At 72.7% G+C, this 55,670-nt stretch carries 54 protein-coding genes (1 of these 54 running past the window's edge); 28 read left to right on the top strand and 26 right to left on the bottom strand.

The genetic code is table 11. From position 1 onward, the window contains the following. Together ACBR40_RS23925 and coaE are read left to right on the top strand one after the other, a co-directional pair. Nucleotides 1-235 carry the 3' portion of a GNAT family N-acetyltransferase gene (locus ACBR40_RS23925; RefSeq protein ID WP_371250376.1) on the top strand. Its footprint begins 254 nt before the window's first position, so only the last 235 of its 489 coding nucleotides appear in the window; its start codon lies off the left edge, out of view; its stop codon occupies nt 233-235. A gap of 9 nt (nt 236-244) precedes the next feature. Continuing rightward, nucleotides 245-847, top strand: coding sequence for a dephospho-CoA kinase (gene coaE, locus ACBR40_RS23920; protein ID WP_364445436.1), 603 nt, complete (start codon nt 245-247; stop codon nt 845-847). A 103-nt stretch (nt 848-950) separates the two neighbouring features. On the opposite strand, the gene ACBR40_RS23915 is transcribed toward coaE, so the two are convergent. Further along, nucleotides 951-1,655 carry a hypothetical protein gene (locus ACBR40_RS23915; protein WP_371250177.1) on the bottom strand — a complete coding sequence of 235 codons (705 nt, stop codon included), beginning with the start codon at nt 1,653-1,655 and terminating at the stop codon, nt 951-953. A 127-nt stretch (nt 1,656-1,782) separates the two neighbouring features. Beyond that, a complete protein-coding gene (locus ACBR40_RS23910) occupies nt 1,783-2,604 on the bottom strand; it encodes an SDR family NAD(P)-dependent oxidoreductase (protein ID WP_371250176.1) in 822 nt (273 codons plus the stop codon). Nucleotides 2,605-2,700: 96 nt separating this feature from the next. On the opposite strand from ACBR40_RS23910, the gene ACBR40_RS23905 reads away from it, so the two are divergent. Continuing rightward, the gene (locus tag ACBR40_RS23905) at nt 2,701-3,276 is read left to right on the top strand and encodes a TetR family transcriptional regulator (protein WP_344215029.1); all 576 of its coding nucleotides are present in this window, start codon (nt 2,701-2,703) and stop codon (nt 3,274-3,276) included. On the opposite strand, the gene ACBR40_RS23900 is transcribed toward ACBR40_RS23905, so the two are convergent. Beyond that, the gene (locus ACBR40_RS23900; RefSeq protein WP_371250173.1) at nt 3,265-8,844 is read right to left on the bottom strand and encodes a TIR domain-containing protein; all 5,580 of its coding nucleotides are present in this window, start codon (nt 8,842-8,844) and stop codon (nt 3,265-3,267) included. The two genes, ACBR40_RS23905 and ACBR40_RS23900, sit on opposite strands and share 12 nt — an antisense overlap. Before the next feature lie 60 nt (nt 8,845-8,904). On the opposite strand from ACBR40_RS23900, the gene ACBR40_RS23895 reads away from it, so the two are divergent. Beyond that, complete coding sequence (locus tag ACBR40_RS23895) at nt 8,905-10,062, top strand: SLC13 family permease (RefSeq protein WP_344205311.1); 1,158 nt, start codon at nt 8,905-8,907, stop codon at nt 10,060-10,062. 3 nt (nt 10,063-10,065) lie between these two features. On the opposite strand, the gene ACBR40_RS23890 is transcribed toward ACBR40_RS23895, so the two are convergent. The 7 genes from ACBR40_RS23890 to ACBR40_RS23860 form a co-directional block, all read right to left on the bottom strand. Then, entirely contained in the window at nt 10,066-10,308 is a 243-nt protein-coding gene (locus ACBR40_RS23890; RefSeq protein WP_344205312.1) for a hypothetical protein, read from the bottom strand. A gap of 120 nt (nt 10,309-10,428) precedes the next feature. Then, a complete protein-coding gene (locus ACBR40_RS23885; protein WP_371250171.1) occupies nt 10,429-11,229 on the bottom strand; it encodes an inositol monophosphatase in 801 nt (266 codons plus the stop codon). Between the two features lie 10 nt (nt 11,230-11,239). Beyond that, nucleotides 11,240-11,854, bottom strand: coding sequence for a hypothetical protein (locus ACBR40_RS23880; protein WP_344205314.1), 615 nt, complete (start codon nt 11,852-11,854; stop codon nt 11,240-11,242). Then, complete coding sequence (locus tag ACBR40_RS23875; protein WP_344205315.1) at nt 11,851-12,891, bottom strand: hypothetical protein; 1,041 nt, start codon at nt 12,889-12,891, stop codon at nt 11,851-11,853. The genes ACBR40_RS23880 and ACBR40_RS23875 overlap by 4 nt, the downstream gene beginning before the upstream one ends. Before the next feature lie 143 nt (nt 12,892-13,034). Then, entirely contained in the window at nt 13,035-13,808 is a 774-nt protein-coding gene (locus ACBR40_RS23870; RefSeq protein WP_344205317.1) for a sporulation protein, read from the bottom strand. A gap of 16 nt (nt 13,809-13,824) precedes the next feature. Beyond that, nucleotides 13,825-15,054: an SPFH domain-containing protein gene (locus tag ACBR40_RS23865; protein WP_344205319.1), complete on the bottom strand. Its 1,230-nt coding sequence runs from the start codon at nt 15,052-15,054 to the stop codon at nt 13,825-13,827. Beyond that, nucleotides 15,051-16,676 (bottom strand): SPFH domain-containing protein, encoded by a 1,626-nt coding sequence (locus ACBR40_RS23860; protein ID WP_344205321.1) that lies wholly within the window; start codon nt 16,674-16,676, stop codon nt 15,051-15,053. Before ACBR40_RS23860 ends, ACBR40_RS23865 begins: the two co-directional genes overlap by 4 nt. A gap of 170 nt (nt 16,677-16,846) precedes the next feature. On the opposite strand from ACBR40_RS23860, the gene ACBR40_RS23855 reads away from it, so the two are divergent. The 3 genes from ACBR40_RS23855 to ACBR40_RS23845 all read left to right on the top strand — a co-directional run bounded on the left by ACBR40_RS23855 (nt 16,847) and on the right by ACBR40_RS23845 (nt 20,019). Next, the gene (locus ACBR40_RS23855; RefSeq protein WP_344205323.1) at nt 16,847-17,080 is read left to right on the top strand and encodes a helix-turn-helix transcriptional regulator; all 234 of its coding nucleotides are present in this window, start codon (nt 16,847-16,849) and stop codon (nt 17,078-17,080) included. 38 nt (nt 17,081-17,118) lie between these two features. Further along, complete coding sequence (uvrB, locus tag ACBR40_RS23850) at nt 17,119-19,230, top strand: excinuclease ABC subunit UvrB (RefSeq protein WP_344205324.1); 2,112 nt, start codon at nt 17,119-17,121, stop codon at nt 19,228-19,230. A 69-nt stretch (nt 19,231-19,299) separates the two neighbouring features. Then, entirely contained in the window at nt 19,300-20,019 is a 720-nt protein-coding gene (locus ACBR40_RS23845) for a PepSY domain-containing protein (protein WP_371250167.1), read from the top strand. A 369-nt stretch (nt 20,020-20,388) separates the two neighbouring features. Here ACBR40_RS23845 and ACBR40_RS23840 read toward each other — a convergent pair whose 3' ends face one another. Beyond that, entirely contained in the window at nt 20,389-21,150 is a 762-nt protein-coding gene (locus ACBR40_RS23840; protein ID WP_371250165.1) for an alpha/beta fold hydrolase, read from the bottom strand. 58 nt (nt 21,151-21,208) lie between these two features. Here ACBR40_RS23840 and ACBR40_RS23835 point away from each other — a divergent pair, with 58 nt between their 5' ends. Both ACBR40_RS23835 and ACBR40_RS23830 read left to right on the top strand, forming a co-directional pair. Further along, nucleotides 21,209-21,748 (top strand): PadR family transcriptional regulator, encoded by a 540-nt coding sequence (locus ACBR40_RS23835; protein WP_371250163.1) that lies wholly within the window; start codon nt 21,209-21,211, stop codon nt 21,746-21,748. Nucleotides 21,749-21,788: 40 nt separating this feature from the next. Then, nucleotides 21,789-22,349, top strand: a complete 561-nt coding sequence (locus ACBR40_RS23830; RefSeq protein WP_371250161.1) for a hypothetical protein — start codon at nt 21,789-21,791, stop codon at nt 22,347-22,349. Here the strand turns inward: ACBR40_RS23830 and ACBR40_RS23825 are convergent. Then, entirely contained in the window at nt 22,346-22,747 is a 402-nt protein-coding gene (locus ACBR40_RS23825) for a MerR family transcriptional regulator (protein ID WP_371250159.1), read from the bottom strand. The genes ACBR40_RS23830 and ACBR40_RS23825 overlap by 4 nt on opposite strands. Before the next feature lie 47 nt (nt 22,748-22,794). Here ACBR40_RS23825 and ACBR40_RS23820 point away from each other — a divergent pair, with 47 nt between their 5' ends. Beyond that, nucleotides 22,795-23,592: an MBL fold metallo-hydrolase gene (locus ACBR40_RS23820; RefSeq protein WP_371250158.1), complete on the top strand. Its 798-nt coding sequence runs from the start codon at nt 22,795-22,797 to the stop codon at nt 23,590-23,592. Here the strand turns inward: ACBR40_RS23820 and ACBR40_RS23815 are convergent. Together ACBR40_RS23815 and ACBR40_RS23810 are read right to left on the bottom strand one after the other, a co-directional pair. Further along, entirely contained in the window at nt 23,589-24,167 is a 579-nt protein-coding gene (locus tag ACBR40_RS23815) for a Uma2 family endonuclease (RefSeq protein ID WP_371250156.1), read from the bottom strand. The genes ACBR40_RS23820 and ACBR40_RS23815 overlap by 4 nt on opposite strands. A 49-nt stretch (nt 24,168-24,216) precedes the next feature. Then, the gene (locus ACBR40_RS23810; RefSeq protein ID WP_344205337.1) at nt 24,217-24,822 is read right to left on the bottom strand and encodes a hypothetical protein; all 606 of its coding nucleotides are present in this window, start codon (nt 24,820-24,822) and stop codon (nt 24,217-24,219) included. A gap of 167 nt (nt 24,823-24,989) precedes the next feature. On the opposite strand from ACBR40_RS23810, the gene ACBR40_RS23805 reads away from it, so the two are divergent. After that, nucleotides 24,990-25,850: a glucose 1-dehydrogenase gene (locus ACBR40_RS23805; RefSeq protein ID WP_371250154.1), complete on the top strand. Its 861-nt coding sequence runs from the start codon at nt 24,990-24,992 to the stop codon at nt 25,848-25,850. A gap of 3 nt (nt 25,851-25,853) precedes the next feature. Then, a complete protein-coding gene (locus ACBR40_RS23800; protein WP_364445418.1) occupies nt 25,854-26,666 on the top strand; it encodes an alpha/beta hydrolase in 813 nt (270 codons plus the stop codon). Between the two features lie 147 nt (nt 26,667-26,813). Here ACBR40_RS23800 and ACBR40_RS23795 read toward each other — a convergent pair whose 3' ends face one another. Both ACBR40_RS23795 and ACBR40_RS23790 read right to left on the bottom strand, forming a co-directional pair. Beyond that, entirely contained in the window at nt 26,814-27,419 is a 606-nt protein-coding gene (locus tag ACBR40_RS23795; protein WP_364445417.1) for a DUF4126 domain-containing protein, read from the bottom strand. A gap of 19 nt (nt 27,420-27,438) precedes the next feature. Further along, entirely contained in the window at nt 27,439-28,371 is a 933-nt protein-coding gene (locus tag ACBR40_RS23790; protein WP_371250152.1) for a phosphotransferase, read from the bottom strand. Between the two features lie 69 nt (nt 28,372-28,440). On the opposite strand from ACBR40_RS23790, the gene ACBR40_RS23785 reads away from it, so the two are divergent. Then, nucleotides 28,441-30,804 (top strand): FAD-dependent oxidoreductase, encoded by a 2,364-nt coding sequence (locus ACBR40_RS23785; RefSeq protein ID WP_371250151.1) that lies wholly within the window; start codon nt 28,441-28,443, stop codon nt 30,802-30,804. Here the strand turns inward: ACBR40_RS23785 and ACBR40_RS23780 are convergent. The 3 genes from ACBR40_RS23780 to ACBR40_RS23770 form a co-directional block, all read right to left on the bottom strand. Further along, the gene (locus ACBR40_RS23780) at nt 30,797-31,540 is read right to left on the bottom strand and encodes a GntR family transcriptional regulator (protein WP_344205343.1); all 744 of its coding nucleotides are present in this window, start codon (nt 31,538-31,540) and stop codon (nt 30,797-30,799) included. The genes ACBR40_RS23785 and ACBR40_RS23780 overlap by 8 nt on opposite strands. A 26-nt stretch (nt 31,541-31,566) precedes the next feature. Then, nucleotides 31,567-32,688, bottom strand: coding sequence for a nitronate monooxygenase family protein (locus tag ACBR40_RS23775; protein WP_344205344.1), 1,122 nt, complete (start codon nt 32,686-32,688; stop codon nt 31,567-31,569). A 64-nt stretch (nt 32,689-32,752) separates the two neighbouring features. Next, entirely contained in the window at nt 32,753-33,397 is a 645-nt protein-coding gene (locus tag ACBR40_RS23770; RefSeq protein WP_371250148.1) for a DapH/DapD/GlmU-related protein, read from the bottom strand. Between the two features lie 110 nt (nt 33,398-33,507). On the opposite strand from ACBR40_RS23770, the gene ACBR40_RS23765 reads away from it, so the two are divergent. From ACBR40_RS23765 to ACBR40_RS23725, 9 genes are all read left to right on the top strand, one after another. After that, nucleotides 33,508-35,172 (top strand): CTP synthase, encoded by a 1,665-nt coding sequence (locus ACBR40_RS23765; protein WP_344205347.1) that lies wholly within the window; start codon nt 33,508-33,510, stop codon nt 35,170-35,172. 8 nt (nt 35,173-35,180) lie between these two features. Continuing rightward, entirely contained in the window at nt 35,181-35,789 is a 609-nt protein-coding gene (locus ACBR40_RS23760) for an NUDIX hydrolase (RefSeq protein ID WP_344206428.1), read from the top strand. Nucleotides 35,790-35,810: 21 nt separating this feature from the next. Beyond that, entirely contained in the window at nt 35,811-36,716 is a 906-nt protein-coding gene (gene xerD / locus ACBR40_RS23755) for a site-specific tyrosine recombinase XerD (RefSeq protein WP_344205349.1), read from the top strand. 123 nt (nt 36,717-36,839) lie between these two features. Continuing rightward, nucleotides 36,840-37,775, top strand: a complete 936-nt coding sequence (locus tag ACBR40_RS23750) for a ParA family protein (protein WP_371250375.1) — start codon at nt 36,840-36,842, stop codon at nt 37,773-37,775. Next, nucleotides 37,772-38,593, top strand: a complete 822-nt coding sequence (locus tag ACBR40_RS23745) for a segregation/condensation protein A (protein ID WP_344205351.1) — start codon at nt 37,772-37,774, stop codon at nt 38,591-38,593. The genes ACBR40_RS23750 and ACBR40_RS23745 overlap by 4 nt, the downstream gene beginning before the upstream one ends. A 604-nt stretch (nt 38,594-39,197) precedes the next feature. Beyond that, entirely contained in the window at nt 39,198-39,731 is a 534-nt protein-coding gene (gene scpB, locus ACBR40_RS23740) for an SMC-Scp complex subunit ScpB (RefSeq protein ID WP_371250374.1), read from the top strand. Between the two features lie 236 nt (nt 39,732-39,967). Next, nucleotides 39,968-41,827 (top strand): pseudouridine synthase, encoded by a 1,860-nt coding sequence (locus tag ACBR40_RS23735; RefSeq protein ID WP_371250147.1) that lies wholly within the window; start codon nt 39,968-39,970, stop codon nt 41,825-41,827. 75 nt (nt 41,828-41,902) lie between these two features. After that, nucleotides 41,903-42,262 (top strand): chorismate mutase, encoded by a 360-nt coding sequence (aroH, locus tag ACBR40_RS23730; RefSeq protein WP_344205353.1) that lies wholly within the window; start codon nt 41,903-41,905, stop codon nt 42,260-42,262. 39 nt (nt 42,263-42,301) lie between these two features. Further along, complete coding sequence (locus tag ACBR40_RS23725) at nt 42,302-43,390, top strand: prephenate dehydrogenase (RefSeq protein ID WP_344205354.1); 1,089 nt, start codon at nt 42,302-42,304, stop codon at nt 43,388-43,390. A 90-nt stretch (nt 43,391-43,480) separates the two neighbouring features. Here the strand turns inward: ACBR40_RS23725 and ACBR40_RS23720 are convergent, their stop codons facing one another. Both ACBR40_RS23720 and ACBR40_RS23715 read right to left on the bottom strand, forming a co-directional pair. After that, nucleotides 43,481-43,675, bottom strand: a complete 195-nt coding sequence (locus ACBR40_RS23720; RefSeq protein WP_344205355.1) for a DUF2795 domain-containing protein — start codon at nt 43,673-43,675, stop codon at nt 43,481-43,483. A 50-nt stretch (nt 43,676-43,725) separates the two neighbouring features. Then, nucleotides 43,726-44,571, bottom strand: coding sequence for a glycosyltransferase family 2 protein (locus ACBR40_RS23715; RefSeq protein WP_371250145.1), 846 nt, complete (start codon nt 44,569-44,571; stop codon nt 43,726-43,728). Between the two features lie 118 nt (nt 44,572-44,689). On the opposite strand from ACBR40_RS23715, the gene ACBR40_RS23710 reads away from it, so the two are divergent. The 5 genes from ACBR40_RS23710 (at nt 44,690) to aspS (ending at nt 50,614) form a co-directional block, all read left to right on the top strand. Beyond that, complete coding sequence (locus ACBR40_RS23710) at nt 44,690-45,514, top strand: TetR/AcrR family transcriptional regulator (protein ID WP_371250144.1); 825 nt, start codon at nt 44,690-44,692, stop codon at nt 45,512-45,514. After that, nucleotides 45,511-46,872, top strand: coding sequence for a carotenoid oxygenase family protein (locus ACBR40_RS23705; RefSeq protein ID WP_344205361.1), 1,362 nt, complete (start codon nt 45,511-45,513; stop codon nt 46,870-46,872). The genes ACBR40_RS23710 and ACBR40_RS23705 overlap by 4 nt, the downstream gene beginning before the upstream one ends. A 52-nt stretch (nt 46,873-46,924) precedes the next feature. Beyond that, nucleotides 46,925-47,581, top strand: a complete 657-nt coding sequence (cmk, locus tag ACBR40_RS23700; protein ID WP_344205362.1) for a (d)CMP kinase — start codon at nt 46,925-46,927, stop codon at nt 47,579-47,581. 42 nt (nt 47,582-47,623) lie between these two features. Further along, entirely contained in the window at nt 47,624-49,015 is a 1,392-nt protein-coding gene (gene der / locus ACBR40_RS23695; protein ID WP_364445406.1) for a ribosome biogenesis GTPase Der, read from the top strand. A 336-nt stretch (nt 49,016-49,351) separates the two neighbouring features. Further along, nucleotides 49,352-50,614 (top strand): aspartate--tRNA(Asn) ligase, encoded by a 1,263-nt coding sequence (aspS, locus tag ACBR40_RS23690; protein WP_371250143.1) that lies wholly within the window; start codon nt 49,352-49,354, stop codon nt 50,612-50,614. A 21-nt stretch (nt 50,615-50,635) separates the two neighbouring features. On the opposite strand, the gene ACBR40_RS23685 is transcribed toward aspS, so the two are convergent. The 3 genes from ACBR40_RS23685 to ACBR40_RS23675 form a co-directional block, all read right to left on the bottom strand. Then, a complete protein-coding gene (locus tag ACBR40_RS23685; protein WP_371250142.1) occupies nt 50,636-52,240 on the bottom strand; it encodes an MFS transporter in 1,605 nt (534 codons plus the stop codon). Beyond that, nucleotides 52,237-52,890, bottom strand: a complete 654-nt coding sequence (locus ACBR40_RS23680) for an LppX_LprAFG lipoprotein (RefSeq protein WP_344205368.1) — start codon at nt 52,888-52,890, stop codon at nt 52,237-52,239. Before ACBR40_RS23680 ends, ACBR40_RS23685 begins: the two co-directional genes overlap by 4 nt. 86 nt (nt 52,891-52,976) lie before the next feature. Next, on the bottom strand, nt 52,977-53,435 hold the full coding sequence (locus ACBR40_RS23675; protein ID WP_371250141.1) for a MarR family winged helix-turn-helix transcriptional regulator: 459 nt from the start codon (nt 53,433-53,435) through the stop codon (nt 52,977-52,979). 33 nt (nt 53,436-53,468) lie between these two features. On the opposite strand from ACBR40_RS23675, the gene ACBR40_RS23670 reads away from it, so the two are divergent. Further along, complete coding sequence (locus tag ACBR40_RS23670) at nt 53,469-54,413, top strand: cation diffusion facilitator family transporter (RefSeq protein WP_371250140.1); 945 nt, start codon at nt 53,469-53,471, stop codon at nt 54,411-54,413. Here the strand turns inward: ACBR40_RS23670 and ACBR40_RS23665 are convergent. After that, nucleotides 54,410-55,012: a 4'-phosphopantetheinyl transferase superfamily protein gene (locus ACBR40_RS23665; RefSeq protein WP_371250139.1), complete on the bottom strand. Its 603-nt coding sequence runs from the start codon at nt 55,010-55,012 to the stop codon at nt 54,410-54,412. The two genes, ACBR40_RS23670 and ACBR40_RS23665, sit on opposite strands and share 4 nt — an antisense overlap. 17 nt (nt 55,013-55,029) lie before the next feature. Then, a partial coding sequence (locus ACBR40_RS23660; RefSeq protein WP_371250138.1) for a hypothetical protein occupies nt 55,030-55,670 on the bottom strand: 641 nt, incomplete at its 5' end.

Genomic DNA, 55,670 nt, shown 5'->3' with positions numbered 1-55,670 from the left:
CCTGCAGGGGCAGGGCCTCGGCACGGCGCTGCTGCGGGCGCTGCACGAGCAGGTGCCGGAGGCGACGGCGTTCGACCTGTTCACCGGGCACCTGTCGGCGAGCAACCTCAAGCTCTACCGGCGTCTGGGCTACCGGGAGACGCACCGCGAGCGGATGGACGACCACCTGACGATGGTCCACCTGCGCCGGGAGGCGGAGCCTTCCGGTCGTGCGCCGTCCGGCCATCGTGGATAGGCTTCAGCGGTGCTGAAGATTGGGCTCACCGGCGGCATCGGATCCGGCAAGAGTGAGGTGTCCAGGCGGCTCGCGGCTCACGGAGCGGTCGTGATCGACGCCGACAAGATCGCGCGCGAGGTCGTCGAACCCGGCACGGCCGGGCTGGCGCGGGTGGTCGCGGCCTTCGGCGAGGAGGTGCTCCGCCCCGACGGGGCGCTCGATCGCGAGAAGCTGGGCTCGATCGTCTTCGCCGACTCCCAGAAGCTGGCCGTGCTCAACGGCATCGTGCATCCGCTCGTGGGGGAGCGGGTGGCGCAGCTGCAGTCGGACGCGCCCGGCGACGCCGTCGTGGTCTACGACGTGCCGCTGCTGGTCGAGAACAAGCTCGCCCCCATGTACGACGTCGTGATCGTCGTGGACGCGGCCGACGAGGTGCGCATCCGGCGGCTCGCCGAGCATCGCGGCATGGCCGAGACCGACGCCAAGGCGCGCATCGCGGCGCAGGCCAGCCGGGAGGACCGGCTGGCGGTCGCCGACATCGTCATCGCCAACGAAGGGGCGTTGGAGGAGCTGGATGCGCGGGTGGCCGAGGTGTGGGGCGAGCTGTTGCGGCGAGGTGCGCGCGGCTGACCGGTCCGCCGGCTGGGGGTGCCTGGGCTGGTCAGGGACGGGTTCCTGAGCCGGCCTCCGGGATGGTCGCCAGGAGACGGGCCCCGGGCCGGTCTCCTGGCGATCACGAAGTTCCGCCGGCTGCCTGGCCCTTGAGGCGGCCGGGGACCTGCGGGGCCGGGGTGAGGGTGGCGTCCGGGGGCGTCGTGGTGGTCGTGGGGGCGGGGGTTCCCGAGTCCTCGCTGGTGCCGACGACCACGGATCTTTTTCTGGGGCGTACTGGCTGGGGGCGGATGGCGCGCGGGCGGGCGGTGCGGGCGCGCGGGTTTCGGGCCCCCTGCGGTCGGACGATGCCCGGCGTGGTCGGGTAGGTCGCGGTCGCGACCGGCTGTGACGACAGCCGCGACGAAGGCGGCGCGGAGGGCGTCGCGGGCGCGGCGGGCGTCGTGACGGGTGCGGCGTTCACGGGCGGCGGCGTGGTGGCCGACGGCGGTGCGGTGGCGGCGGGGCTGCGGCGCAGTGCCGCGGCGGGCGGCGTCGGAGGCACCGAGCCCGGATAGGGCACGGGGTCCAGTGTCGTGCGGAACGCCGGGATGCCGATCAGGACCCCGGCCAGGGTCAGCAGCACCATGCCCACCGCCACGGCGGCCGTCTTGGCGGCCTGCGAGCGGCCCTCGGCCTCCCGCGCCGGGCCGGTGCCCGAGTGCCGCGTCCATGGCATCGGTACGGCGGCCCGCTTGGGCATGACCTCCCGCCCACCCGCGACCTCATCCGCTGCCGCGACCAGCCCCGCGTCGCCAGGTCCTGTGTGGTCGGGTGTGGCGGTCACGAGCCCAGCCTCCGGCAGGTAACCATCGTCCATCCCCTTCGCGATGCTCCGCGCCACCGAAACGATCTAGCCCAGGATCCTCCCACAGTCCGGCGACCGGGCGCGGCAATCGCGGCAAATGGGGCGTTCAGTCGAGGAGGTGGCGGGTCAGGTCGTAAAGGCGGCGGGCGGCGGCCGGGTCGAGCGTCGGGATCGACGGGTCCACCGGGGTGCGGCGGTCGTAGGCGAGCAGCCGCCCGGCGGGCGGGTCCGCCATCAGCGCGATGATCGGCTCGATGGCCTTCTCCACGGGCTGCGCGGCGACCTTGGCGAGGAGCCGGACGAGCGCCCGCGCGGGCTGGCGAAGGCTGCCGGTGCCGCTGTCGGTGAAGCCCGGATGGTGCAGCAGGAAGCGGGTACGCCCGCCGGGATGGACGTCCGGGTACGCGACGCCCATCAGATCCGTGGCCCGCCCGCCCTGCAGCATCGCCTTGACGCCGCTGTAGCCGCGGCCGAGCGTCAGGTCGTCCCAGTGGATCCGGCCCTTCGTGACCCCGACGCCGCACACGTTCACGATCATCGGCCGGCCCCCCTTCTCCAGCAGGTCCGTGAGGCCGTGGCTGAGCAGGAGGCGGCTGACGTAGTAGAGGGCGAAGGTGGCCTCGAAACCGTCCGGGGTGAGGGTGCGGCTCCCGAAGTGCCGCATGGCGGTGAGGATCAGCCCGTCGAGGGCGTCGTGCCGGGCCCTGACCTCCTCGACCACCCGCCGGTTCTCCGCGACCGACGTCAGGTCGGCCCGTACGAACGCGGCCCGCCCCCCGGCCCCCAGCCGCTCCGCCTCGGCGAGGAAGGCCCGCCCCCGGCCCGGATCGCTGCCGACCACCGTCACCCGGTCGCCGGTCCGCAGGTGGTGCAGCGCGAGGCCGCGCCCCATCCCGGTCGTGCCGCCCGCCACCACGTACGTCCTCATGCCGCGCTCCCGTTGTCAAGTCATCGTTCGATGACTTGAAGGACCATAACATGCGCGCCCGCTAGGATGTCAACAGTCGATGACTCAGGAGGGGCGATGGCGAAGAGGGACCGGGAGGCCACGAGGGCCCGGCTGCTGGAGGCCGCCCGGCTGCGCTTCGCCCGCGACGGCTACGACGCCACCAGCGTCCGCGACGTCGCCGCCGACGCCGGCGTGGACGCCACCCTGATCTTCCGCTACTTCGGCTCCAAGAAGGCCCTGTTCGACGAGGTCACCGCCGACCTCCCGGCCGGCCTCCTCGACGACGGCCCGCCGGAGGAGCTGGTCGCCCGCATGGTCGGCGCGGTCGTCTTCCAGGACTGGACCGGCTACGGCGGCGAGCACCCGCTGGTGGCCATGCTCCGGTCCTCGGCCCACGAGGACGCCCGCCTGCGGATGCGCGAGGAGGTCTGCGCCACCTACGTCCGGGCCCTCGCCGACCTGGCCGAGGGCGAGGACGCCGAGCTGCGCGCCGAGCTGCTCAGCGCCTGGCTGGTCGGCATCGGCATCCTGCGCTCGGTCGTCGGCACCCCGGCGCTGACCGGGGCGGCCACCGCCGACCTCGCCCCGCACATCGAGAGCGTGGCCACCGCCCTCCTCGGCCGCCCCATGCGCGGCACGTCAGAAGGGTGAGTCCAGCGGCACCTGCCGCACCCCGGGCAGGTACGGATCCAGCTCGCCCAGCTCGAACCGCGACATCCCGATCACGTGCCAGAACTGCCCGCCCGGCTCGCCGTGCAGTTTGTACCGGCCGTCGGGGGCCAGCGCCGCCCACCCCTCGGGCAGCCCGAGCAGCGTCGCCCGCCGCTCGCCGCCCGCCCACAGGATGACCACGCCGTCGTCGCCCGCGCTGGCCAGCAGGTCGTCGCCGGCCGGGCTGAAGGCGACCGACCAGACCCGCCGGGTGTGCCCGGCCAGCACGTGGAGCTGCCGCCCGGTCGCGGCGTCCCAGACCCGGACGAGCTTGTCGTCGCCGCAGGTCGCCAGCCGCGCGCCGGCGGCGTCGAAGGCCACGCCCCACCACCGCCCGCCGTCGCCGCCGAGCGTGCGCGCGAGCCGGGGCTGCCAGGGCTGGCCGGGTAGCAGCTCCCACAGCAGGGCGCGCCCGTCGTTGCCGGCGCTCGCCAGCAGCCGCCCGTCGGGGGAGAAGGCCACGGAGTAGACCCGGTCGGTGTGCCCTTCGAGGGTGGCGACCCGGCCGCCCGAGGCCACGTGCCAGATCCGGACGAGCTTGTCGTCGCAGCCGGTGGCCACGTACGAGCCGTCAGGGCTGAACGCGATCGAGCGCACCCGCCCCCGGTGGTCGAGCAGGTTGACCGCCAGCCGCCCGGTCGGCCGGTACCAGATGCGGACGCTGTCGTCGTCGTTGGCCGTGGCCAGCAGGTCGCCGTCGGGGCTGAACGCCTCGGCCCACACGTGGTCGGTCTCGGCGTGCAGCTCGCGCTCGTAGTCGCCGGTGACGGCGTTCCACAGGTGGACGCCGCCGTCGTTGCTGGAGGTGGCGAGCACCGGCCCGGCGGGGGAGAACAGCGCGGAGATCAGCCGGTCGGAGGTGCCGCTGAACTCGCGCAGCCGCCGCCCGGTGCGCGGCTCCCACAGGCGTACGACGCCGTCGTTGCCGCTGGTGGCGAGCATCGTGCCGTCGGCGCTGAAGCGCACCGACGAGATGCGCCGCCCGTGGCCGCGCAGCACCCGCTGGCACTGGCCGGTGTGGGGGTCCCACAGCCGCACGGTGCCGTCGTTGCTGCTGGTGGCGAGCTGCTGCCCGTCGGGCCGGTACGCGAACGGCCACACCGAGCTGCGGTGCCCGGTCAGCTCGACCCGTGGCCCGCCGCCCACGGGCTGGAGGCGTACGAGACCGGCGGAGTCGCCGGAGGCGACCACGGCGCCGTCGGGGCTGAAGGCGACCTGGTAGACCGAGTTCGCGTGCGTCGTGTGCACGCCGATCGCCCGCCCCGAGGGGTCCCAGAGCCGTACGCCGCCCGCGGTGTCGCCGCTGGCCAGCAGCGAGCCGTCCGGCGCGAACGCCATGCAGTAGACGCTGCCCGCGTGCCCGGTGAGGGTGTGCAGCAGCCGCCAGGAGCCGGTGTCCCAGAGCCGGACCGTGCCCGCCTCGTCGCCGGTGGCCAGCAGCGCGCCGTCGGGGCTGAGCAGCGTGCGGTAGACGCTCCCGCGGTGGCCGTCGAGGGTGTGCCGCACCTCCCCGCTCGCCAGGTCCCAGACCCGTACGGCCCCCGCCGCGTCGCCGGTCACCAGCTCCGAGCGGCCGAAGGCCATCGTGTAGACCGGCGCCTGGTGCCCGGCCAGCTCGTGCGCCGTGCGCCCGGTCGCGCACTCCCACACCCGGACGACGCCGTCGCCGCCGCCGGCCGCCACCAGGTCGCCGCCGGGGCTGAGGCGCACCGGCCAGACGCCGTCGGCGTGGCCGCTCAGCGTGCGCAGCCGTTCGCCGGTGAGGGCGTCCCACAGGATGACCTGGCCGTCGCTCGCGCCCGTGGCCAGCAGGTCGCCGGCGAAGGAGACGGCGTAGACGCGGCCCCGGTGGCCCTGGAGCGTGCGCACCGGCGCGCCGCCCGCGCACAGCAGCACGCCGCCGTCCTCGTCGCCGATCGCGACCGTGGCGCCGTCGGTGGAGTAGGCGATCGGCTCGGGCAGGCGGCTGGTCTGGAAGTGGTAGCCGTACGGGACGCCGATGCCGGCGGGGGCGAACTCGACCTCGACCGGCTGCCCGGGCACCACGGCCGCGCCGGGCAGGTGCGGCAGGGTGCCGGTGACGTTGATGAGCGCGGCCCGGTGCCAGCGCGCGCCCGCCACGGTCACGTCGCTGAGGTCGGTCTGCGCGAGCCGCGCGCCCGACAGGTCGGCGTCGGTGAGGTCGGCTCCGGCGAGCGTCGCCCCGTCGAGCCGCGCGCCCGTCAGCCGGGCCCCGCGCAGGACGGCCCGCGACAGGTTGGTGCCAGCCAGCGTGGCCTCCGACAGGTCGGCGCCGGTGAGGTCGACCTCGCGCAGGTCGCGGGCCGACAGGTCCTCGCCCTTGAGGTTGGCGCCGCGCAGGTCGGCACGGGCGGGGGTGCGCAGCCGGGCGGCGATCTTGACGGCGTTGGCGCCCGAGACGTCGCCGGCGGGCGGGTCGGCCACCCAGGCGCGCAGCGCCCGCACGTCCGCGAGGTCGCACAGGAACTCCACGGTGAGGGACGACAGCGGGTGGCGGGCCAGCAGGGCGAGGTCGCCCGCCGCGAGGTGCCGGGCGATCAGCCACTCCATGACCGAGGCGTGGATGAAGCCGAACATGCCCTCCTCGGTGCGTACGAGCAGGCTGCCCGAGCCCATCGCGTGCGCCGCGTGGGCGGCCGAGAGCTGGCCGCCCGCCAGGTCGGTCAGGGTCTCGCCGATCTCGGTCAGCTCGTCCACGCCGAGCAGCGACTCGCCCGTCTCCCACAGCCGCAGCGCCAGCGCCGTCACCACCCGCCACAGCTCGCCGGTGGTCAGGGCCATCGCCGAGCCGGGCACCCGGGCCCGCCGCTCCTCGAAGGCCAGCCACGAGCCGAGGATCTCCTCGTACAGCAGGGCCGGGCTGATCGTGTGGCGGGCCCGCGCCACGGTGCGCAGCCGGTCGGCGTCGAGGTCGGCGATGAAGGAGAGCATGCGCGGGTTCTGCGCGAGCGCCAGCAGGTCCGTGAGCTCGCCCATGAGCGACATGCGGGCGTGCGCCTCGTCGCCGTCCTCGAACCGGTTGTCCAGGTAGGAGCGGATCTGGTCGCGGGTGAAGTCCTCGACGCTGAGCACCCGCCGCTGCGGCAGCACCCCGACCATCTCGCCGAGCGAGGTGAGCACCTGGCTGTGCGACTTGAAGTGCTGGGTGCGGCTGGCCACCACGACCTTCGCCTTGTCCTCGGCCGCCGCCAGCAGCGTCGCGAGGTGGTCGGTCGCCCGGTCGTAGGTCAGCCGCGTCACCAGCTCGTCGAACCCGTCGAACAGCAGCACGATGCGCCCCTGCCGCAGCAGGTAGCGGAACGCCTTGAGATCGATGTACTCCTCGCCGTGCGAGGCCAGGTGGGCCGCCACCAGCGCGTCCACCGAGTGCGCCTTGTCCAGCGCGCGCAGCTCGATGAGGATCGGCGTCAGGTGCGGCAGCTCGGCCGGGATGCGCCGGGCCAGCTCGCGCAGCGCGAACGTCTTGCCGTGCCCGAAATCGCCGAGCAGCAGCAGGAAACGGCCGTGGTCGGTGGCCAGCAGCCGCATCATCTCATCCGTCAGGCCGTGCCTGACCTGGCCGCCGGGGCGGTCGAGCTCGCGGAAGCGCTGCGGGACGTACAGCTCGGGCGGGTAGCGGCGGTCGCCGACCAGCCGCGCGGTCTGCTCGCTGACGTAGCCGGTGAGGTCGAGCAGGCCCTGGAACTCGGTGAAGCTGCGCAGCCGCACCCCCTGCCGCATCAGGTCGTCGCGGATCCAGCGGGGCGCGGGCGGCCCCTGGTAGACCAGCTCGGCGGCCAGCCCGGCGGCGTGCGCCTGCCGGGCGAAGGCGTCGGCGGCCTCCTCGGTCACCTCGCCGACGTGCGCGCCGATCATCAGCTGCCGGACGAACCCGTCCTCGGGGTGGGTGACCACGAGATGGGCGGGGAAGCGGCGGATCCTGGCCCGCTCGTGGCGCGCCTCACACACCTCGGCGATCCGGTCGAGCAGCAGCTCGACGGGGCTCGGCGCGCGCTCGTCCGGCTTGGGCCGCGGCGGCGGCACGTCCAGGGTGCGGCCGGTGAACGTCGCCTGCGCGCCCCGCCACCTGCCGGGAACCCGCTCGGGCACGCCCTCGTCAGGCAGCCACGTACGCATGCCGTCGGGGGTGATCTCGACGACCTGGTGCCGTCCGGCGCGCGGCGCGGCCACCCGGCCCTCGCCGCCGTGCCCGGGGCCGCCGTGGAAGAGCAGGTGGAGGCGGTGCCCCAGCAGCCGCTCGAAGGTCGGCGCGTCCCGCAGCTCCCGTGGCGGATGGCCCATCGCGCCGAGACGCAGCCAGCCGCCCTCCTCGTACGGCCGCAGCCGCTCGGCGAACCAGGCCGCCTGGGCCTCGCCCAGCAGCGCGTACGCGTCCCGTTCAAGATGGCTCATCGCCATCGTCGAGTTGAGCGCCGCCACGACCACCCTGAGATCGGGCACCTCGAACAGCGTCCACGGCTGCCCGCCGTCGAACACCCGGTCGTCCAGCCCCTGGTAGACCTCGCCGAACAGCCCGGCGAAGTGCCGCCACTTCGGCCAGTAGGGCGGCTGCGGGCTCACGTCGTCGGCCTCGCACGTCATGAAGTAGGCGCTGGCCGCCGCCTTGGTCACGTCGCGCGGGCCCGGCAGCAGCACCAGCCGGTGCGGCTCCAGCCCGAGCAGCAGCCGCAGGTCGGTGACGAACCTGGTGGCCTGCCCGAACTGCCGCAGACTGCCCGACTCGGTCAGGTCGCCGCTGACGACCATGAGGTCGGGGCGCGGCGTGCCGCGGTCGTACATCGCGGTGAGGTCCGCCCAGATGCGCGCCTGCATGTCCTCGGGCGTGAACGGGTCGCCGGGGTCGGGCAGCGCCCGGCCGAAGCGGGGGCCGCCGATGTGCAGCACGCTGACCGACTTCCGTCCGCCCACAGGGCCGGCCGCGGGCGGGAAGGCGGGCGCGGTCACCGGGGCGCGGCGCGTCCGCGCCCGCTCGGCGGCCGGGGGCGGCAGCGTCGGCGCGGGGGCGGGCGCGCGCCCGCCCCTGCCGGCGTCGGGGAAGGCGGGGGCGTACTCCGGCTTGGCCCGGCCCGCCAGCGCCTCGCCGACCCGGCCCAGCAGCAGCGCCCTGGCCTGGCCCGGGTCGGTGACGCCGAGCAGGTCCACCCAGGTGATCGTGGACAGCAGCCCTTCGAGCTGGACGTCCTCCAGACGGATGGTGACGAGCTTGTTGGAGGGGTTGTCGGGGTCGGCCCGCAGCGCCGCCTGCCACTCCATGCGGCCGTAGCGCGAGGTCAGGTAGTTGCGCGAGAGCACGGCGACGACGAGCTGGGCCTCGCTGACCCCGCGGTCCATGAAGTCGATGAAGTTGGTGCCGGGGACGAAGTCCCACGCCTGGATCATCGTCCGGTAGCCCGCCGCCTCGAGCTCCCAGGCGATCCATGTCGCCCAGGCGGTGTCGGCCGGGGAGTAGCTGACGAAGATGTCGGTCGGCCTGCCGTCACGTGCCATGCCGTCAGTATCCCCCGCGCGGAGCGCGGTCCATGAGCTCCTTATGCGATCATCTTCTGCGTGTGGCGTCTCAGCCTGCTCGACTGGATCAGGATCGGCCTCCTGGTGCTCGGCCTGGTGTTCGTGGCGACCGGGCTGCTGCCGTGGGAGGCCGCCGCCGAGAGCCTGGACGAGATCTGGCCGCTGCTGATCTTCCTGGTGGCGGTCATCGTGCTGGCCGAGCTGACCAAGGAGGCCCAGGTCTTCGACGCCATCGCGGCGCGGATGGCGGTGCTGGGCCGCGGCAACTACGCCGCCCTGTTCCTCCTCTGTACGGCCTTCGCGTCGTTCGTCACGATCTTCCTGAACCTGGACACCACCGCCGTCCTGCTCACCCCCGTGATGCTGGCCCTCGCCCCGAAGGCCCGCATCGCCCCCCTGCCGCTGGCGATGACGACGATCTGGCTGGCCAACACCGCGAGCCTGCTGCTGCCGGTCTCCAACCTCACGAACCTCCTGGCCATGGACAAGCTCGGCCTCGACGCCCAGGAGTTCGCCGCCCGCATGTGGGCCCCGCAGATCGCCGCCATCCTGGTGACGATGGCGTTCCTGTGGGCGTTCTTCTGGCGGCGGGGGGAGCGGGGCGACCTGCGCTACAGCCCGCCGGTGCTGGAGCCGGTCGGCGACCGGGCGCTGTTCGGCGCGGCGTCGGCCGGCTGCCTGCTGTTCATCGTGCTGCTGCTGCTCAAGGCGCACGTGGCCGTGGCCGCGGGCGCGGCCGCCGCGCTCGTCCTGGCGGCGTTCCTGCTGCGCGCGCGGGAGCGCCTGTCGTGGCGGCTGTTCCCGTGGCAGCTCGTGGTGTTCGTGACCGGGCTGTTCCTGGTGGTGCCGACGCTGAGCCGGCACGGTCTCGCCGACCTCATGACCTGGATGATCGGCGCCGAGGGCGACCCCTACCGCACCGCCGCCGTGGGCGCGGGCCTGTCCAACGCGATCAACAACCTGCCCGCGTACAAGGCCGTCGAGGGCGTCATCCCGGCCGCCGACCAGGACCGGCTGCTGTCGCTGCTGGTGGGCACCAACGTCGGCCCGGTGGTGACGCCGTGGGCGTCGCTGGCGACGCTGCTGTGGTTCGAGTCGTGCCGCAGGCACGAGGTGCGGGTGCCGATGCGCCGCTTCCTGCTCACCGGCGCCGGGCTGGCCGTGGTGGGGCTGGTGGCCACCGTCTGGGCGTTGTGAAGGTCAGGCCGCGGTGAGCTGGTAGGCGCCGGCGACCGCGCCGAGCGCCCAGCGCATGCGCCGCGCGTACGCCTCGGGGTGGTCGCCGGCCTCCTGCGCCACCTGGCCCGCGCACCGTGCCGGGTCGCCGCCGCACGCGCACAGCCGCTCGTCCACGGCCTCGCGGATGGCGTGAGGAGAGAGCGCGTCGGAGGGCTGCAGAGCGGTCGTGAAGAGCACCTGCGCGAGTTCGGCCGTGGTCATCATGTCGGGCTCCTCTTCCGTAAGTGCCGTCGTCCAATGAGACGCCCGACGGGAGCGGAACTCATCGGCTTGCGACACACTTCTTCCGCGTACTTGTGCACACAACCTTGTGCACAGAACGGATCAGCGGAGCAGCGCGAGCAGCCCGGGGATGGCCTGCGGATGGGCGGCGACGAAGCTGCGCCGCTCGGCGGGCGCGTCCATGCACGCCTCGAACGGCCCGCCGTCCAGCGTCCTGATGTCGATCCCTGCCTCCACGGCCAGCAGCGCGCCCGCCGGCAGGTCGACGGCCTCGGCGCGGTAGCCGACGATGCCGTCGATGTCGCCGCGCGCCAGCATCGCCCACGACAGCAGCGGCGCCCACAGCTGCAGGACCCGGCGGGCGGCCCGCTCCATCGCCAGCTTGAGCGCGCTGCCCGTGGCGTCGTCCTTGGCGACGCCGTAGCCCTGGGTCCAGGCCAGCAGCGGGCCGTGCGGGCTCGGCGCGTACGGCGGCGCGAGACGCGCCCCCGAGGAGGCCGTCGCCCCCCGCCCCCGCAGGGCCGACCACGTCTGCCCGGACACCGGGTCGTGCACCACGCCCAGCACCGGCCGCCCGTCCCTGCACAGCGCCACGCCCACCACGTACGCGGGCAGCCCGATCGCCACGTTGTTGGTGCCGTCGAGCGGGTCGACCAGCCACGTCCACTCGCCGCCCGCGGCCCCCACCAGCCCGGACTCCTCGGCGATCACCGAGTGGGACGGGAACGCCGTCAGGATGCGCTCCAGCAGCAGCTTCTCGGAGGCGAGGTCGAGATCGGTGACCACGTCGCCGGCCACGCCCTTGGCCCGGACCCCGATCGTGCCCCGCGTGCCCTCCCTGAGCAGGTCTCCCGCGGCCTCGGCGGCCTCGACGGCGACCGTGCGAGCGTGGTCCAGGTCCATCGGCTACCCCTCAGGTCAGGTGCGCGGTGACGAGGCGGACGGCGAGTGCGGTCTCGCCGGGGTCCAGGGGCTGCCTGGACACGCGGTGCGGACCGGCGTCGAGCGGCCCGAGCGACAGGTCGTGGCTGCCCGGCCGGCCCCTGCCGAGCGCGACGGTGGCGGCCTCGCCGCCCTCGGGCACCACGCTGGAGTGGAAGCGGCCGGCCGGCAGCGTGTAGGTGTCGCCGGGGCCGAAGACCTCCACGAGGCCGGTGGCGTGCCGCACGGTGCGGCCGGTGGGCGAGATGCGGTCGCCCGAGGCGTCGCTGACCACCTCGAACACCCGGTGCGTGGCCTGCTCGCCGGCGTCCGTGACGTTGACGTGCACGTTGCGTATCTGCCCGTAGAGCACGTGGCTGAAAAGGTCCCAGCTGTGGCAGTGGATCTGCGAGGTGGTGCTCTCGGCGTGGGCGAGCGAGGCGGACCACAGATGGACGCAGACGCCCTCGTCGCCGTCGCGCTCCAGGGGCAGGCAGACGAAGCCCAGGGGATGGCGTACGGCGCTCAGCGGCCGTTCCAGCGCCTCCAGGGCCCATTCCCGCGCCTGTCCCGCCGTCACCCTGCGGCGTACGTCCCGGTAGCTCATGGCCCGTAGGGGTCCACGGCGCGCAGCGCCTTGCGCGCGATGTCCACCACGTCGCGGCCGTCGTACGACTTGGGCAGGGGCATACCGATGTGCTCGAACAGCTCCTGCACCTCCTCGATGGTCGGCTCGTCGCTCAGCGGCACCTTCTTGTACTGCTCCAGCGGCACCCGCCGCGCCTGCTCGAAGCTGAGCCGCAGCTCGGTGTCGCAGTTCTCGTAGTAGAAGGTGCCGGCGAGCGCCGTCATCGCCATGTTGGGGTCCTCGACCGTCATGATCAGGCGGGTGCTCGACAGGTCCCACCTGAACGTGGTCATCGTGGCCGACAGGCCCACGGCGATGTCGAGCAGGCCGTAGCGCTGGCGGTGCCAGAAGGCGGCCAGGATGGTCGCGTACGACTCCTTCCTGACCCGGTCGGTCGTCCACGTCTCGCCGGTGGCGTCGGGCGACTCCGACAGCGAGCGGCGGTAGTGGGCGTAGGTCTCGCACACCTCGGCGTCGGCCGGGTCGAGCACCTCGACCCTGACGGTGAGGTGCCGCTTCTCCCTGCGCGCCGCCGCCACGCACAGCGGCAGCGTGACCGCCCGCAGGTAGGTGCCGGTGCCGCCCTTGAAGCTCCAGCGGGCGGTGTCCTTGCGCGCCTCGGCGTGCGACTGCGCGATCTCCTGCCGGCTGCCCAGCACGCGGACGAGCTGCAGGGCGTCGAGCGCGCGGCGGGTGCTGTGGGCGAGGCTCTCGATCTGCTCCATGCGCGCCAGGCGCACCGGCAGCTCGGCCAGCGCGCCCGAGGTGATCGTCCGCTCGACGGGGGCCTGGCGCAGCCGGTCGCGCAGCAGCGCGGTGGCCACCAGCGCGAGGATGACCAGCGTCGCGGCGTTGACGAGCTGGCGCTGGATGTCCTGGCCGTCCTTGCCGAACATCTCATTGGGCATGATGCCGAGCACGCCCACGACGACGGCCAGGATGAGGGCGATGGCGCCGTCGGCGTTGCGCGCCGCCCACGGAGCGGCCCGCTTCATCGCCCACACGAACCGTGCCATCTTCGCCCCGCCGTCCGACGATCAGTCAGTCCCCGAGGTCATGGTAACGACCGCGCAAGGAGACCACCAGAGAACGATCACCTGGCGAAAGATGCCGGGGACGTCGCCCCGGGCGGCACCCTCCGCCCGGGACGTGACCCGGCTCAGAACCAGCCGCGGTGGCGGGCCATCTGCTCCAGGCCGTGCTGCAGCGCCTGCTCCGCCGCGTGCGGCGGGCCGTCGTAGTGCACGGTGAAGCGGTTGTAGGCGTCGTGGCTGGAGGTCAGGAAGCCGCCGCGCTTGTCGGCCTCCAGGATGACGTCCATCTGCCGCGGCCCGGCGATGAAGGTCAGCTCCAGCTCGTTGAAGTGGCGCCGCCACTGCCCGCCGGCGTAGTACTCGATCTCCTGGAAGAACGGCATCGTGGAGCCGTACAGCGTGCCGCGTTCCAGGTCGGCCTTCTTGAAGTGGAAGCCCATCCGGTCGAGCGCCGCGATGACGTACTCCTGGGCCGGCAGCGGGCTGACGAACAGCGGGTCGAGGTCGCCCTTGTCGAGCGCGCCCGCGAGGGCCAGCTCCGTCTGGACGCCCAGCTTCATCCCGTGCAGCGGGTGGCCGCCGATCGCGCTGATCGGCGTCTCCCACGGGATCGCGATCTGGAACGGCTGCTGGTGCTGGGCTCCGGCGGCGAGCTGGAACGTGCCCGCGACCTGCTGGCGCAGGAAGCTGTAGCTCGTCTTGTACTCGTTGTCGCCGGACTCCACCTCGACCACGGCGGTCAGGTCGATGTAGATGCCCTCGACCTTGTAGTCGTTGTTGCCGCCGCGGAAGTTGACCACGCCGTGCAGGCTCTCGCCCGGCCGCACGCCCGTGTTCGTGAGGACCGTGTCGACCTCGACGCCCGCGCCGAACGCGGCCATCAGTTTGCGGAACACCATGGGGTTCTTCTCCTGGTTACTGAGCGGAAGGGGAGTGGCCGTTCTGGCCCGAGAGGCGGGGGAGCAACTGGGCCAGGAGGAGGGTGGACAGCGCGGAGTCGCCCTGGCCCTGCTGGGTCCGTACGACCAGCGGCTGGGGGGCGTTCTCCGCCAGGCGGGCGCCGACGTCGAGCCGCCTTCTGGCCAGCTCGTACTGCAGCACGGCCCGGTTGTCGCGGTAGGACTCGGCCAGCCGGCGCAGCGCCTTGGCCTCGTTCTCGGCGGCGGTCAGCTCGGCCCTGCCGCGCGCCTCGATCTCCCACGTGACCCGCTGCGCCTCGGTCTCCTGCTCCTCCAGCATGCGCGCGACGTCCTTGCGCGCGGTGTTGTAGGCGGCCTTGACCTCGACCACGCGGGCGTCGCGGGTCTTCTTGGAGCGCTCGATCTCCATCAGCAGCGTGTCGATGCGGCGCTTGCGGGTCAGCTCCCACTCGCGCTCGTACGCCGACAGCTCCTTGGCGACCTTCTCCCGGGTGGCCAGGTGCTGCTGGTACTGGTCGGGGAGCTGGACGTCGGGGATGTTCGCGCCGGTGATGCGCACGCCGTAGCGGCCGAGCTGCCGGTTGAGCGCGTCCTGCATGTCGCCGACGTCGGAGCCGCGCAGGTCGTAGGCCCGCTCGGTGTTGACCCTGCGGCTGCGCTGGCGGATCGCGTCCTGCACGGCGCTGGACAGCACCAGGTCGAAGTTGCCCGCGCCGATCGTGCGGTGGAAGGCCACCGGGTCGACGATCCGGAACTTCAGGAAGAACTCGATCGACTTCAGCGGCACGTTCTCGGCCGTGGGGCAGGCCACGATGGGCGCCGAGTACGGGATCTCGGTGGAGGTGTCGACGACCGCGTCCACCCGGTCCCACGGCAGCCACAGGTAGTGCCGGCCCGGCGGCAGCGTGCCGGTGATGGCGCCCCAGCGGCTGCGCACGCCGGTGGTGCCCTCCTCGATCTCGATGATCGCCTTGCGCCACATCGTGACCAGCGCGAGCAGCAGGAACAGCAGCGCCAGCAGCGCGGCGGAGACCGTGAAGTCGGTCAGCGCGGCCATGCCCGCGAAGTAGAGCGCCAGGAAGATCAGCGTCATCCAGGCGAAGCCGCGCCGGTCCTTGGGGATGACGACGGGCACGAGCTGGCCCTGCTCGCCGCCCCTCAGCAGCTGGCGGATGTCGCCCCAGGAGGCGACCGACTCCTTGATCTTGGAGAACTCGCGGCTCATCGGATCTCTCCCTTGCCGGGCAGCAGGCGTTCGACGGTTCGCTCCAGGTCCTGGTCAGGCACGGGCGGCTCCTGGGCGCCGGCGACGTCGGCCGCGGCCTTCCTGAGCAGCGCCGCGATCTCGGCCTCGCGGTCGCGGACACGGGTGCCGATCTCGTCGAGGCGGGACCGGATGGCGGCCATGTCCTCGGCGGAGAAGAGCTGCGCCCCCTTGCCGCCCACGAGCTGCTGGGCGAGGGCGAGGAAGTCGATGTCGCTCTGCTCGCCGACCTGCACCACCTGGGGCAGCCGGGTGGCGACGGACTCCAGCTTGGCGAGCAGGTCCTGCTGGAAGCGGTAGTCGAGGATCTCGGGGGCCTCGGCGGCCGACAGCGCCCTGATGTCCAGCGCCTGCGCCTCCAGGAGCGCGGCGTTGGCGTTGGCCGTGGACTCGGCCTCGACCAGGCGCTGCCTGGCCTGCGCCGTGGCCTGGTGGGTCGCGCGCTCCAGCGCGGTGTCCATGCGGGCCTGGTAGCCGGCGATCTCCGCCTGGATGGCGCTCAGCGTCTCCTGGAGCCCGGCCAGCTCCTTGACCAGGTCGCCCTCGTTCTGCTCCTTGCGGAGCTGGAGCTCGTACTCGTAGGTGTACGCCTCCTTGGCGACCCTGACCATCTCGGGGGCGGCCAGGTCCATGCGGTACTCCTGGCTGGACGGCTCGGCGTGCGTGATGTTCACGTCCGTGAGCCGGACGGCCGGCAGGAACTGCTGGTTCAGGCTCTCCAGCATGCCGAGCGTGCTCTCGCCCACCAGGTCGTAGATGTCCTCGGCGCGCTGGGCGTAGATGAGGGAGCGGGTGACCTCGCTGATGGCGTTCTGCAGCTTGGACTGGAAGCCGCTGACCGAGCCGAGCACAAAGATGAACTCGGCCGGGTTCTCGATCCTGAACTGCAGGAACAGGTCCACGCTCGCCTTGACGCCCTGCTGCGTCGGCGCCTCGCGGATGGGGGCGTTGAACGGGTACTCACGGGTGGTGTTGACGATGTAGCTGACCCGCTTCCACGGGTTGAACAGCGTCACCCGGCCCGGGTCGGCGATGTGCACCAGCTTGCCGAACTTGGTGATGAGCGCCTTGCAGCCTTCGGGCACCATCACCACGCTGCGCCGCCACCACAGGAACGCGGCCGCGAGGACCAGCGTCACCCAGTAGTGCGGCCCGAAGAACAGGTCGGTGTTCGGGATGACGTTGCCGAGCGCGCCGATGAGGCCGAGCGCCACGAGGATGCCCAGGGGCACCAGGACCTTGGCGGTGCCGCTCTTGGGGATCACGACCGGCGAGATGACGTGCATGCCGTTCTCGGCGAAGCTGCGGTTGACGATCTCGCCGGCCTCGTTCAGCGAGGCCGTGCGCGCCTCGATGAGCGTGCCGACGGACGCGCCGCCGTCCCTGTCCGCCGCGAAGTCGTGCGGGTTCAGCGCGAAGCCGGGAGCCTGGCCCTGGTTGCCGCGCTGGCCTCCTGGGCCGCCCACCTGCCCGGCGAACTGGCCGGCGACCTGGCCGACCGCCCCGCGTACGTCACCCCCCTGGGCCACCGCCTGGGCTATGCCCTGACCTGCCTGGATCAGTGCCTCTCTGGGTCGTGACATCGAACCTCTCTTTTCCACTACCGGCGCGAATCCGACCGTATCGGGTGCCACTTACTATTCACTTGCAAAGGGATGTCACAGGTCTGTTGCGCCTTGTAGTAGACATGCCACCTATGTAGTAGATCTACGATTGAGGTGGGCCGGGCGCGGGGCTGAGAAGATACGCGGTGATGAGCGAGACCGTCTACAACCGCATCGCGCTGCTCCGGGCCGAGCGGAACGTGACCAGAAGACAACTGGCCGACGCCCTGGGCGTGCACTACCAGACCGTCGGCTACCTGGAGCGGGGCGAGTACAGCCCCAGCCTTCACCTGGCGCTGAGGATCGCCGGCTACTTCGAGGTGCCCGTCGAGGTCGTCTTCTCCACCACGCCCTTCCCGCGCATCGGCGAGCGGTCCGCCTGAGGTCGGATTCTGTCGGTCGCGGCACCTACAGTGGCAGCATGCGTCCGGTCACAGATTTGCAGCGGAAGGTGGCGCCGTTCGAGGTCGTCACCGAGATGACTCCCTCGGGCGACCAGCCGACGGCCATCGCCGAGCTGGAGCGCCGCGTCAAGGCCGGCGAGAAGGACAGCGTCCTGCTCGGCGCCACCGGCACCGGCAAGACCGCCACGATCGCCTGGCTGATCGAGCGGCTGCAGCGGCCCGCCCTGGTGATGCAGCCCAACAAGACGCTCGCCGCGCAGTTCGCCAACGAGCTGCGGGAGATGCTGCCCAACAACGCGGTCGAATACTTCGTCTCCTACTACGACTACTACCAGCCCGAGGCGTACGTCCCGCAGAGCGACACCTACATCGAGAAGGACTCCTCGATCAACGACGAGGTCGAGCGGCTGCGTCACTCGGCGACCAACTCGCTGCTCACCCGGCGCGACACCATCGTGGTCGCCTCGGTGTCGTGCATCTACGGCCTCGGCACCCCGCAGGAATACGTCGACCGCATGGCCCGCCTGCGCGTCGGCATGGACATCGACCGCGACCAGCTCCTGCGCCGCCTGGTCGACATGCAGTACACCCGCAACGACCTCGCCTTCACCCGCGGCACGTTCCGGGTGCGCGGCGACACCATCGAGATCATCCCGAAGTACGAAGAGCTCGCCGTCCGCATCGAGATGTTCGGCGACGAGATCGAGAAGCTGTCCACGATGCACCCGCTCACCGGCGAGGTCATCACCGAGGACGAGGAGCTCTACATCTTCCCCGCCTCCCACTACGTCGCCGGCGAGGAGCGCATGGCCGCGGCGGTCGCGGGCATCGAGGCGGAGCTGGCCGAGCGGCTGTCGGAGCTGGAGCGGCAGGGCAAGCTGCTGGAGGCGCAGCGGCTGCGGATGCGCACGACGTACGACATCGAGATGATGCGCCAGATCGGCACCTGCTCCGGCATCGAGAACTACTCGCGCCACATGGACGGCCGGGCCCCCGGCAGCGCGCCCAACACGCTGCTCGACTACTTCCCCGAGGACTTCCTGCTGGTCCTCGACGAGTCGCACCAGACCGTGCCGCAGATCGGGGCGATGTACGAAGGCGACGCCTCGCGCAAGCGCACCCTGGTCGACCACGGCTTCCGGCTGCCGTCGGCGCTGGACAACCGGCCGCTCAAGTGGGAGGAGTTCCTGGAGCGGATCGGGCAGACGGTCTACCTGTCGGCCACGCCCGGCCCCTACGAGCTGGGGCGGGCCAAGGGCGAGGTCGTCGAGCAGGTCATCCGCCCGACCGGCCTGGTCGACCCCGAGATCGTGGTCAAGCCCACCAAGGGCCAGATCGACGACCTGGTCCACGAGATCCGCGAGCGGGCCGAGCGCGACGAGCGGGTGCTCGTCACCACGCTGACCAAGAAGATGGCGGAAGACCTCACCGACTACCTCCTGGAGCTCGGCATCCGGGTCCGCTACCTCCACAGCGAGGTCGACACGCTGCGCCGCATCGAGCTGCTGCGCGAGCTGCGCACCGGCGAATACGACGTGCTCGTCGGCATCAACCTGCTGCGCGAGGGCCTCGACCTGCCCGAGGTGTCGCTGGTCGCCATCCTCGACGCCGACAAGGAGGGCTTCCTGCGCTCCGAGACGTCGCTGATCCAGACCATCGGCCGCGCCGCCCGTAACGTGTCGGGCCAGGTCCACATGTACGCCGACAAGGTCACCCCGTCCATGGAGCGGGCGATCGACGAGACCAACCGGCGCCGGGCCAAGCAGATCGCCTACAACGAGGCCAACGGCATCGACCCGCAGCCGCTGCGCAAGAAGATCGCCGACATCCTCGACTCGCTGCAGCGCGAGGACGCCGACACCGACAAGCTCCTCGGCGGAGGCGGCCGCCAGCAGTCGCGCGGCAAGGCCCCGGTGCCCGGCTTCGGCGGCCGCGCCGCCGGGCAGCACGCCAAGGCCATCGCCGGCGAGATGCCGCGGGCGCAGATGGAGTCGCTCGTCGAGTCGCTGACCGAGCAGATGCACCAGGCGGCGGCCGACCTGCAGTTCGAGGTGGCGGCGCGGCTGCGCGACGAGATCAAGGAGCTCAAGCGCGAGCTCCGCGACATGCGCGAGGCCGGCGTCAAGTAGCCCTCGCCCAGTGGCCGTGGCTCGGCCGGGCGCGGCATGGACCCGGCGCCGGTGGGCAGCGGAGCCTCCATGAACAAGACGCTCACGGGGGTCCTGGCCGGCGCCGCGCTGCTGACGGGAGCGTGCGGCGGCCAGGCCGCGCACGAAGCACAGGGGATCGAGCGGCTGGCCGCCCAGCCGCCCAGCCCGACCGGGGGCGTGCCGAGCGCCCCGCCCACCGGCCCGATGGTGTCCACTCCCGCAACGGGCTCGCCCACCGCCGGCACGCCCGGCGCCGCCGGGGCGGACGACCTGAAGCGCGCCGCCCAGGCCGCGCTCGCCGCCGCGTCCGGCGCCACGCTCGTCTCGATCGAGAGCGAGGAGAACGGCAAGCGCTGGGAGGTGCAGGTTGCCGACCGCGACGGCACCGAGCGCCGGCTGGACGTCGCCGACGGCAAGGTCGTCTCCGGCCCGAGCCTGGAGGACGACGATCCGGAGGACATGGCCGAGCTCAAGAACCTGCTGAGCGCGGTCAAGGTCGACTGGACGCAGGCCCTGGACAAGATCACCGCCACCGTCCCCGAGGGGCGCGTGACGGAGCTCAACCTGGACTCCGAACACGGCAAGCCCGTCTGGGAGGCCGACGTCATCCTCCCGAACGGGACCAAGCAGGAGGTCGCCATCGACGCGGTAACCGGCGAGGCGACCAACCCCGGCAGCGCCACCCCCGCCGTGACCGGCACCCCCACGGAGACCGGCACACCCACGACAACCGAAACACCGACCACCACCGAAACACCCACAGGCTGATCCGCATCCGCACCAGGCTCCGCATCCGCACCCAGCTCCGCATCCGCACCTGGGCCGGTAGCCGCACTCGGGTCCCGCGCCCGCACCTGGGTCCGCACTCACACAAGGGTCCGCGCCCGCATCTGGGCGCGGACCTGCACCTGGGCCTGCATCCGCACCTGCGGAGCCTGCACCCACACCTGCGCCCGGGCCCCGCGCCTGGGCCCGCATCCGCGCCTGGGCCCGCATCCGCGCCTGGGCCCGCATCCGCGCCTGGGCCTGCACCCGCGTCTGCGCCCGGGCTCGTACCCGCGCCTTGGTCTGCGCCCGCGCCTACCCGCCTCCCTCCGCCCTCTGGCCTGTCTGACCGGAGGGTGGGGGAGCGGGTGGTCAGGGGAGGAGGTTGTTGAGGGTTCGGGCGAAGGCGTCCGGGTTGTCGAGCATGATGTTATGGCCCGACTCCGGGATGGACAGCACCCGGACCCCGGCCGCCCGCAGGCCGTCGGCGTCGTCCGGGGCGCCGCCCTCCGGATGCAGGTACGTACGCGGCATCCGCAGCGACACGAGCAGCTCGCGCATCGTGGGATCGGTGCCCCGGGCGAGGCTGACGGCCGTGCGGTGGAGCCCGCGCAGGTCGGCCAGGCGCATCGTGGACCACCAGCGCGGCCCCACGCGGTCGCGCACCTCCTTCCACCCGCCGCCGACGAACTCCTCCTCCCCGTAGCTCGCGATGCCGCTGCCGCCGGGCGGCACCGAGGCGGGAGGGTAGGGGTCGAGGTTGGCGTCCACGAGGACCAGCTGGGAGACGAGCTCGGGATACCGGGCGGCCAGGACGATGGCCACGGCCCCGCCCATGCTGTGGGCGATGAGCGCCGCGTCGGCGACCCCCGCCTTCTCCAGGGCGGCGGCCAGCGCGCCGGCGTGGGCCTCCAACGTGTACGCGAAATCCCGCGGCCGGTCGCTGATGCCGAACCCGAGCAGGTCGATCAGGAGGGAACGGCGGCGCGGCAGCAGCGGATGAGCGGCGACCTCCGCGTAGTAGGGGGCCGAGGTGGCGCCGAGCCCGTGGACGTAGACCCGGGCCGGATCCGGGCCGGGCAGCTCGACCCAGCGCATGCGGGCGCCGCTGGGATGGACGATGGCATCGTGCATGACGGTCTCCTCATACCTCGGGATCAATATATATCGACACCGAGGTATGCTCATCGTCATGTTGGAGCTGGCGATACTCGGGTTCCTCAGCGACCACCCCCTGCACGGCTACGAGCTGCGTAAACGGGTGGCCGCCCTCATGGGGCACGTACGCCCGGTGGCCGACGGCACGCTCTACCCGGCCATCAAGCGCCTGGCCGTCGCCGGATGGGTGACGAGGAAGGACGAGCCGGGCGCCGCCGCCGCGCCCCGCCGCGTCCTCTACCTGACCGAGGACGGCCGTGCGGAGCTGGAGCGGCGCCTGCGCGAGCCCGCCGACCTCGACATCAGCGACGAGAACCGCTGGTTCACGCTGCTGGCGTTCCTGCGCCTCCTGGACGAGCCGGACGCGCAGGCGGCCGTGCTGCGCAGGCGGCTGACGTTCCTGGAGGAGCCGACCAGCTTCTTCTACGACGGCGAACGGCCGATGGCGGCCGAGGAGTTCGCGGACCCGTTCCGGCAGGGCCTGCTCGTCATCGCCCAGGCCACCAGCCAGGCCGAGCTGACCTGGCTCAGGACCACGATCGCGGAGCTGGAGAGAGCCCCGGCGGCCGGATAACGGGATGCGCCGCGCCCGGGCGCTTGCGTACGTTCGGGACATGCGGCGATGTGAGGAGTGCGGTCACTGGGAGCCCGCCGGGGCGCCCGTCTGTGCGCGGTGCGCGGCCCTGGTGGACGAGATCGTCGAGGAGGGCTGGCGGGCCTTCGTGGAGCGCGAGTTCGGCACCGCGAACCCGCCCGGCGAACGCCTCATCGCCGAGATGGTCGTGGACGAGCCCGACCGGCACCCCTGGCGAGTGGTGGACGCCGCCTACGACCGGCTGACCTGCCCCGAGTGCGGCGGCCGGCTCAGCCGGGGCCCGGCCGGCTGCGCCCCCTGCGACCTGGCGAACGGCTTCCGCTACGCCGCCGTCGAGATCGACCGTCCCGGCGTGCCGCCGGGCAACGAGCACGCGCTGCGGGTGAACGTGGCGGTGGCCCGCCGCCCGTACGGCGTCTCGGCCGCGGAGGTGCTGCTGCGCCGTCTGTCCCTGCCGATCCTGCTGGACGGCCTGCTGCCCACGACGGCCCAGGCCCAGGCCACCAAGGCGGCGGCCAACGCTGGCGCGACGGAGGCCGAACTGGCCGCCCTGGTCTACGGGGAATGGGGCCGCGGCTAGGGCCGGGCGGGCCCGGTGCCGAGGGCCTGTTTGAAGTCGGGGCATGTGATGATCGGCTCGTGATCGCAGACGGCGGCGTGGCGGAGGCTGTCGCGCAGCCGGGTGAGCCGGCCGATCTGCTCATCGAGGCTGCCGGCCCTGGCGGCCATGCGGGCGCGCAGATCCGGGTCTCCGGGCCGGGCCGCCAGGAACCGGCCGATCTCCGCGACCGAGAATCCGGCGTCACGCGCGCACGTGATCAGCTCCAGGCGGTCCAGGACGTCCGGATGGTACGTACGGCGGAGCCCGTTGCGTCCGGCGGAGGCGATCAGTTCTTTCTTCTCGTAGAACCGCAGCGCCGAAGGCGCCAGCCCGGACCGCTGCGCCACCTCGGCGATGTCCAGCCAATCCTCGTCCATCACTGCCCCTTGACTTGAACCGCGCTTCAAGTCGCAGTCTAGACGCCATGAAGATCCATCATCTGAACTGCGGATCCGTACGGACGATCGAGGCCACCTACGACGGTCCTCCGCCCGCGCCCGCCGTGAACCACTGTCTGCTGGTCGAAACCGACGCCGACGGCCTGGTGCTGATCGAGACCGGACTCGGCCTCGGCGATGTCCGCGACCCTGGCGGCACGCTCGGGGTCGAATGGGTCGAGATGGCGCAACCCGTCCTGGACGAGGAGGAGACGGCTGTCCGCCAGATCGCCCGGCTCGGCCACACGCCGTCCGACGTCCGCCACATCATCGTGACCCATCTGGACGTGGACCACTGCGGCGGCCTTCCCGACTTCCCCGGCGCACGGGTTCATGTGCTTGCCGCCGAGCTCGAAGCGGCCCTGGCCGAGGCGGCCGGCTCCCGCTACCGTCGCGCTCACTGGGCTCACGGCCCCGACTGGGTCACCTACCGTCCCGTACCGGGGGAGGAGTGGTTCGGCTTCACGGCGGTGCAGCCGGAAGGGCTGCCGCCGGAGATCAAGCTGATCCCGCTCGGCGGGCACACCGCCGGCCACACGGGGGTCGCCGTGCGGGACGGCGGCCGGTGGCTCCTGCACTGCGGCGACGCCTACTACTACCACCGTGAGCTGGAGGCGCTGAAGGAGCCGCACCCGCTGCTGGACTTCGTCCAGACCCGCTCAGAGGTTCATCGCGACCTGCGGCTCGGCACCCAGGCCCGGCTGCGCGAGCTCGTACGCGACCACGGGGACGAGGTCGAGGTGTTCTCCGCGCACGACCCGTGGGAGCTGGCTCGTTACCGCTAAGAGCGCGGCGGCCAGCTCAGATGCAGGTCGAGGTCGACGTCGAAACCGATGTCGAGCTGCAGTCTCTTGCGGTGGATGCCGGTGGGGACGTAAGCCTTGACGGCCGGCTCCAGCTCGAAGGTGAAGACGACCGGCAGGCCGTCCTCCTGCTCGACGCGCCAGAAATGCCGGATGCCGGCGTTGGAGTATTTGATCGGCTTGGTGGTGCGGTCGCGATCCATCGACTCCTCCGAGACGACCTCCACCACCAGGTGCACGTCCTCGGGCCGGAAGGAGGTGGTGCGCGGGGTGATCGCCGACTTCTCCACCAGGAGGATGTCGGGTTCCGGCCGCTGGCGCATGCCCAGGGTCACCGTCATCTCGCGGACCACCGCGAGGTGCTCCGGCGGCTTCAGACGGTTCTCGAACAGCCGGACCGCGTAAAGCTGGAACGCCGTCCGAGGCGGCATCGTGATCAGTGACCCGTCGATCAGCTCGACGTGCCGCGGCGCGCCAGGGGGAAGGTGGTCGAGCATGTCGGCGGTCCAACCGCCGCGCGGGCGGGGGTGGAACCACTTGGGAAAGGCCGCGGTCATCGACGTGACTCCTTGCTCTGCGTGTCAAGGATGCCACGATCAGTGAACGTCAGGGGCGTTCTCGGCGTTCGTCGAGGGAGCGGCGGTAGAGCTCGTCGATCTCTTCGAGGGGGTCCGGCGGGCGGCGGCGGGCCTCGATCTCCAGGTCCGTACGCGACGACAGGTCGGCGATCCCGGCGGCGGTGTGCTGGACCTGGTCGCCGAGGAGGTCGGCGCGGATGCGGGCGCACATGGCCGTCAGCGTGGCCTGGTGCTCGCGCAGCCGGCCGAGCGTGGCGTGGTCCACGTAGGGGGAGACGCGGCGCTGCTGGGCGTACATGCCGAGCTGGCCGTCGTGGACCTCGGCCTGGGCCTCCAGGTCGGCGAGGAGGCGGGGCAGGTCGCCGAGGCCCCAGCCCTGGCGCTGGGCGTGCTCGAAGGCCTGGCGGGTGAGGGCGACCTCGCGGCGCAGGTCGAGGCGGAGGCGCTCGACCTCGGCGGCGTCGCCCGTGCCCATCGCGTTGACGTGCGTGCTGAGGCGGCCGGCTGCCTGCTTGGCGTGGCCTGCGGCCTTTCGGCCCAGCTTGACCAGCAGGTAGATGCCGACGCCTCCGAGCAGCAGGAGGAACGCCAGAATCACCAGGACGACGACGAGGAATTCGCCGATCTCCGTCACCCCCCTTGTCGGTGTCGTTGTCTTGAGGATAGTCGGCCCCGGCGGTCCTGGCGCGCCGCGCGGCCCGCGCCCCGGCTCATGCCAAGCAAGCACTTGATCCAGGAGAGGAGTCGTGTTTCAGTGCACAAAGGTCGGAGCTGGATCGCGGCGGAAGGGCGGCGGCGGGCGTGCTGGACGGCAAGGTTGTGATCATCACCGGGGGAGCGCGCGGCATGGGCGCGGCCACCGCGCGGCGCTGCGCCGCGGGCGGGGCGCACGTCGTGCTCACCGACGTGCTGGAGGAGGAGGGGACCGCCACCGCCAAGGAGATCGGCGGGCGGTTCCTGCCGCACGACGTGACCGACGAGGAGCGGTGGGCGGCGGTGGTCGCGCGCACGGTCGAGGAGTTCGGGCGGCTGGACGGCCTGCTCAACAACGCGGGCATCGCGACCGCCGTGGCCATCGAGCAGCAGTCCTTGCCGGAGTTCGAGCGGGTGCTGCGGATCAACCTGGTCGGGGTGTTCCTCGGGCTCAAGGCCGTCGCCGGGGCCATGCGCGCGTCGGGCGGCGGCGCGATCGTGAACCTGTCGTCCGTCGCCGGGCTCTTCGCGCTGCCGGGAACGGGCGGGTACGGCGCCTCCAAGTGGGGCGTGCGCGGGCTGACGAAGATCGCGGCGCTGGAGTTCGCGCGGGATCGGATCCGCGTCAACTCGGTGCATCCCGGGATGATCGTCACCCCGATGACCCGGCCGTTCGGCGCCGTCTCCGGCGAGGGGACGTTCCCCCTGGCCCCGGCCGGGCGGTGGGGTGAGCCCGAGGAGGTGGCCGAGGCGATCGCGTTCCTGCTGTCGGACGCGGCGTCGTACGTGACCGGCGCGGAGCTGGCCGTGGACGGCGGTTGGACGGCGGGCGAGGCGGCCCTCCTGGGCCCGCCCCCCGGCGCGGCCTCCAGCCCGGCCCCCAGCCCGGCCCCCGGAACGAGCCCCGCCGCAGGCCCAGCGCCGGGGACGAGCCCCGGGACGAGCCCCGGCGCGGGCGGGGTGGGCTGACCGATGGCCTATGCCGACGTGGCCGGCGACGTCCGGCTCTTCTACACCGACGACGGCACCGGCGATGCCGAACGCCCGCCGCTGCTGCTCGTGCACGGCTGGGGCACCGACTCCCACCAGTGGTCCTGGCACATCGACGCCCTGACCGCCGCCGGCCACCGCGTGATCGCCCCCGACCTGCGCGGGCACGGCTACTCGTCGGTCCCGGAGACCGGCAACACGCCCCGCGCGATGGCCGCCGACCTCAAGGCGCTCCTCGACGGCCTCGGCGTCCGGCAGGTGGTCGCGGTCGGCCACTCGATGGGCGCCCAGGTGGTCTCCGTCCTCGCCGTCGAGCATCCGGACCGGGTCCGCGCGCTCGTCGCCGTCGATCCCGGCTACGGCATGTCCGACGACATCGTCCGCGGCTTCCCCCGGATGGTCGCGGGCCTGCGCGGGCCGCGCCCGCACGAGGCCGCCGAGGCCATCGACGAGTGGTGCACGAACGCCGCCACCCCCGCCGTCGTCCGCCGCTGGCACAAGCGCCGCCTGCACGGCATGGCCCCGCACGTGCTGGCCGAGGCGATGGAGGCGATGTTCACCGCGCCGGACGCCATCGGGGCGCGGCCCGCGAGCGAGGAGTACCTGGCGCGGCGGACCTGCCCGGTGCTGTCGATCTGGTCCGACGCGGGGCGGGCGTCCTGGGAGGCGGGGCTGCTGAAGGACCCGGCGTCCAAGGTCGTGTGCTGGGAGGGCTCCAGCCACCGGCTGCACGAGGAGCGGCCCGCGGAGTTCGTCCACCTGGTGACGGGGTGGCTGCGTCGAGTGGCAGCGTGAGGGGTCCCGGCGGAGCACCGGGACCCCTCACCGCGTGGGCGCGGCAGGGTCGGGGGCCACGTGACGCCCACACGTCGCGTTCGCTACCGGGAAGGACTGTAGGGGGCGCGCGGGAACCGGCGGATCAGCCCGCAGGGTGATCGCGGATCATCCTGGAGGCTGACTCCGGGCGGCCCGCCTGCGGGCACGGAACCGCCGTACGCGCCGCAGGAGCCACCAGCTCAGCACGGCGAGCAGCACCAGCGCGACGATCACCAGCAACGGGAGGAAGATCGCGATCAGGCTCATGCCGAGCGACCCCGCGTCCTCGACGGTGCTCACGACGGGGGCGCCGGCCCCCGCCGTGCCCACGTTGACGAGGGGGCGGGCGGCCGCCTTCATGGCGTGCACGGCCAGCGCGACGCCGATGCCGAGCAGCCAGCCGACCCAGGGGTGCTCGGTCATCCAGGAGGAGTTCTCCAGCTCGGCGGCGGCGCTGGTGGCGGAGAAGACCACGCCTCCCGAGGCCGGGCGCACCACGGTCTGGATGGCGTCGTTGACGCTGTCGACGGCGGGCACCTTGTCGAGGACCACCTCGGCGGCCAGCAGCACCGCGATGATGGCGAGCACGCCCCAGTTCGACAGCCAGGCGTAGCCGTCGGGGAGTTTCACGGTGTCGGTGAAGTTCGACAGCACGCCAACGACCAGGAGCGGGATGTAGGCGTTGAGGCCGGCGGCCGTGGACAGGCCCAGGCCGGTCAGTGCGGCGAGCATTGCTCCAGTCTGCCCGGCTTCAGTCGGTACGCGCGGCCTCGTCCATGAGATCCGTGAGCCCGCCGCCGGTGAACTCGGCCACGGCCCGCTCGTACTTCTCCATCCCCCAGGACCAGAAGTCGAAGTCGATGGTGTCGTTCGCGCCGTCCTGGATGGCGGCCCAGAGCGTCCAGCCGTACTTGGACATGAGGCCGAGCAGCCGGGCGCGGGCGACCTTGTGGCGCAGCCGCCGGCCGTAGTACGCGGTGACCAGCTCCTCCAGATGGCCCGGCGGCAGGTCGGACTCGCTCCAGACGTTGCCGAGCTCGAAGCAGGGGTCGTTGTTGCCGGCGTACTCGTAGTCGATCAGCCACAGGCGCTCACCGTCGTCGAGGATGTTGCCCGGCAGCAGGTCGTTGTTGCAGGGAACGGTGCCCTCGGCCCGCACCTCCAGACATTTCCTGATTTTTGCCGCGTCGGGCATGAAATCCAGATATCTCGCCGGCAACCGGAAGCCCCGCTCCCGCACAATCCCCAAATACCGCCGCTGCACCTCGAACATGTCGAAGTCCCGAGGGAACCGCGGCCCCGCGTGCAGCCGCCGGCACGCCTCCGCCACGCGCGGCAGGTTCGCCGGATCCCGCAGGTCCGCCTCGGTGAAGGCGCGTGCCGGAAGGTACTCGACCACCAGCACCCCCAGCTCCGGCAGGTACGCGTGCACCGGCGCCCCCACCCCCGCGGCCGCCGCCGCGAGCGAGCTGGCGTGCTCGGCGTCCCTGTCGATGGCCAGCAGCGCGCCGTCGCTGGCCTGCACCCGCACCACGTACGCGCCGGCGGGCGTGACGACCTTGTAGTTGCGGTTGGTGAGCCCGCCGGGCAGCTCCTCGACCGAGCGCGGCCCGCCGCCCGGCAGGGGGACGCGCTCCAGCAGGTCGAGCAGCTCGGACGGGACGGGCGCCTCGGGCACGGCCATGGTCGATGCTAGGCCGCCCGCCGCCGAACGGTCTAGACCTTTCACACCCCGGCGGTTAGCCTCCGGATCATGAGCGACTCGGCCCGCATCGTGATCATCGGCGGGGGCGTCGGCGGCGCGTCCGTGGCCTACCACCTGACCCGGCTCGGCGAGCGCGACGTCGTCGTGCTGGAGCGGGACGAGCTGACCAGCGGCTCCACCTTCCACTCCGCGGGCCTGGTCGGCCAGCTCCGCGCCGACCCCACGCTGACCCGCATGAACCAGTACTCCGTCGAGCTCTACCGCACCCTCGACGCCGGCTGGACCGAGTGCGGCGGCATCAAGCTCGCTTCCACGCCCGAGCGCATGGAGGAGATCCGCCGCCAGATCGGCTGGGCGCGCGCGTCGGGGCTGCCGCTGGAGGAGATCTCGGTGGCCGAGGCCGTGGAGCTGTTCCCGCTCATGGACCCCGAGGGCGTGGTCGGGGCGGCGTACCTGCCGACCGACGGCCAGATCGACCCCTCCCAGCTCTGCTACGCCCTCGCCGCCGGGGCCCGCGAGGGCGGCGCGCGGATCAGGACCGGCGTGCGCGTCCTAGGCGTCAGGACGGCCCGCGGCCGGGTCACCGGCGTCGTCACCGACCACGGGGACATCGACTGCGAGATCGTGGTCAACTGCGGCGGCATGTTCGCCGCCGAGATCGGCCGCATGGCCGGGGTGCGCGTCCCGATCATCCCGATGTCGCACCAGTACGTCGTCACCGACGCCTGCCACGACCACCCCCGCCTGCCCACCCTGCGCGACCCCGACCTGCTCGTCTACTACCGGCAGGAGGTGCGGGGCCTGGTCATGGGCGGCTACGAGCGCACCTGCGCGCCCTGGACCGCCGCCCCCGACTCCTATGACGCCGTGCCCGCCGACTTCAACGGCCGCCTCCTGCCCGAGGACTGGCCGCGCTTCGAGGAGATCTCCGCCAACTCCCGGCTCCGCGTGCCCGCGATGGGCGACGTCGGCATCCGCAAGCTCGTCAACGGCCCGGAGGCGTTCACCCCCGACAACGAGTTCTGTCTCGGCGAGAGCGAGGTCGCGGGCTTCTACGTGGCCGCCGGGTTCTGCGCCCACGGCATCGCGGGCGCGGGCGGCATCGGCAAGGTGATGGCCGAGTGGATCATCGGGGGCGAGCCGCCGATGGACCTCTGGCACATGGACGTGCGCCGCTTCGGCCGCCACTACCGCTCACCGTCGTACACGCTGAAGCGGGCCGTGGAGAACTACGAGACCTACTACGACATCCGCTACCCCGGCGAGGAGCGCGGCGCGGGCCGGCCGCTGCGCACCTCGCCCGCCTACGCCTGGCACGCCGCCCACGGCGCCGTCTTCGGCGAGAAGGCGGGCTGGGAGCGGGTCCACTACTACGCGGCCAACGACACCGGCGACGTGGGGGAGCGGCCGTACGGCTGGGCCGGGCGCGGCTGGTCGCCCGCGATCGGCGCCGAGCACCGCGCGACGCGCACGGCCGCCGGACTGTTCGACGAGAGCTCGTTCGCCAAGATCGAGGTCACCGGCCCCGACGCGGCCGAGCTGCTGGAGCGGGTCTGCGCCAACCGGGTGGCCCGCGAGATCGGCACGGTCGTCTACACCCAGGCGCTCAACCGGCGCGGCGGCATCGAGTGCGACTTCACCGTCACCCGGCGGGGCGAGGAGGAGTTCCTCGTCGTCACCGGCACCGCGTTCGGCACGCACGACCTCGGCTGGCTGCGCCGGCAGGCCGCGCTCACCGGCGCGCAGGCCAGGATCGCCGACGTGACCAGCCAGTACGCCTGCTTCGCCCTGTGGGGCCCGCGCGCCGCCGACGTCGTCGCCGGGCTCACCCCCGGCCCGATGGACCTGCCGTTCATGACCGCCCGCGAGACGACCATCGGCGACGTGCCGGTGCTGGCGCTGGCCGTGACGTTCGTCGGCGAGCCCGGCTGGGAGCTCTACTGCTCCAGCGAGTACGGCCGCGCGCTCTGGGAGACCCTGTGGCGCGCCGGGCAGCCGCACGGCCTGGTGGCGGGCGGCTACCGCGCCATCGACAGCCTCCGGCTGGAGAAGGGCTACCGCGTCTGGGGCGCGGACATCGGCCCGGAGACCACGCCGTACGAGGCCGGCCTCGGCTTCTGCGTCAAACCGGACAAGGACTTCGTCGGCCGCGACGCGCTCGACCCCGGCCCGGAACGGCGGCTGCGCTGCCTCGTCCTCGCCGACCCGCGCGCCGTGGCGCTCGGCAACGAGCCCGTCAGCCTGGACGGCCGGGTGGTGTCCCGGGTGACCTCCGGCGGCTACGGCTACACCGCCCGCGCCTCCATCGCCTACGCGTACCTGCCCGTGGAGGCGGGCATCGGCACCGAGGTGGAGGTCGAGATCGAGGGCGCCCGCGTGGCGGGCACGGTCGTCAAGACGCCGCTCAGCTGACGCCGCTGCGCACCGAGATCCGCACCCGGTCCGGCCGGAACAGGTCGCGGGCGTACTCCACGGGGGTGCCGCCGGCCGCGTACGCCGTCCGCTCGATGAGCATGAGCGGCGCGCCCGGCGCGATGCCCAGCTCGGCGGCCTCCCCGGCGCCGGCGATCACCGGGTCCAGGTGCTCGACCGCCGTCCGCGGCTCCAGGTCGTAGCGGGCGCCGAGCAGCGCGTACAGCGAGCCCGTCAGGTCCGCGCCGAGGAAGCCGGGCAGCGGCGGGAAGAACGAGCGCTCCAGCGCCACCGGCGAGCGGCCCGCCGAGCGCACCCGGGCCACCTCGTGCACCGGCGAGCCCGCCGCGACCCCCAGCGCCCTGGCCGCCGCCACCGGCGCGGGCACGGTCGCGGCGGCCAGGACGCGCGCCTCGGCCCGCAGGTGGGCCCGGCGCATCTGCTCGGTGAACCCGGCGAGCCCGGTCAGGTCGCACTCGACGCGCGGCTCGGACACGAACGCCCCGCCCGCCCGTCCCGGGACCCGTACCAGCAGTCCGTCGCGCTCCAGCGTGGCGAGGGCCTGGCGCAGCGTCATCCGGCTCACGCCGAGCCGCCCGGCCAGCTCCCGCTCGCCGGGCAGCCGGTCGCCGGGCGCCAGCTCGCCCCGGTCGATCGACTCCAGCAGCCACCGCTCGATCTGCACGTGCGCGGGGACGCCGGTGCCGCGTTCCAGCTCAGGCGGAGTGCCGACCACAGGCGCAGGTTACTCCGGCGGTGCGCTCACTCCGAGAGCCGGGCCAGGCGCTCGACCGCCTCGGCGAACTCGCTGACCATCTCGTAGACCACCTGCCGGGCGGGCTTGATCTGGTCGAGCTGGCCCACGACCTGCCCGACGAAGTAGTTGGCCAGCTCCAGCGCGCCCGGCTCGCCCCGCTCCGCCGCCGTGGTGATGCGGGCCATCGCCCCTTCGGCGATGAGCATCTGCAGCGGCATGCCGAGCGGCCCGGGGCTCTCCTGGGCGGCGTCCCACTCCTGCGTCCAGGCGGACCTGAGCTGGCGGGCCGGCTTGCCGGTGCGCGAACGCGAGCGGACCGTGTCGAGCGACGAGGCGGCCAGCATCTTCCGCTTGACCGCCGGAGCCGTCTCGGCCTCCTCGGTGGTCAGCCAGACCGAGCCGCACCACACGCCCTGCGCGCCGAGCGCCATGGCCGCCGCCATCTGCCGCCCGCTCGCGATGCCGCCGGCGGCCAGCACCGGCACCGGCGCGACCGCGTCCACGACCTGCGGCACCAGCACCATCGTGGAGATCTCGCCGGTGTGGCCGCCCGCCTCGGTGCCCTGCGCCACGATGAGGTCCGCGCCCGCGGCCACCTGCCTGCGCGCGTGCTCCACGGTGCCGACCAGCGCCGCGACCGGCACCCCGGCCTCCCGCGCCTTGGCCACCATCTCCGGCGGGGGCGGGCCCAGGGCGCTCGCGATCAGCCCGATCGGGTGCTTGAGCGCCACGTCCACCAGGCTCGACGCGCCCGCCGCCGTCACCCGCCGGCCGAACGAGTCCGCCGTCGCCGCCATCGGCTGCGCCGACCCGCCCACCTGGTACTTCGCCATCAGATGGGTGACGAAGTCGCGGTGCCGCTCGGGCACGAAGTCCATCAGGTGGCCGCCCTCCAGCGCGGCGGCGTCCACCTTGCCGGGCACGAGCACGTCCACGCCGTACGGCCTGCCGCCCACCTGCTCGTCGATCCAGGTCAGCTCGGTGTCGAGCTGGTCGGGCGAGTACGCGACCGCGCCCAGCACCCCGAACCCGCCCGCGTTCGTGACCGCGGCCACGACGTCCCTGCAGTGGCTGAAGGCGAACAACGGGAACTCGACGCCGAGACGTTCGCACACAGGGGTCCTCATGAACCGACGCTAACCGACCGAAGGAAGTTCGGTCCATCCCTTGCCGGCGGCGGCGCGCCCCGGGTCAGGAGGCCGGGTCCGGCCGTACGGGGTCGTGCCAGCCCAGCTCCGGCGTGTAGCCGCGGACCCGGCGCGCCGGCACCCCCGCCACCACGCTGTGGTCCGGGAAGGTGCCGCGCACCACCGCGCCGCCCGCCACCACGCACTGCCGGCCGAGCGTCGTGCCCGGCAGGATGATCGCCCCGGCGCCCAGCCACGAGCCCGAGCCGATCGAGACGGGGCTGTTGCGCGGCCACTGGCGGCCGATCGGGATGTCGGGGTCGTCGTAGACGTGGTTCTGGTCGGTGATGTAGACGTACGGGCCGGTGAAGACGTCGTCGCCGATGTCGATCGACTGGTGGGCCACGATGTGGCTGCCCCGGCCGATCGAGCAGCCGCGGCCGATCCGCAGGATGGAGGTGTGGCCGAGGTCAAGTCCGGGGTTCATGCCGCAGGAGATCGACACGCGCTCGCCGATCAGCGTGTGGTCGCCGATCTCGATGTACGCCTCGCCGAAGATCGCCCCGGGAGGGAACGCGATGCTGACCCCGTCGCCGATCCGGCGGAATTCATGGCCGCCCGGAGTGGCCGGGGTGATCGCGCCGGCACGGCGGATCGCCGCGTAGGCGCGATGGATCGCCGCGTTCACGATCCGCCGAACTAGTGACATAGCCACCAAAGTTACCGCTAGGTCATACCGTTCGGGCATGTGAGGGGCGTTGTTTGATATCCTGAGAGCCCGTGGACACTTCGACCACACATCGAGCCACGGGAGCCCCTTTGCGCAGCGCATCGCAAACCAAGCATCTGTTCGTCACCGGCGGTGTCGCCTCCAGTCTCGGCAAGGGGCTCACGGCCTCCAGCCTCGGTCGCCTGCTCAAGGCACGCGGTCTCCGGGTCACCATGCAGAAGCTCGACCCCTACCTCAACGTGGACCCCGGGACGATGAACCCGTTCCAGCACGGCGAGGTGTTCGTCACCGACGACGGCGCGGAGACCGACCTCGACGTCGGCCACTACGAGCGTTTCCTCGACACCGACCTGCACGGCTCGGCCAACGTCACCACCGGCCAGGTCTACTCCAACGTCATCGCCAAGGAGCGGCGGGGCGAATACCTCGGCGACACCGTCCAGGTCATCCCGCACATCACCAACGAGATCAAGGACCGCATCAGGGGCATGGCCGGTCCCGAGGTCGACGTGGTCATCACCGAGGTCGGCGGCACCGTCGGCGACATCGAGTCGCTGCCGTTCCTGGAGGCCGTCCGGCAGATCCGGCACGAGGTGGGCCGCGACAACGTCTTCTGCCTGCACGTCTCGCTGCTGCCCTACATCGGGCCGTCCGGCGAGCTCAAGACCAAGCCCACCCAGCACAGCGTGGCCGCGCTGCGCAGCATCGGCATCCAGCCCGACGCCATCGTCCTGCGCTCCGACCGGTCCGTGCAGACGGCGATCAAGCGCAAGATCAGCCTCATGTGCGACGTCGACGAGGACGCCGTGGTCTCCGCCGTCGACGCCGCCTCCATCTACGACATCCCGAAGGTGCTCCACTCCGAGGGCCTCGACGCCTACGTCGTACGCCGGCTCGGCCTGCCCTTCCGCGACGTCGACTGGAAGGAGTGGGAGGAACTGCTGCGCCGGGTGCACCGCCCGGCCAAGGAGGTCACGATCGCGCTGGTCGGCAAGTACATCGACCTGCCCGACGCCTACCTGTCGGTCACCGAGGCGCTGCGCGCGGGCGGCTTCGCCAACGACGCGCGGGTCAACATCCGCTGGGTCAAGAGCGACGACTGCGAGACGCCCGAGGGCGCCGAGCGCGAGCTCGACGGCGTGGACGGCGTGCTGATCCCCGGCGGGTTCGGCGTGCGCGGCATCGAGGGCAAGATCGGCGCCATCCGGCACGCCAGGGAGCAGAAGATCCCGCTGCTCGGCATCTGCCTCGGCATGCAGGGCATGGTCATCGAGGCCGCCCGCAACATGGCCGGCATCACCGAGGCCAACTCCACCGAGTTCGACCCCGACACCAAGCACCCGGTCATCTCCACCATGGCCGACCAGGAGGACGTCGTCGCCGGCGAGCGCGACATGGGCGGCACCATGCGCCTCGGCAGCTACACCGCCAAGCTCGCCGAGGGCTCGCTCGCCCGCAAGCTCTACGGCGGCAAGGCCAAGGCCGACGAGCGCCACCGCCACAGGTACGAGGTCAACAACGCCTACCGCGAGCAGCTGGAGAAGGTGGGCCTGGTCTTCTCCGGCCTGTCGCCCGACGGCAGGCTGGTCGAGTACACCGAGCTGCCGGTCGAGACGCACCCGTTCTTCGTCGGCACGCAGGCGCACCCCGAGTTCCGCTCCCGCCCGACCCGCGCCAACCCGATGTTCAAGGGCCTCATCGGCGCGGCGCTCGACTACGCCGAGGGCCGGGTGGGCGCTAGGGTCGCCCAGTGAGCTCAGCCATGATCAGCGACACGCCCGAGTCGTGGGACGTCGTCGAGAGCAAGGAACATTTCTCCGGTTACGTCATCCGGGTGGTCACCGACACCGTCAGGATGCCCCGCGACGAGGTCGCCGACCGCGACTACGTGGTGCATCCCGGCTCCGTCGCGGTGCTCGCCCTCGACGACCTCGACCGCGTCCTCATGATCAGGCAGTACCGCCATCCGGCCCGGCAGCTGATGTGGGAGCTGCCGGCCGGGATCCGCGACGTGGCGGGCGAATCGCTGGTCGACGGGGCGGCCCGTGAGCTGGCCGAGGAGGCCGGCTACCGGGCGGCCACCTGGCACACCCTCGTCGACCTGCGCACCTCGCCCGGCATGAGCGACGAGCGCATCCGGGTCTTCCTCGCCCGCGACCTCACCAAGATCCCCGACGAGGAGAACGGCTTCGTGCACCGGCACGAGGAGATCGACATGCCGGTCGAATGGGTCCCGCTGCCCGACGCGGTCGAGAAGGCGCTCATGGGTATGATCCACAATTCCCCGGCCGTGGCCGGTATCCTCGCCGCATATGCGGCTTCGGTCGAGGGTTTCGCGACGTTGCGCCCGGCCGACGCCCCGGAGGCGTGACGTATCGGGAAGGACCGGCTCGTGGAGGCAGTGCTCTCCAGCTACCTCGCCCATCTGGCGGTGGAGCGGGGGCTGGCCGCCAACACGCTCGCGTCCTACCGCCGTGACCTGCGCCGTTACATGGAGCATCTGCAGGCGCGCGGCCGTGCCGAGCTCGGCGAGGTGGGGGAGGCCGACGTACAGGCCTTCCTCGCCGCGCTGCGCGAGGGCGACGGCGAGCACCCCGCGCTCGTCGCCAGCTCGGCCGCGCGCGCGGTCTCGGCCGTACGCGGCCTGCACCGCTTCGCCCTGCGCGAAGGCGTCACCGCCCACGACCCCGCCCACCAGGTGCGCCCGCCGCGCCAGCTCCGCCGGCTGCCCAAGGCCATCACGGTGGACGAGGTCGAACGGCTCATCGCCGCCTCGGGCCCCGACGGCGCGCCCCTGACCCTGCGCAACCGCGCCCTGCTGGAGGTCCTGTACGGCACCGGCGCGCGCATCTCCGAGGCCGTCGGCCTGGCCGTCGACGACCTGGAGGACGACCAGGTGCGCCTGCGCGGCAAGGGCGGGCGCACCCGCGTCGTCCCCCTGGGCCGCTACGCCCGCGCCGCGCTCGACGCCTACCTCGTCCGCGCCCGGCCCGGCCTGCTGGCGCACGGGCGCGGCACGCCCGGCGTCTTCCTCAACGCCCGCGGCGGGCGGCTGACCAGGCAGGGCGCCTGGGAAGTGCTCCAGGCCGCCGCCGAACGAGCCGGGCTCGACGGGATAAGCCCCCACGTCCTGCGGCATTCGTTCGCCACCCATCTCCTCGACGGCGGCGCCGACGTCAGGGTGGTCCAGGAACTGCTCGGCCACGCCTCGGTCACGACCACGCAGGTCTACACCCTGGTCACCGTCGACAAGCTCCGCGAGGTCTACGCGGCGGCGCACCCACGCGCCCGGCAGTGATCTATAGTCTTTTGCGACGTGCCGCGGCGACGGCGTGCCGCCTTGCCGCGTTAAGTGGTGACGCCATAGTGTCCGTCCGGACGGTCCGGTTCGGGACCGTCAGGGAGGTTCGAGCTGGTGACTGTGACGACCAAGGGTTCGACCCCGGGGACCCCCGACAACCCCTGGGGCGACACGAAGACCAACGCGCCTTCCAACGGCGTCAACCTGGGGCCCACGCAGCGGCCACGGCCGGTGTTCCCCGAGCCGGTGCCGCCCGCCGTGCACGGCCCCGCGCGCGTCGTCGCGATGGTCAATCAGAAGGGCGGGGTCGGCAAGACCACGACCACCATCAACCTGGGCGCCGCCCTCGTCGAGTACGGCCTCAAGGTCCTGCTGGTCGACTTCGACCCCCAGGGCGCGCTCTCCGTCGGCCTGGGCATCAACCCGCTCCAGCTCGACCTGACCGTCTACAACCTCCTCATGGAGCGCGGCGTCACCGCCGAGGAGGTGCTGCTGCAGACCGGCGTCGAGGGCCTCGACCTGCTGCCCAGCAACATCGACCTGTCCGCCGCCGAGGTCCAGCTGGTCACCGAGGTGGCCCGCGAGCAGGTGCTCGGCCGCGTCATCAAGCCGCTGCTGCCGCACTACGACGTCTGCCTCATCGACTGCCAGCCGTCGCTCGGCCTGCTCACCATCAACGCGCTGACCTGCGCCCACGGCGTCATGGTGCCGCTGGAGTGCGAGTTCTTCGCCCTGCGCGGCGTCGCGCTGCTCATGGACACCATCTCCAAGGTCCAGGAGCGCCTCAACGAGGACCTCGAGATCGAGGGCCTGCTCGCCACCATGTACGACGCCCGCACCCTGCACGGCCGCGAGGTGCTGGCCCGCGTGGTCGAGGCGTTCGGCGACAAGGTGTTCCACACGGTCATCAACCGCACCGTGCGCTTCCCCGACGCGACCGTGGCCGGTGAGCCGATCACCACGTTCGACCCCTCCTCGCTGGGCGCCAACGCCTATCGCGAGCTGGCCCGCGAAGTGCTCTCGCGCTGGCCGGCACCTGCCACAATGGCGAGGTGACCACCGCCGAGCAGACCGACCCCCAGGGCTTCCAGGTCCACCTGGACGTCTTCGAAGGGCCCTTCGATCTGCTCCTCGGCCTCATCGCCAAGCACAAGCTGGACATCACCGAGGTCTCGCTCTCCAAGGTCACCGACGAGTTCATCGCCTACATCCGCTCGCGGGGCCCCGAGTGGGACCTCGACCAGACCAGCCACTTCCTGCTGGTCGCGGCCACGCTGCTCGACCTCAAGGCGGCCCGGCTGCTGCCCTCGGGCGAGGTCGAGGACGAGGAGGACCTGGCGCTGCTGGAGGCCAGGGACCTGCTGTTCGCGCGGTTGCTGCAGTACAAGGCGTACAAAGAGGTGGCGAAGGTCTTCTCCGGGCTCATGGCGGAGGAGGCGCTGCGCTTCCCGCGTACCGTGCAGATGGAGCCCCAGTTCGCGAACCTGCTGCCCGAGCTGGTGCTGGGCGTCGGGCCCGAGCAACTGGCCAGGATCGCGGCGCGGGCCTTCACCCCCAAGGCGCCGCCCACCGTCGGGATCGGGCACATCTACGAGCCGCTGGCCAGCGTCAAGGAGCAGGCCGCGATCCTCGTCTCGCACCTGCGGCGGCTGCGCCGGGCCACCTTCCGGGCGCTCGTCGCCGACTGCGCGGGGACCTTCGAGGTCATCGCGCGGTTCCTGGCCGTGCTGGAGCTGTTCAGGGAGGCGGCGGTGACCTTCGAGCAGGTCGAGCCGCTGGGCGACCTGCACGTCACCTGGACCGGGGCCGACGAGGGGGATGTGGCGGTGGGGGACGACTACGAGGAATCCGCGGAGAAGCCACGCAATGACTGACAACCCCAACCCCTCCGACCCCCGCCACCCGCTCCCCGCCTGGATGACCCTCCCAGGCTCCCTGGCCCATCCGGCGGATCCCCCTGCCGACGCACCTCCGCCCGCTGAGGTGTCAGGGGCTGCGGCCGCCTCAGAGCCGGCGCAGGAGCCTGCGGATGCCCAGGAGCCGGCGGAGGTCCCCGAGCCCGCGGACGTCCCTGAGCCGGCGGAGGTTCCGGGGCCTGGTGACATCCCTGAACCGGTTTCCGAGCCTGCGGACGGTCCTGAGCCTGCGGCCGAGCCTGCGGACTTCTCTGAGGCGGCGGAAGAGTCCGAGCCCGTCGATGCGCCTCGACCGGCGGAGGTGTCCGAGCCCGCCGAGATGCCGCAGCCCTCGGTCACCGCACCCCCTGCACCGGCTCCTCACGCCGGCCCGGCATCAGCGGACGAGACGCCCCTCACCGCCGCGACGCCCGTGGCCGAAGAAGTGCGAGAGCCCCTGCGAGCGGAGCCGTCCCCAGCACCCGCGCCTTCGCCCCGCCCTGGGGGCGTCGCAGCCCCTGGCGCGGAGGAGTTCGGGGCCGGTGACCAGCAGGAGGAGCGGGAGAAGGCGGCAGGGCCGACGTTGCAGGCGGCTCTGGAGGCTATCCTGCTGGTGGTCGATGAGCCCGTCGCCGAGGTGACCCTGGCGCAGGTGCTGGAGCGCCCCACCCACGAGGTCGCCGCCGCGCTGCGCGGGCTCTCGGCGGAATACACCGCCGCCGGGCGGGGTTTCGATCTGAGAGAGGTCGCAGGCGGCTGGCGGTTCTACACGCGCGCCGACTGCGCAGCGCTGGTTGAGCGGTTCGTCCGCGACGGCCAGCAGTCGCGGCTGACCCAGGCCGCGCTGGAAACCCTCGCGGTCGTGGCCTACCGGCAACCGGTGAGCCGCGCCCGTGTCGCCGCCGTACGCGGCGTCAACAGCGACGGCGTCATGCGGACGCTCGTCGCCAGGGGGCTGGTCGAGGAGGCCGGCACCGACCCGGAGAGCCAGGCAGTGCTCTACCGGACAAGCTCATACTTCCTTGAACGTCTGGGACTGCGGGACCTGAGCGAGCTCCCCGAGCTCGCCCCCTTCCTCCCCGACGACGTGGAGAACCTCGAGGAGACAACAAGGTGATCAACAGGCGAAGCACCCCGTCCGGTGATGGACGCGGTCGTGGACGCACCGGCGGCTCGGACCGTAGTGCCGGCCGTGGCGGGCGTCCCGCCTTCCGCGCGGAGCGCGACGACCGCGGATACGGCGGCCGGCCGTCCGGCGACCGCGGTCGGTCGTCCGGCGACCGTGACCGTTCGTCCGGTCGTGACCGCTCCTTCGGCGGTGACCGTGACGACCGCGGCTACGGCCGCGACTCCGTGAGTGACAACCGGCCTTCGCGCGACTCCCTCCGCGCCGACCGCGGGGGTTCCCGCGCCCGGTACGGCGGACGTGACGGCGCGAGCGAGGGCCGCTACCCCCGAGACGACCGCAACCGCCGGGATGACCGTTACGCCGGTGGCGACCGCGGCGGCGACCGGGAGCGCGGCTCCTGGTCGCGAGGCGACCGCGACGACCGGCCCGCCCGCGGCGACCGCGACGGCGGATTCTCCCGCGACGACCGCTCCGACAGGTACGGTCGCAGCCCGCGCGCCGAGCGTCCGCGCGGCGAAGGCTTCGGCGGCCCCCGAGGCGATCGCGACCGCGGCTGGGACCGCGACCGGTCCAGCGACCGGTCCAGCGGCAGGCCCAGTGACCGGACCGGTGACCGGACCGGTGACCGGACCGGTGACCGGGCCGGTGACCGGGCCGGCAGCCGGACCTGGGACCGCGACCGTGACCGCGACGGGAACCGCGGCGGCTACCGCGCCGACCGCCCCGAGCGCCGCACCGACCGCTCCTTCGACCGTCCCGAGCGCCGCACGGATCGCTTCGGCGACCGCTCCGACAGCCGCGCCGACAGCCGCGCCGACCGCTTCGGCAACCGTTCCGAGAGCCGTTCCGACCGCTTCAGCGGCCGCCCTGAGGGCCGTTCCGACCGCTTCGGCGGCCGTTCTGAAGGCCGCACCGACCGGTTCGGCGGCAGTGCCGAGGGCCGCGTCGAGCGGTCCGGTGGCCGTACCGACGGGTTCGGTGGGCGTGAGGACCGGGGTGGTTACCGGTCCGACCGTGGTGAGCGCCGGGACGACCGGGGCGGTTTCCGTTCCGACCGGAGCGGGGGACGCTCCGAGCAGGGCGCGCCCCGCGAGGCGGGATCGACCCGTTCCCGCTACGGCCGGCGTGACGACGCCCCCCGGGGCGTCGTACGGGCGACCGCCCGTGGCGGCAGGCGTGACGACGTCCAGACCATCGGCAAGGCCGGCAGGGCCGGCGGGCCGGGAGGCGGCGCGTCCGGTGACCGCAAGGGTCCCGGCAGCCCCCAGCAGGCCCGTATCAAGGCGGCCCGCCAGCCCATCCGCGACCGCGACCTGTTCCCCGAGGGCTACACCGACGAGCGCGACACCACCGAGGTCCCGGACGGCGTCCGGCTGCAGAAGGTGCTCGCGCAGGCGGGCGTGGCCAGCCGCAGGGCGTGCGAGGAGATGATCGGCGAGGGCCGCGTCACGGTGAACGGCCAGGTCGTACGCCGCTTCGGCGCCAAGGTCGACCCCGCCAAGCAGGTCATCCACGTGGACGGCAAGCGCATCCCGACGGCCCCCGACCTGGTCTACTACGCGCTCAACAAGCCCATCGGCGTCGTGTCCACCATGGAGGACCCGCAGGGCCGCCCGTGCCTGGCCGACTACGTCCAGGAGCTGGCGCCGAGGCTGTTCCACGTGGGCAGGCTCGACACCGAGACCGAGGGCCTGCTGCTGCTCACCAACGACGGCGAGCTGGCCAACCGGCTCACCCACCCCAGCTACGGCGTGCAGAAGAAGTACTGGGCGAAGGTGCCTGGCCCGATCCCGAGGGACCTCGGGCGCCGGCTCAAGCAGGGCATCGAGCTGGAGGACGGTCTCGTCAGGGCCGACAGCTTCGCCATCGTGCAGGAGCACGCCCAGCAGGCGCTGGTCGAGGTCGTCCTGCACGAGGGGCGCAAGCACGTCGTCAGGCGCATGCTGGAGGAGGCCGGGCACCGGGTCATCGACCTGGCCAGGATCGAGTTCGGCCCGGTGAAGCTGGGCCGTACCAAGCCCGGCACCATCCGCGCGCTGACCCTGAAAGAGGTCGGCGAGCTGTACGCGGCCGTGAAGCTGTAATCTGTCCGAACGCAGGAGCCCGTGCGTGCTTTGTCCCGCACGGGCTCTCCCGCTTGTCAGAAGGGGACGAACCACATGGTGCGGGCGGTCCGCGGGGCGATCCAGGTGGACGCGAACGATCGTGACTCGATCATCGAGGGCACGACCGAGCTGGTCAGCGTCCTCATGGAGCGCAACCGGCTGACCACGGACGACGTGATCAGTGTGCTGTTCACGGCCACGCCCGACCTGACGGCGGAGTTCCCCGCGCTCGCGGCGCGCAAGCTGGGCTTCCACGAGGTGCCGCTGATCTGCTGCACCGAGATCGACGTGCCGGGCGCGCTGCCCCGCGTCGTACGGCTCATGGCCCACATCGAGACCGATCGCCCACGTTCGGAGATCCACCACGTCTACCTGCGGGGGGCCGTGGCGCTCCGCCAGGACATCGCCCAATAGGCCCCGATCAGGGGCGGCCCGAGACACCAGGACATCCAGATGGAACTACGCACCGTGCTCGTCGTCGGCACCGGTCTCATCGGCACCAGCACCGCGCTGGCGCTGCGCAGGCACGGCGTGCGGGTCCTGCTCGCCGACCGCGACCCCGGCGCCGTACGGCTGGCGCGCGAGCTCGGCGCGGGCGAGGAATGGACGCCGGAGGCCCCGCCCGAGGAGGGCGTGGACCTGGCGGTGATCGCGGTGCCCCCGGCGTTCGTGGCCGGCGAGCTGCTGGAGCTGCAGCGGCACGACGCCGCGCGCTTCTACACCGACGTGGCCAGCGTCAAGGCCGAGCCCATCGACCGGGCCCGGCAGCTCGGCTGCGACCTGACGTCGTACGTCGCCTCGCACCCGCTCGCGGGCCGGGAGCGGAGCGGTCCGGGCGCCGCCCGCGAGGACCTGTTCCTGGGCCGTCCGTGGGCGCTGTGCCCCACCGGGGAGGCCGATCCCGAGGCGAAGGCCGCCGTGCTGCGGCTGGTCGAGCTGTGCGGGGCCAACCCGGTCGAGGTCGGCGCGGTCGAGCACGACCGCGCCGTGGCCGTCGTCTCCCACGCGCCGCACGTCACCGCCTCGGCCGTGGCCGCGCGCCTGGCCGACACCACCGACGTCGCGCTCGGCCTGGCAGGACAGGGCGTCAGGGACGTCACCAGGATCGCCGGCAGCGACCCCGGCCTGTGGCTCGGCATCCTGTCCGGCAACGCGGCCCCGGTCGCCGAGGTGCTGGAGGCCGTCGCGCGGGACCTCACCGAGGCCGCGGGCGCGCTGCGCGCCCTGGCCGACGGCGACGGCACCGCCATGCAGGACATCACCCAGCTGCTCAAGCGGGGTGTCGTCGGGCACGACCGCATCCCGGGCAAGCACGGCGGGCCCGCCTCGGCGTACGCGGTGGTCCAGGTGGTCATCGGCGACCGTCCCGGGCAGCTCGCCCGGTTGTTCCAGGTGTGCGACGAGGTCGGGGTCAACGTCGAGGACGTCCGGCTGGAGCACGCGCCCGGGTTGCCGCTGGGCATCGCCGAGCTGTCCGTGCAGCCCGACGCCGCGGTCCCGCTCGTCGAGGCGCTGCGCGACCGGGGCTGGCAGCTTCCCTGACCCCGCCGGCGCCGTGGTGCCCCGGTGGGGTGCGCGGTGGGGTGCGCGGCGGGTGTCGGCGGCCCACCGCGCACGCTGGTCACCGCTCGGTCACTTCTTGGTGACCGCCTGGCTGACGGCGTTGGGGCCGTCGTACTCGCGGTCCGGCATGTCCTCCAAAGCCTTGACGATGTCGTCGTCCGCGCCGTGGTCACGGGCGGCCCGGACCAGGTCGTCCTTGCTGGCGGGGTAGTCCACGCCGCTCAGGTGCTTCTGGAGCTGGATCGGGTTCGGTGCTGTACTCATGTCGGCCTGCTGCCCGTCGTACGCGGGAGGTAACAGCGGGTGCCCCGAAGTCAGCCGCCGGCGCGTTCCAGCAGGCGGCGGTCGCGTTCGACGGATGGAGGGAGGGCGCGGCGGGCGGCCAGGGCCCGCGGCAGGCGGGGTACGGCCGTGCGCAGCCCCTCCCAGCCCGCCGGCCCCCGGCGCAGCGCGGCGAGGAACCGGCGGGCCACCACCGTCCACGGGCGGCGCAGCACCGCCGTGAGCACGGAGTTGCGCGCGGCCAGCACCTGCCGTCCCCGGGGGTCCCTGGACGGTGACGGATGGTGGTGGGCCACGACGTCGTCCACGTACGCCAGGCCCCATCCGCGCGCCGCCAGGTCCACCGCCAGCCGTTCCTCCTCGCCGAAGAAGAAGATCACGTCGTCGAACCCGCCCGCCTCCAGGAACGCCTCCCGCCGCACCACGGCGCCGCACGCCAGGAAGCCCAGCACGCTCGGCCCCGGCAGGTCAGGCTCGGCGCCGAGCGGCGAGTGCGCCATCCGCTCCGACACCGGGTCCAGCCGCTCCTCGGGGCCCACGAGCACGCGCGCCCCCAGGACCGCCAGCCGGGGGTGGGCGTCCAGCACGTCGGCCGCCCGTCCCAGCGCTCCCGGCGCCCACCAGGAGTCGTCGTCGGCGAAGGCCACGTAGGGCGTCTCCGCCAGGCGTACGCCGACGTTGCGGGCGGGCGCCCCCAGGTTCTCGCCCGCCTCGGCCACCTGTACGTCGGGGAAATGCTTGCGGACGAAGCCCACTGTCCCGTCGGTGGAGCCGTTGTCGACGAGGATCACCGGACGCGGGTGCCGGGGGAGCGAGCGGGCCAGCGCTCGCAGCCTGTCCTTGCTGGCCACCACGACCGTGACCCGGGCTTCGCTCACATCAGAGCACTTACCTGCCGAAACCCCCTTAGTCACTAAATGGCGGTTGATGAACCGGGGGAGGAGGGCGTACAAAGGACGGTAACAACGTTACCGAGAAGAAACGGCGTTACCAAGCATGGCGACCGCGTACCAGCAGGCACAGCGAGAAGGGCAGGACGTCGTCCGGACGGCGATCCTCGACACCGCCACGCACCTGCTCGTCACCGAAGGGCCGGGCGCGCTCACCGTCCGGCGCATCGCGGGCGAGGCCGGCTGCTCCACGAAGGTCATCTACACGCTGTTCGGCGGCAAGGACGGGCTGGTCGAGGCCCTGTGGCTGGAGGGGTTCGCCCGGTTCGAGCGCCGGCTGCGCGCCGCGCCGAAGAGCGCGCGAGGGGAGCGGCGGCTGCACGCCGCGCCCGAGGACGAGCACGACAAGAGGGGCGAGCACGGCAAGAGGGACGAGCACGGCAAGAGGGACGAGCACGGCAAGAGGATCGCCGTCGACGGCCCCCTCTCCGAACCGCCGGCCGATCCCTTGGCCGAGCTGCGGGCCGGGCTTGACGCCTACCGTGACTACGCGCTCGCCGAGCCCGACTACTACCGGGTCATGTTCCAGGGCGCGGTGCCCGGGTTCAGCCCGGGGCCTGAGGCGGTGGCGGCCGCGCGGCGCTCGTTCGAGCTGCTCGTCCACGCCGTACGGGCGTGCCTGGAGCACGGGCTGCTGCGGGGCGGCACCGCCAGGGAGATCGCCGACCTGCTCTGGATGGCCGTCCACGGAGCCGTCAGCCTGGAGATCACCGGTTTCTTCGCGGCGCCCGAGGCCGCCCGGCGCTACCGCGCCCTGTACGCCGCCGTGCTCGCCCCCTTCCTGCTGCCGCCCGACCTGCCCGACGACGAGCCGGGCGGCGAGTTTCGCGAACTGCCGTACGAGGAGTCCGTAGAGAGGACCGCGTCATGACCACCACCCCGTTCAGGGACGGCTTCGCACCCGTGACCGAGGAGATCACCGCCTTCGACCTGGAGGTGACCGGCCGCATCCCGGCCGTGTTCAACGGCCGTTTCCTGCGCAACGGCCCCAACCCGCTCAGCCTCGACGACCCGCACGCCTCCCACCTGTTCCTCGGCGAGGGCATGGTGCACGGGGTGCGGCTGCGCGACGGCCGCGCCGAGTGGTACCGCAACCGCTGGGTACGCAGCGCCGACGTCGCCCGCAGGCTCGGCGAGCCGGTCCGGCCGGGACCCGTGCACGCGGGCATGGACTTCGCGCCCAACACGCACGTCATCGGGCTGGCCGGGCGCACGTTCGCGACCGTGGAGGCGGGCGCGCTGCCGTACGAGCTGAGCTACGAGCTGGAGACGATCGGCAGCTGCGACTTCGGCGGCGGCCTGCCGGGCGGGTTCGCCGCCCACACCCACGCCGACCCGGTCACCGGCGAGCTGCACGCGGTGGCGTACTTCTTCGGCTGGGACCACCACCAGCACCTCGTCCTCGGCCCCGACGGCACGGTGCGGCAGGTGCGCGACATCCCGATCGCCGACGCGCCGATGCTGCACGACTTCGCCCTCACCGAGCGCTACGTCGTCCTCTACGACCTGCCGGTCACGTTCAGCATGGAGCACGCCCAGAAGGGCACACCGCTGCCGTACGCCTGGAACGAGGCCCACGGCGCCCGCATCGGGCTGCTGCCCCGCGCGGGCGGCGAGACGCGCTGGTTCGACGTGGAGCCGTGCTGGGTCTTCCACACGGTCAACGCCTACGACGACGGCGACGAGGTGGTGGTGGACGTGATCCGCTACCCCAAGAGGTTCGTGGACGCCCGGCTCGACGCCGGCGGCGCGCCCACCCTCGACCGCTGGCGCGTGGACCCGGCCTCCGGCAAGGTCTCCCAGACCCGGCTGGACGACCGCTCGCAGGAGTTCCCGCGCATCGACGAGCGGCGCACCGGCCTGCCCCACCGCTACGGCTACACCGCCGCCGCCCGCGAGCTGAACGACATCGTCAGCCCGCACGACACGGGGCTGGAGGACCTGCCGGACGAGGCGTTCGACAACACCCTCATCAAGCACGACCTGGTCCGCGGCACGCAGGAGGCCCGGCAGTTCGGGCGGGGGGCGTACGTCGGCGAGCCGGTCTTCGTCCCCGAGGGCGAGGCCGAGGACGACGGCTACGTGATGACGCTCGTCAACGACCCGGACAGGGGAGCGGCCGACCTCGTGATCGTCTCAGCCCGCGACTTCACCGGCGAGCCGGTCGCCACCGTGCACCTTCCCGCCCGCGTCCCGCTCGGCTTCCACGGGAGCTGGATCGCCGACTGAGCCGGACGCGGTAGCCTCTTCAGGTCGAGACACACGTCAAGAGGGAGAGGCCGTGACCGGTCTGGTCGTCGCCATGGACGGACCTTCGGGGTCGGGCAAGTCGAGCGTGTCGCGCGGGGTCGCCCGCGCGCTGGGCCTGCGCTACCTCGACACCGGAGCCATGTACCGCGCGATGACCTGGTGGATGCTCCAGCAGGGCGTCGACCTCGCCGATCCGGCCGCGATCGCGGCCCGCAGCGGCGAGCCGGGCATCGTCTGCGCCACCGACCCCGACGCGCCCGCCATCCACGTCGACGGCGTCGACGTCGGCGGGCCGATCAGGGAGGCCGAGGTGACCGGCGCGGTCTCCGTCGTGGCCGCCGTCCCCGAGGTGCGGGCGCGGCTGGTCGCACTCCAGCGGGAGGCCATCGGCGCCGGCGGCATCGTCGTCGAGGGCCGCGACATCGGCTCCGTCGTCTGCCCCGACGCCCCCGTCAAGATCTACCTGACGGCGAGCGCGGAGGCGCGTGCCCGCAGGCGCTCCGCCGAGCTGGCGGGCACCACGGTCGAGGCGCAGCAGGAGGCCATGGCCAGGCGTGACACCCTGGACTCGACGAGGAAGACCGACCCACTCTCGATGGCGGATGGCGCCGTCGAGCTCGACACCACCGCGCTCAGCCTCGACGAGGTGATCGCGGAGGTGTTGAGGCTGGTCAAGGAGCGCGCCTGATGACCATGTCAGGCGCGGTACTCACACAAAGGACGAAATATCGTGTCAACGGGGGACTGGGTCGAGGCAGAGCTCGACGACCTTGAGATCACCGAGCACGGCGACAGCGCTCCGCTGCCCGTCGTCGCCATCGTAGGACGCCCGAACGTCGGCAAGTCCACGCTGGTCAACCGCATCATCGGCCGCCGCGAGGCGGTCGTCGAGGACGTGCCGGGCGTGACCCGCGACCGCGTCACCTACGAGGCCAACTGGCGTGGCCGCCGCTTCACCGTCGTCGACACCGGCGGCTGGGACCCCGACGCCACCGGCATGAACCTGCGCATCGCCGAGCAGGCGCAGGTCGCCGTCGAGCTGGCCGACGTGATCGTGTTCGTGGTGGACGCCACCGTGGGCGCGACCGACGCCGACGAGATCGTGGGCGCCGTGCTGCGCCAGTCCGGCAAGCCGGTCGTGCTGGCCGCCAACAAGGTCGACAACCAGCAGCTCGAACTCGAGGCCGCCGCGCTGTGGGCGCTCGGCCTCGGCGAGCCCTACCCCGTCTCGGCCCTGCACGGCCGCTCCAGCGGCGACCTGCTCGACGTGGTGCTCGACGCGCTGCCCGACACGCCGCGCGTCACGTTCGAGACCCAGCGCGGCCCGGCCAGGATCGCGCTGCTCGGCAAGCCCAACGTCGGCAAGTCCTCGCTGCTCAACAAGCTCGCCGGCGAGGAGCGGGTGCTGGTCGACCCGATGGCGGGCACCACCCGCGACCCGGTGGACGAGCTGGTCGAGCTGGGCGGGCGCACCTGGCGCTTCATCGACACCGCCGGCATCCGCAGGCGCGACCGCGAGCTGCAGGGCGCCGACTTCTACGCCGCCATGCGCACGCGCGCGGCCCTGGAGCGCTCGGAGGTGGCGATCGTGCTGATCGACGCCAGCGAGCCGCTCACCGAGCAGGACCTGCGCATCATCGGTCTGGTCATCGAGTCGGGCCGGGCCATGGTGGTCGCCTTCAACAAGTGGGACCTCGTCGACGAGGACCGCCGCTACTACCTGGAGAAGGAGATCGACCGGCAGCTCGTCCGCACCCCGTGGGCGCTGCGGGTCAACATCTCCGCCAAGACCGGGCGGCACGTCGACCGGCTGGTCCCGGCGCTGGAGAAGGCGCTCGACTCGTGGTCCACGCGGGTGCCGACGGCGCGGCTCAACGCGTTCCTGACCGAGCTGGTGCAGCAGACGCCGCCGCCCGTGCGGGGCGGCAAGCAGCCGAAGATCCTCTTCGCCACGCAGGCGTCGATCGAGCCGCCGAAGTTCGTGCTGTTCACCTCCGGCTGGCTGGAGGACACCTACCGGCGCTTCATCGAGCGGCGCATCCGCGAGGAGTTCGGCTTCGCGGGCTCGCCCATCGAGGTCACCATGAAGATCAGGGAAAAGCGTCCCAAGAAGGACAAGTGACGGGCGCGGGCGCTTCCGGAGACCGGGAGCGCCCGCCCGTTTTTGCCCCGGAGGCCCACCCGGCCGTAGAGTGATCGGCAACACGTTGAGGGAGCCGAGTAGCCGCGGCCCCGCTCGGGTCCAGAGAGCCGCCGGAAGCTGTGAAGGCGGCCCCGAGCCCCGCGGCGAAGACACTCCTGAGTGCGGGGAGGAAATGCCCCGCCGGCCTGACCCCCGTCATCGGGTCCTCTTCGAGGCCGCGCCGCTCCGGCGGGGCGGCGAAAGTGCGGTGGCACCGGGAGCTCCCTTCTCCCCCGCACTCCCAAGGGATCACGCACATCCTGCAGAGGAGCTGTGATGATCTCTCGTATTCTGTCCGCTGAGCTCGCCGAGCACACCGGACGACGAGTGACGATCGCCGGCTGGGTCCATCGCCGCCGGCACCTGAAATCCGTGTCCTTCCTCGTGGTACGCGACCGCGCCGGCCTGGCCCAGGTGGTGACCGGGAGCGGCCTGCCGGGGGAGGAGAGCGTGGTCCGGGTCACCGGCACCGTGACCGCCCGGCCGCAGGCGCCCGGCGGCGTCGAGCTGACCGAGCCGGAGATCGAAGTGCTGGCAGAGCCGGGCGCGCCGCCTCCGTTCGACCTCTACCGGCCGGTGGTGCCCGCCGCGCTGCCGACCGTGCTCGACCACGCGCCGGTCGCGCTCCGCCACCCCCGGCTGCGGGCGCCGCTGGAGATCTCGGCCGCGAGCGTGGCCGGGTTCCGCGAGACGCTCGACCGGCTCGGCTTCACCGAGATCCACACCCCGAAGATCGTCGCCTCGGCCACCGAGTCCGGGGCGAACGTCTTCGGCATCGACTACTTCGGGCGGCGCGCCTACCTGGCCCAGTCGCCGCAGTTCTACAAGCAGACGATGGTGGGGGTGTTCGAGCGGGTCTACGAGGTCGGGCCGGTCTTCCGCGCCGAGCCGCACGACACCGCGCGGCACCTGGCCCAGTACACCAGCCTGGACGCCGAGCTGGGCTTCGTGGCCGACCACCGGGACGTCATGGCCGTGCTCCGCGAGGCCGTGGCGGGCATGCTGGCGTCGGTGCGCGACCGCGCCGCGCCGGCCGTCGAGCTGCTCGGCCTGACGCTGCCCGACGTGCCCGCCGAGATCCCGGCCGTGCACTTCACGGAGGCGCAGCGGCTGACCTCCTCCGGCGAGCCGGACCTGGACCCGGCGCAGGAGCGGTGGCTGTCGGAGTGGGCGCTGCGGGAGCACGGGTCGGAGTTCCTGTTCGTCACCGGCTACCCCATGACCAAGCGGCCGTTCTACACCCACCCCGACCCCGCCAGGCCCGCCTACTCCAACGGCTTCGACCTGCTGTTCCGGGGGCTGGAGCTGGTGACGGGCGGGCAGCGGCTGCACCGTTACGAGGACTACACGGCGGCGCTGGCCGCCCGCGGGGAGCCGGTGGAGCCGTACGAGGGGTATCTGCAGGCGTTCAGGTACGGCATGCCGCCGCACGGCGGGTTCGCGCTGGGCCTGGAACGCTGGACGGCCCGGCTGACGGGCGCGGCCAACATCCGCGAGACCACGGCCTTCCCCCGCGACCTCCACCGCCTGTCTCCCTGACCGGCGGCGCCCCGGCCCCGGTCAGCGGGTCTCCGCTGCCGGGGCCGGCGCGGGGACCCGCCCGGGGAGGCGGCGCGGCATGAGGAAGGCGGCCGCCGCGCCCGCCAGGCAGACGAACGCCGTCACGAGGAACATCTCGGTGTACTCCACGTGCAGCGCCGCCTGCACCTGGCCGGTGTACTCGGCGAGATGCCGCTGGTAGGTCGCCGCGTCCACGCCGAACGGGAGCGGCGTGTCCAGGTCGGCCGTGAGCGACTGGAACCGGTGGAACCCCCACGCCGACACCGCCGCGATGCCGACCAGCATGCCCATCATCCTGGCCACCACGACCGCCGCCGAGGCCACCCCGTGCTGGTCGGCCCGGCTGGCGCGCAGCACCGCCGACGACACCGGGGCGATCACCACGCCGAGGCCCAGCCCGGCCACCACCAGGGCGGCGTCCACGGCCAGGCCCGCCTCGGCCAGCCGCAGCGGCCAGCGGCTCATCAGCCCGTAGCCGGCCGCGGCGACCACCATGCCGGCCACCGCGACCACGCGCTCGCCCAGCCGGCGGGAGAGCACCCCGCCGAGCAGCGCGCCGACGGTCAGCGCGATCAGGAACCGGGCCAGGACGAACGCCGCGCCCAGCTCGTCCCGGTCGAGCAGCGTCTGCGCGGTGAACGGCACGAACACCATCGTGACCAGCAGCGCCGCCCCCGCGAGAAAACTCACGCCCAGCGTCGCCAGCAGCGGCCCCTTGGGGACGCCGGACAGGTCGAGGATGCGTACGGGGGAGCGGATCTCCCACCAGACGAAGACCCCGGCCGCCACCGCGCCCGCCGCGATCAGCGGCGCTCCCCAGGGCGGCAGGAACGCCTCGGCCGGGTCGGGGTTGTACAGGCCGATGACGAGCAGGGCCAGGGCGAGGGCCAGCAGCGCGCCGCCCACCGCGTCCACCCGCCGGGCCGCGCCATCCACTGGGCCTTCCACTGGGCCTTCCACTGGGCCTTCCACTGGGCCTTCCACTGGGCCTTCCACGGGACGGGCGGGCCGGCCGGGGACGGTGAAGTGGACCGCCACGGCCGCGAGCGCCGCCAGCGGCACGTTGACCCAGAAGATGGCGTGCCAGCCGCCCAGCTCCACGCCCGCCACCGCGAACGCCGGGATCTGCGCCAGCAGCCCGCCGTAGAGGGGGCCGAGCGCCGAGCCCAGCTCCTGCGCCGCGCCGACCGCGCCGAGCGCGACCGGCCGCTCCCGCTCCTCCCACAGGTCGCCGATGAGCGCCATCGTGATCGGCAGCAGCGCCCCGCCCGCGATGCCCTGCACGGTGCGCCCGGCCACGACCATCGTCTCGCCGGCCGCCAGCGCCGTCAGCACCGACCCGAGCGCGAACACCGCCAGGCAGGCGTGGATCAGCGGCCGCCGCCCGTAACGGTCGGAGAGCTGCCCGAGCAGCGGCATCGCCGCGATGTAGCCGAGCAGGAACCCGGTGACGATCGGCGTGGCCCGCTCCAGATGGTTGAGCGGCACGCCGACGTCCCTGGCGATCTCGATGAGGACGGTCACCACCACGTACGCGTCGAGCGCGGCCAGCAGCACCACCGCGCCCCCCGCGCCGAGCGCGACCCGGCGGGCGACGGCCATCATCCGGCGGGCGGCGTGATCGTGACCGGCGCGTCGTAGTCGCTGAACGACACCGTCACGGTGCCGCCGGGCAACGGCAGGCTCGCCTTGCTGAGCCTGCTGGTGGCCTGGTCGATCCAGACCTTGCCGTTCACGTCCTGCGTGACCCCCGGCACGATGTCCTTGACCACCTGGGCGGGGAACGTCGTCGCCACCCGGTAGGCGCCGCCCTCGACGCCCTCGACCTGCGGGTTCGTCGCCGAGGACAGCATCTTCGCGATGCCCTTCGTCGGCTCCAGGATCACCGACGGGTCGTAGAACTGCGCGAGCTGCTGCCTGGTCATCTTCTGGAAGCCGCCCGTCGGGCCCTTGAAGTGCACCGTGTCGCCGACGAGGGCGAAGGTGACCTCCTGGAGGTTGCCCAGGATGGAGATCGTGAGCGTGCCGTCGGCGTCACCGCCGGCGGTGAGCCTGCCGTCCGCCTTCTGCAGCGGCACCTCCGGCTTGCCTTCGGTGGCGATGGAGAAGGCGGCCGACTTGACCGTCGTCATGGCCTCGGCGGCCTTCTTCATCAGGTCCGGGCCGGCGGGCAGCTCGGCCTCGCCGCCGCCGCCACCCGACGAGCAGGCCGACGCGAGCGCGAGAACCGCCACGATCAGAAGTCTTCTGAGCATGAGCGGATCGTAGCGACCGGTGGCGGAGGCCGCGCGCGGTCGCGGATATCGGTTGGATGTCGGCCCGCGGCCAGGCGCGGGCGCGGTCAGCGCAGCTTCTTCAGCTGCTCCACGAGCGGCGCGTACGCCGCCTCGATCGCTTCGAGCTGCTCGTCGGTGAGCCGGTCCACGAAGTGCTCGCGCACGCTCGCCACATGGAACGGCGCCACCCGCTGGATGGTCTCCCAGCCCTCGTCCGTCAGCACCGCGAACGTGCCCCGCCGGTCGTCACGGCAGTCCTCCCGCTTGACCAGGCCCTTGGCCTCCATGCGGGAGATCTGGTGCGACAGGCGGCTGCGGGACTGGATGGTGGCGTCGGCCAGGTCGCTCATGCGCATCCGGCGGCCCTGGCTCTCCGACAGGTTGACCAGGATCTCGTAGTCGTTGAGCGACAGGGTGTGCTCCTGCAGCTCGCGGTCGAGCCGGTGCATGAGCAGCTTGTGCAGCGCCAGGTGCGTGCGCCAGGCACGCTGTTCGGCGGATGACAGCCAGCGAGGGGCGCTCATGATCTCAAGATTAGCGTACGTAGAGTGAACGGCATGGGGGAGAGGCCGGCGGAGAAGGGCGGGGAGAGCACCGGCACGGTGCTCGTGGCCGGGGCCGCGAACCTGGCCATCGCGCTGGCCAAGCTGATCGCCGGGCTGTTCAGCGGCTCGGCGGCCATGCTGTCGGAGGCCGCGCACTCGGCCGCCGACACCGTCACCGAGATCCTGCTGCTGGTCGCGATCCGCCGCTCGGGCCGGCCCGCCGACCGGCGTCGTCCGTTCGGGTACGGCAAGGCCGGGTTCGTCTGGGCGATGTTTGCGGCGGTGGCCACGCTCGTCGGCGGCGCCGGCTTCTCCGTCACGCACGGCGTGCACGTGATCAGCCGTGGCGAGGAGCTCGGCAACCTCGTCCCGTCCTACATCGTGCTGGCCGTCTCCTTCGTCATCGAGTCCCTGTCGTTCGCCAAGGCGTACGGGCAGCTGCGTGCCGAGGCGGCCCGCTACCAGCTCCATCCGGTGCGGCTGGTGCGGATCACCTCCGACACGGCGCTCAAGGCCGTGGTGTTCGAGGACGCGGCCGCGCTGGCCGGGCTGGTGATCGCGGGCGGCGGGCTGCTCGGCTCCCAGCTCACCGGGTCGGCCCTGTGGGACGGCCTGGCCTCCGTCGCCATCGGCCTGCTCCTGCTGCTGGCCGCGCTCACCCTGATCAGGGCCAACCTGTCGCTGCTCATCGGGCAGGCCGCGCCGCCCTCCGTGGAGACCGGGATCCGCGGGGTGCTCCTGGCCCAGCCGGAGGTCGAGGACGTCGTCGAGCTGCTCACCATGATGATCGGCCCTGGCGACGTGCTGGTCGCCGCCAAGATCGACTTCAGGGACGAGGCCAGCGCGGCCGGCGTCGAGATCGCCTGCGACGAGGTGGACCGGCGGCTGCGCCGGGAGTTCCCCGTCGTCAGGCTGGTCTTCCTCGACCCCACCCCGACCCGCCGCCCCTCCGGTTAGCTCACGTGCGGGATCGGCACGCGGCGGGCCGGGAGGTCCGTGACGACCGCCACCCTGATGTCCGGGCCGGCCGTCCACTCCAGCAGGTGGCGGCCGTCCAGGTCGTCGCCGCCGCTGTCGAGCTGGTCCAGCTGGTCGAGCGACAGCTCGCCCCGTTTGATCAGCGCCTCCTTACGGGTCCAGCGCCGCATCAGCTCGTCGTTGCCGGTGACCTCGGCCCGCTCGCGCGGGGTGAGCACGCGTTCGGCCAGCCCTTCGTCCAGCGGGCCCGGCGGCACCCGCTCGGCGTCCACGCCGACCTTGCCGGGGCCGGCCGCGGCGCAGACGTACCCGCGGGTGTGGCTGAGGCTCACGCCCAGCTCGGGGGCCTGCTCGACGTACGGTCTGCCGTGGCCGGGGCCGTGCACGTCGCAGATCTGCAGCAGCGTCAGCGCGGCCGGGTCGGCGTCGAGCGCGGCCGCCGCGCAGAGCCGGACGAGCAGGTGGGCGGCGACGAACGTGTCACGGTCCGCCTCGAAACGGAACCGCGCGGCGCGTTCGCGCTCCACCTCGGTGAGCCAGTGTTCGGGCGCGCGCACCTCGCCGGGGTGGCCGCCCATCGCCAGAGGGCCGATCGTCAGTCCTTCTTCTTGTCGTCGTTCTTGCCGTCGTCGAGTGCGTACTGGTCGTCCGAGGCGGCGCCGAGCACGGTGACGTCGCGGACCTTCCAGACGCCCTTCTCCTTCACAAGAGCGATCTTAAGGTGCGAATCCTTCACCGAGCGGATCGCTTCCGAGGTGTTCACCTGCTGATCGACGACGACGATCGCGTGCGCCGTGGCCTCGTCCACGTCGGCCAGGTAGACCTCGCGGACCGTGGCCTGGGCGACGGCCTTCAGCTTGACGATGACCTGCGCCATCGCGCCGCCGAACGCGGTGTCGTAGGTGGTGAGGAAGTCGCCCGTCGCCTGGGCGCTCAGGGTGGAGCGGGTGGACTGGAGGTCGCGGTAGTCGTAGCTCAGCAAGGACGTGCCGAACGCGCTCGCCGCGCCGGACACCTCCAGGCGCAGCGCCCGCTCGGCCTCCAGCGCGGTGCGGGCCTCGTCGGCGCGGGCGGCGGCGTACCACTGGAGGCCGGCGGTGGCGGCGAGCGCCACCACCAGCATGGCGGCCACCGCGCCGGCCAGCTTGGCGCGGACGACCCGGCGCCGCTTCCCGTCGTCACCGGCGGGCGTCCCTTGGGGGGAAGAGGGGGCGGGCGTCGCCTCGGACTCGGGGG

Source organism: Nonomuraea sp. AD125B (genome assembly GCF_041402765.1).
Lineage (GTDB): Bacteria > Actinomycetota > Actinomycetes > Streptosporangiales > Streptosporangiaceae > Nonomuraea > Nonomuraea bangladeshensis.
The sequence above is the reverse complement of the archived record's forward strand: the minus strand, read 5'-3'. Positions and strand labels throughout refer to the sequence as shown.

What these genes read in the sequence shown, in the direction of transcription:
- ACBR40_RS23910 (WP_371250176.1), bottom strand. Translation starts at nt 2,604, where the DNA reads ATGAGGACGTACGTGGTGGCGGGCGGCACGACCGGGATGGGGCGCGGC.
- ACBR40_RS23905 (WP_344215029.1), top strand. Translation starts at nt 2,701, where the DNA reads ATGGCGAAGAGGGACCGGGAGGCCACGAGGGCCCGGCTGCTGGAGGCC.
- ACBR40_RS23900 (WP_371250173.1), bottom strand. Translation starts at nt 8,844, where the DNA reads ATGGCACGTGACGGCAGGCCGACCGACATCTTCGTCAGCTACTCCCCG.
- ACBR40_RS23890 (WP_344205312.1), bottom strand. Translation starts at nt 10,308, where the DNA reads ATGATGACCACGGCCGAACTCGCGCAGGTGCTCTTCACGACCGCTCTG.
- ACBR40_RS23885 (WP_371250171.1), bottom strand. Translation starts at nt 11,229, where the DNA reads ATGGACCTGGACCACGCTCGCACGGTCGCCGTCGAGGCCGCCGAGGCC.
- ACBR40_RS23880 (WP_344205314.1), bottom strand. Translation starts at nt 11,854, where the DNA reads ATGAGCTACCGGGACGTACGCCGCAGGGTGACGGCGGGACAGGCGCGG.
- ACBR40_RS23875 (WP_344205315.1), bottom strand. Translation starts at nt 12,891, where the DNA reads ATGGCACGGTTCGTGTGGGCGATGAAGCGGGCCGCTCCGTGGGCGGCG.
- ACBR40_RS23870 (WP_344205317.1), bottom strand. Translation starts at nt 13,808, where the DNA reads ATGGTGTTCCGCAAACTGATGGCCGCGTTCGGCGCGGGCGTCGAGGTC.
- ACBR40_RS23865 (WP_344205319.1), bottom strand. Translation starts at nt 15,054, where the DNA reads ATGAGCCGCGAGTTCTCCAAGATCAAGGAGTCGGTCGCCTCCTGGGGC.
- ACBR40_RS23860 (WP_344205321.1), bottom strand. Translation starts at nt 16,676, where the DNA reads ATGTCACGACCCAGAGAGGCACTGATCCAGGCAGGTCAGGGCATAGCC.
- ACBR40_RS23855 (WP_344205323.1), top strand. Translation starts at nt 16,847, where the DNA reads ATGAGCGAGACCGTCTACAACCGCATCGCGCTGCTCCGGGCCGAGCGG.
- uvrB (WP_344205324.1), top strand. Translation starts at nt 17,119, where the DNA reads ATGCGTCCGGTCACAGATTTGCAGCGGAAGGTGGCGCCGTTCGAGGTC.
- ACBR40_RS23845 (WP_371250167.1), top strand. Translation starts at nt 19,300, where the DNA reads ATGAACAAGACGCTCACGGGGGTCCTGGCCGGCGCCGCGCTGCTGACG.
- ACBR40_RS23840 (WP_371250165.1), bottom strand. Translation starts at nt 21,150, where the DNA reads ATGCACGATGCCATCGTCCATCCCAGCGGCGCCCGCATGCGCTGGGTC.
- ACBR40_RS23835 (WP_371250163.1), top strand. Translation starts at nt 21,209, where the DNA reads ATGTTGGAGCTGGCGATACTCGGGTTCCTCAGCGACCACCCCCTGCAC.
- ACBR40_RS23830 (WP_371250161.1), top strand. Translation starts at nt 21,789, where the DNA reads ATGCGGCGATGTGAGGAGTGCGGTCACTGGGAGCCCGCCGGGGCGCCC.
- ACBR40_RS23825 (WP_371250159.1), bottom strand. Translation starts at nt 22,747, where the DNA reads ATGGACGAGGATTGGCTGGACATCGCCGAGGTGGCGCAGCGGTCCGGG.
- ACBR40_RS23820 (WP_371250158.1), top strand. Translation starts at nt 22,795, where the DNA reads ATGAAGATCCATCATCTGAACTGCGGATCCGTACGGACGATCGAGGCC.
- ACBR40_RS23815 (WP_371250156.1), bottom strand. Translation starts at nt 24,167, where the DNA reads ATGACCGCGGCCTTTCCCAAGTGGTTCCACCCCCGCCCGCGCGGCGGT.
- ACBR40_RS23800 (WP_364445418.1), top strand. Translation starts at nt 25,854, where the DNA reads ATGGCCTATGCCGACGTGGCCGGCGACGTCCGGCTCTTCTACACCGAC.
- ACBR40_RS23795 (WP_364445417.1), bottom strand. Translation starts at nt 27,419, where the DNA reads ATGCTCGCCGCACTGACCGGCCTGGGCCTGTCCACGGCCGCCGGCCTC.
- ACBR40_RS23790 (WP_371250152.1), bottom strand. Translation starts at nt 28,371, where the DNA reads ATGGCCGTGCCCGAGGCGCCCGTCCCGTCCGAGCTGCTCGACCTGCTG.
- ACBR40_RS23785 (WP_371250151.1), top strand. Translation starts at nt 28,441, where the DNA reads ATGAGCGACTCGGCCCGCATCGTGATCATCGGCGGGGGCGTCGGCGGC.
- ACBR40_RS23775 (WP_344205344.1), bottom strand. Translation starts at nt 32,688, where the DNA reads ATGAGGACCCCTGTGTGCGAACGTCTCGGCGTCGAGTTCCCGTTGTTC.
- ACBR40_RS23770 (WP_371250148.1), bottom strand. Translation starts at nt 33,397, where the DNA reads ATGTCACTAGTTCGGCGGATCGTGAACGCGGCGATCCATCGCGCCTAC.
- ACBR40_RS23760 (WP_344206428.1), top strand. Translation starts at nt 35,181, where the DNA reads ATGATCAGCGACACGCCCGAGTCGTGGGACGTCGTCGAGAGCAAGGAA.
- aroH (WP_344205353.1), top strand. Translation starts at nt 41,903, where the DNA reads ATGGTGCGGGCGGTCCGCGGGGCGATCCAGGTGGACGCGAACGATCGT.
- ACBR40_RS23725 (WP_344205354.1), top strand. Translation starts at nt 42,302, where the DNA reads ATGGAACTACGCACCGTGCTCGTCGTCGGCACCGGTCTCATCGGCACC.
- ACBR40_RS23720 (WP_344205355.1), bottom strand. Translation starts at nt 43,675, where the DNA reads ATGAGTACAGCACCGAACCCGATCCAGCTCCAGAAGCACCTGAGCGGC.
- ACBR40_RS23710 (WP_371250144.1), top strand. Translation starts at nt 44,690, where the DNA reads ATGGCGACCGCGTACCAGCAGGCACAGCGAGAAGGGCAGGACGTCGTC.
- ACBR40_RS23705 (WP_344205361.1), top strand. Translation starts at nt 45,511, where the DNA reads ATGACCACCACCCCGTTCAGGGACGGCTTCGCACCCGTGACCGAGGAG.
- aspS (WP_371250143.1), top strand. Translation starts at nt 49,352, where the DNA reads ATGATCTCTCGTATTCTGTCCGCTGAGCTCGCCGAGCACACCGGACGA.
- ACBR40_RS23685 (WP_371250142.1), bottom strand. Translation starts at nt 52,240, where the DNA reads ATGATGGCCGTCGCCCGCCGGGTCGCGCTCGGCGCGGGGGGCGCGGTG.
- ACBR40_RS23680 (WP_344205368.1), bottom strand. Translation starts at nt 52,890, where the DNA reads ATGCTCAGAAGACTTCTGATCGTGGCGGTTCTCGCGCTCGCGTCGGCC.
- ACBR40_RS23675 (WP_371250141.1), bottom strand. Translation starts at nt 53,435, where the DNA reads ATGAGCGCCCCTCGCTGGCTGTCATCCGCCGAACAGCGTGCCTGGCGC.
- ACBR40_RS23670 (WP_371250140.1), top strand. Translation starts at nt 53,469, where the DNA reads ATGGGGGAGAGGCCGGCGGAGAAGGGCGGGGAGAGCACCGGCACGGTG.
- ACBR40_RS23665 (WP_371250139.1), bottom strand. Translation starts at nt 55,012, where the DNA reads ATGGGCGGCCACCCCGGCGAGGTGCGCGCGCCCGAACACTGGCTCACC.